This window comes from Pseudomonas abyssi, from assembly GCF_002307495.1.
GTDB classification, from domain to species: domain Bacteria; phylum Pseudomonadota; class Gammaproteobacteria; order Pseudomonadales; family Pseudomonadaceae; genus Halopseudomonas; species Halopseudomonas abyssi.
In genome coordinates, this window is sequence record NZ_NTMR01000020.1 from 56,735 (window position 1) to 113,823 (window position 57,089).

Below are 57,089 nucleotides of genomic sequence, written 5' to 3' on the forward strand. Positions count from 1 at the left end.
GCTGCGCAAGCGTTGCGTCAGAGCCTCTATCTGCGCGCCATCGATATTGCTGACCAGCAGCAGAAACTCTTCTCCGCCGAAACGGCAGGCCAGATCCTGATCGCGCAGATGGCCACCGAGCAGGCGAGCGAAGCTGGCCAGCACGCGATCACCGGCCTGATGCCCCCAGGTGTCGTTGATGCGCTTGAAATGGTCCAGGTCCAGCAGCATCAAGGCTGCGCTATGGCCCTCACGACGATTTGCCGTCAGTTGCTGTTGTGCGGCCTGATCAAAGGCCCGACGATTGAGCAGGTTGGTAAGGGAGTCATAGCTGGCCTGCTGCTTGAGTTCTTCCTGCAGGCGGCGCAATAGAAACATGATGCACAGCATCGAAAACGCGTAGATGAAGACGATCCCTTCCAGGTAATTGAGCACCTCGACTGGCTCGGCTTGCTCGAAGGTGGTGGCCTGGATGTACACCGGGTCAATGCAGTAGAGCACAAAGCGGCGAAGGTAGAGCGCCGCGTGCATCCCCCAGATGACACACCAGGCAATGGTCAGCGTGCGTTGTCGCCCCGATGTGAGCAGCAGCTCTCGTGCCATCAGCAGGCTGATGACGACGACGACCGCGCTGTGGGTGAGGATACTGAAGCGCAGAGAATCACGCAGAATGAAAAAAGCCAGGCCCTGGGCGAGCAGAAACAGCAATTGATAGCGCAACAGGTGCGGCGGCGAGGCGCGAAGACGGTAGCAGCGCGCGCCCCACCAGAGTACGAGGTACCCTTGGGTTAGTGCCACCGCGCTGATCCACAGCGGCAGATACTCACGGGCAGACTGCAACAAGGCTCCGGCGACCACCATGGTCAGGCCCAGCGCCCAGAATCGCATGGCCGGTACCTGAGGGTTGAGCGCTGCAGCGACCAGCAGGCATAACACTGCAGTGGCGGTGGTCAGCGCTAAAACCAGCATAAGGGTCGTCATGTCGAGCACAGTCAATCACCCTGCAGGGTTATTTTTTGTGCTCAGAATACCCCTTGTTCATGGCCTCTTGCCATGCCCGGTTGCCGTGTTTTGCATTTGCCGCCCTTCAGGGGCAGGCACTGTTGCCCTGCTCCACCCAGATCAGGTCTTCGACCGCAAAACCGCGCTGGCGGGCCGCTTCGACAAAGGCCTGCTTGACCTCCGCATCGGGGTTGGGGTCACGAGCAAGCAGCCACAGGTAGTCGTGGTTGGGGCCGGAAACATAGGCGTGCTGGTAGTCGTCGTCTAGCCCGAAGACCGCGTAGGTGCCATAAAAGGGCCCGAAGAATGACACTTTGAGATAACCGGTGTTGTCGTCTTCCACAAAGCGCGCTGTGCCCTCTGCCTGATCCCACTGTTTCTTCTCGGCGTTGCAGCCGCGGTTGATCACGCTGATGCTGCCGTCAGCAGCTTCTTTATACTCGGCCGTGACCTGGCTCAGGCCACGCTCGAAACCGTGGTCCAGGCGCGCGACCTCGTACCAGGTGCCCAGATAGCGCTCGGCGTCGAAGGGGCTGACTGGCTCCACGCCCGTGGGCAGGCGCACGCAGCCGGCGGTTGCGGTGATGGCCAGTGCGGCCAACGCAATGGCATGTTTATTCATGGGTATTCCTCCAGCAGGTAGTCAAGCAGGCGCTCCAACAGGGCCGCTGTCGCATCCAGGGTTTTCTGCGACACCGCCAGAATCTGCTCCGCGCTCTGCACTTGGCCGCCCGGCACCAGTGATGCGGCGTCGGCCGTGACGAAGGCATCAAGCAGTGCACGATTGGCTTCCAGGTGAAATTGCAGCCCGATGACCGAACGGCCCAACTGAAATGCCTGGTGGCGGCAGACGTCACTTGACGCCAGCAGCACCGCGCCGGCGGGCAGATCAAAGGTCTCGCCATGCCAGTGCAGCACCTCAATCCGGTCAGGAAAGTGAAAGGCCGCGCCGTTCAGGTGCGTATTGCCAAAAACCGGCAGCCAGCCGATCTCTCGCTCCGGCCCCGGGTACACCGGCTGGCCCAGCGCGCTGGCGATCAGCTGCGCGCCCAGACAAACACCTAACACGCGTTTGTCGGCGGTCAGCGCCTGGCGTATAAACGCCTTCTCATGTGCCAGCCATGGCAGCTCGGCTTCATCGTTGGCGCTCATGGGGCCGCCCATAACCACCAGCAGATCAAAATCGTCCAGTGAAGGCAGAGGGTCTCCTGCGTACAGGCGCGTGCCGCTGACCTCTACTCCCCTTGCCCGCAGGCTGTCCTCGATAATCCCCAGCCCTTCAAACTCGACGTGTTGCAGGTAATGCGCGCGCATGCCCTCGTTGCTCCTTCATACAGCTTCTAACGGCCAGACAGCGCTGCTCGACCCGCGTGCGGTCTGGGCCGGTTATTGATCAGCGCTTCGCTCATGTGATGGGCATGGCTGACAAAGGTTCCCTGCCGGTGACCCGAGGGTGATCTGCGTCTCACACGTCCTTGAAGCGGAACACATCGGCCTGCTGGTAGCGCTTGAGGCACAGCGTCATGAGCAGCGTACGGTGTGGCCGGAACAGATCACGGGCCTGATCCACATCCAGCATCAGTGCGCCGATATCGGTGTCACGGTAGGTGCGGTAGCCGACCTTGTTGTCATCCAGCTCGGGACAGGCCGTTATGCTGACATACAGGCGATCCTCGGGGCGCTCGTACAGAGCCTGCAAACGATCACAATTGACCAGCAGGCTACGGTAGTGCCTGGCCTGGGAATACACATGCACCGAACTGATGACGTCTTCCTGCACCAGACGGGTCAGGCACCGGTCGCGACGGGTTTTATCGTCGTTGAAATAGAACTCGATGATGTAGTCAGTCACGGCAGCGCCCTGGTCATCCATGACGCGAATGACCGTGTTCTGGTAGGCATTGTAGTGATCACCATCACGCTGACTGGCGGCACGGCTGACCTCGTCGGTGTGCTCCGCCAGCCGCTGACGCCAGTCAGCAAAGCCGCTGTCCGGCACCATCAGCGCACCACAGATCAGGTTCCAGGTCATCGACTCCCGGGTGCCCCGCCCCTTGGCGGTGATACTGCCATGATTTTCGCCGTCGACCACGGCAAAGGCCAGTCCCTGCGCTTGGGCCTCCTGATAGTCGATGCGCGGCGCGGCATCCGGTTGTTGGCTGAAGTCGATCAGCATACGGGCTGCCTGTAGATTGGCCGTTGATACCCGCACGGTGCCATCGGTGCCGGGCTTATTGGCAACGGCGGCGATGCCGCTGTAGCCGCTGTTGCCGACCAACACAGTACACAACAGGTTGCCATCACCCAGTGGCGCGTCGGCGTTGAACAGGTCCTGCTCGGCCAACTCCCAACTGTAGCTGCTGGCCAGCTCCAGCCCCTTGAGAATCTGCGCGCCGGTTTCAAACAGGCGGCTGCCCTTCCAGCCCTTCACGGCCCGCCCGATGACCGAGCGCCCCGTGTGTGCCAGCGGCGAGCCGAAGTTGGCCGGAGCCAGCATCAGCAAATGGTGAATGGGGCGGCAATCAGGAGCAAACCGTCTCAGCCAGTCACGGATCACCAGGCCACCGGTACTGTGCACGATGGCATCGACGCTTTTGGGCGTGCGCGGCAGCCCGCGGTCGTCCCAGGCACGATCAAGCGCGGCCACCAGATCAGCAAAAGTGACCTGGTCATCCAGCGAGATGTAGTCGCCCAGATGGATGTCGGCTACCTCGGCAGAGATACCGTCGGGCGGTGGGTTGGCGAGCCGTTTGGCGAGGTCGCGAAAGGAGCTGTAGCTGTCGCTCCAGCCGTGCAGAATGACCAGCATAGATCGTCTCCGCGTTGGATATCGGGCTCGGCGCGAATGACGACTGCTGGACGGCTTCCTGCCGGGTTCGGTTATTAACCTTAGACGCTGCTGCGTTCCTTGCACAGCGCCCTCTGAATCTGTGGATTCGCTGGTGACCAGCCTGGCTGGTCACGCAACGTCGAGCAGCACTAGCTACCCTCGACGCGGAAACCCACCTTCATCACCACTTGAAAGTGCGCGACCTTGCCATCGACGATATGGCCGCGGGTTTCCTGCACCTCAAACCATTCCAGGTTTTTTACCGTCTTGGCGCATTCGGCAATACCGCTGCTGATGGCATCGTCGATGCTGGTGGGCGAAGAGCCGACAATCTCGATGCGTTTGTACAGGTGATGATCCGACATGTGTTACCTCCATTGACGTATGCAAACCCGGCGCAAATAACAGGCGCCCGGTACTTCATCGACGGCAGCGAGGCTGCCAGAGTTCCTGCAGAATCGAACGGGTAAGGCTGATCGGCGCTGCTGCGCAGGGGCCGCAACCTGACAGCGGCTGGCTGCCAGAGTCAGTCGGTTGGCCACCCAGGGCCGCAGCCCGGACAGCAGCAAAAGACCATACTGACGGCTATCAATAAAACAACAAGGACACCCCTCATGCAGCGCTTGCTTCCCTTTGCCCTGCTGCTTGCACTCGGCAGCCCCGTTACTTCCGTTACGGCGGTTGAGCGGCCCAACATCCTGCTGATTGTCGCCGATGATCTGGGGTTCAGTGACGCTGGCGCCTATGGCGGCGAAATCAGCACCCCGAATATTGATCAACTCGCCGCCGAAGGGTTGCAGTTCACCAATTTTCATGTGGCCGCCACCTGCTCGCCTACCCGTTCAATGCTGATGACCGGCGTCGACAATCACCTGGTGGGCATGGGCAACATGAAAGAAATCATGGCCGACAATCAGAAGGGTCAGCCAGGCTACGAAGGCTGGTTAAACGACAGCGTAGTCACCCTGCCCAGCTTGCTGCAGGACGCGGGCTACAGTACCTACATGGCGGGCAAGTGGCACCTGGGCGGACGACCACAGAGCCAGCCGGTAGCGCGCGGCTTTGATCGCTCCTTCGCCTTGATGGAAAGTGGTGCCGACAACTGGGAAGCCAAACATTACCTGCCCGGTGGTACGGCCACCTGGCTTGAGGATGGCAAGCCGGTCGACCTGCCCGACAACTTCTATTCCTCGTTTACCTACGCGGACAAACTGATCAGTTACATCGATGGCGGGCGGGCGCAGGGCAAGCCCTTTTTCGGCTACCTGGCCTTCCAGGCGGTGCATGCGCCGCACCAGGTGCCCGAAGAGTACATCGAGGGCTACCAGTCACTGTATGCCGCCGGCTGGGACCAGATTCGCGCTGATCGTTATCAACGCCAACTGGCCAGCGGACTATTGCCGGACAGCGGCGAGAACCCGGTAACCGACGATTGGGGTACCTTTTATCAGCGCACCCATATCGACTGGGACTCCCTGGGGGACGATGAAAAAGCCTACCGCAGTCGCCAGATGGCCGTCTTTGCCGGCATGGCCGAGGCGATGGATCAGAGTATCGGCAAGGTCATCCGCTACCTCAAAGACAGCGGGCAGTATGACAACACGCTGATTCTGTTCATGAGTGACAATGGCGGTGAATCAACCGTGCTTCGCGAGGTCGCGCCGCTGTTCTATCGCCTGCGCTACAACACTGACTACGACGCCCTGGGCGCCCCCGGCAGCTACAGCGAATACGGTCCGGGCTGGGCCTATGCCTCCAACACGCCGTTCTATTCGTTCAAGGGCTCGCCGTTCAGCGGTGGCATGCGCGTACCGCTGATTATCAGCCAGCCTGGCCGTATCGCGGCCGGCACGCGAACCCACAGCTTTGGCTACGTCACCGATATCACGCCAACCCTGCTGGACATCGCCGGCGTAGCGCAGCCCGATGGTGAGTATCGCGGCCAGCCGGTGCACGCGATCATGGGCACCAGCATGCGTGCGCTGCTCGAGGGGCGTGCAGAGCGAGTACACGCCCCCGAGCACCCCACGGTGTACGAACTGGCCGGCGGCATTGCCGTGTGGCTGGGCGACTACAAGCTGGTGACCTCCAAAACCAACTCGATTCCGGCCCGAGACGGTCCGCAGCTGTTCAATGTGACCGAAGACCCGCTGGAGCGGCATAACCTAGCGGAGCAACATCCCGAGAAAGTCGAGCAGATGATGCAGATCTACCGCGACTACGTGGTGCGCAATCAGGTCATCGAAGTGCCCGCCGATTACCGGGCATGGGAGCAGGTGAAGAAAAACGGCCGTGAGCAGTTCATCGCCAATCATCGCCTGAGTCTGCTGCTGTTCGGTCTGGCCGTGATTGCCTTGGTGGTGCTAGGTGGCTGGTTGCTGGTGCGTCGCCAACGCCGCTGACCGGCGTCGATAAGCTGACGCAATGATCGAGAATTTGCCTGCTGATTCGATCTGGCTCCACGCACGGCAGGCGGACTAGGCTTGTGCCATGCGCCACCTCCAATGCACTGGGGGTGGTTATCCGCGGGTCACCGGCCCGCCCATTGCCGGGGGAAAACCCAGTGAGTCTGGCCAAAGCCTATTTCGATGTTGGATTGTTTACCAATCAGTATGAGGCGCAACAGCGTTTTTGGTCCGAGCAGGTTGGCCTGCCGTTCGACCATACGCTCAAGCTGGGTGGTGGCGTGCGCCAGCATCGTTACCAAGCCGGCGAAGCCGTGCTGAAATTGAACGATGCCCGCGATCCCTTGCCGGCGGCAGAGCGCCAGCCGATTGCCGCTTTGCTGGTGGCGCTCGCCGGCCTCGACACGCCCCAACAGCTGCAAGACCCGGATGGCAACATGATTACCCTGCTGCCGATCGGCCATCAGGGGATTCACGGCCTGGCCGTTCGTCTGCAGGTTCGCGATGTCGCCAGAAGCAGCCGCTTCTATCAGCAGGTCCTTGCCTGTGTCGAGGTGTCAGCCGGTGTGCTGCGCTGTGGGGAGGCGCTGATACTGCTTGAACAGGCAGGCGCGAACAGCGCCCCTGATGCGACGGCGCTGGCGGCCAAGGGGCTGCGTTATTTGACGCTGCAGGTGTTTGATTGTGACGCTGCCTATGCCAGCGCTCTGGCCGTTGGCGCCGACGGCGCAAAGGCGCCGGTAACCATGGGCAGTACCGCGCGTATCGCCTTTATCCGCGACCCGGACGGGATCTGGATCGAGCTGTCAGAGCGCGCCTCGGTAACAGGCAAGGCGATCGGTTAGCCGCACAGGTAGGTGCCCGTGCCGACCGCGATCAGGTTGCCGTCGTCGGCGTGCAGCTCGGAGCGCACCACCCCGACCTTGTTGCCGGAGCGCAGAGGCACAGAGGTGCAGACAAACTGTTCCCCTCGGCCTGGCCGCAGGTAGTCGACACGCAGATCGATGGTGCCCAGCTTGGACAAGCGCGTCATACGCTCTTGCAGACTGAGGTGGGCATGCTTCTCGAACGCGCCAATCAGGGCCATCGCGCCACCGCATACATCGATCAGCGAGGAGATGGCGCCGCCGTGCAGAATGCCCTGGGTGTAGTTGCCGATCAGGTCGGGGCGCATGCGGATGCTCATTACCACGCAGTCGGGGCGAATCTCGTCAATCTCGATGCCCAGCAACTGGTTGTAGGGAATACGGTTGAAGAACCCGTGAACTGTCTTGACCAGGTCGTCGGGCAGCAGTTCTGGCGCGTCGTCGGGCGTGGGTGGGGTGAGGGGCGATGTGGTCATGGGTAACTCCTGAAACAATGGGTTACACCCTGCCCTATTCGCCCGCTGCGCACCAGCGCCGGACGGCACTGCGTCCAGCATTTGGCAGTTTAGCCCTGCTCCGTTGCCAGCACACCCTTGGCGCCGGCCTGGGCTTCAAACCACTTGAGCTTGTCGTGCAGCTGGACCACCTCGCCGACAATCAGCAGCGTTGGCGGCTTGATGGTTTCTTCGGCCACGCGCTCGGCCATGTCGGCCAAGGTGCCGATCAGTACCTTCTGATTCTGGGTGGTGCCCTGCTGTACCAGTGCAATCGGTGTCTGCGCGTCGCGCCCATGAGCAATCAGCTGGCTGCAGATGTCAGGCAAGCCGACCAGCCCCATGTAGAACACCAGTGTCTGCCCCGGCGCCACCAGATCACGCCACGGCAGATTGGTACTGCCGTCTTTCAGGTGCCCGGTAACAAAGCGGACGGATTGCGCGTAGTCACGGTGCGTCAGAGGGATACCCGCATAGGCGGAGCAACCGTTGGCAGCGGTAATGCCGGGCACGACCTGAAACGGCACACCGTGGGTGGCCAGCTCTTCGATTTCTTCGCCACCCCGGCCGAAGATGAAGGGGTCACCGCCCTTGAGCCTGAGCACACGCTTGCCCTGTTGTGCCAGACGCACCAGCAGCTGGTTGATCTCCTCTTGCGGGACGGCGTGATCGCTGCGCGCCTTGCCGACGTAGATGCGGTCAGCGTCACGGCGGCACAGGTCGATGATCGCCGGCGCGACCAGCCGGTCATGCAGCACCACATCGGCCTGCTGCATCAGCCGCAGGGCACGGAACGTCAGCAGATCCGGGTCACCGGGACCAGCGCCGACCAGGTAGACCTCGCCTCGATACACCTGATCGCGCTGACCGTTGAGCTCGGCCTCCAGCATGACAGCTGCGTCAGCGTCGCGGCCGGCGAAGACACGCTCGGCCACCTCACCCTGGAAGATGTTCTCCCAGAAAGCGCGGCGCTGGTTGATGGTCGGAAAGGCTTCCTTCACCTGCTGGCGGAAGCGCTTGGCCAACTGGGCCAGCCGGCCATAGGCGGCAGGAAACAACGTTTCGATACGTGCCCGGGTCAAACGTGCCAGCACCGGTGCATGGCTGCCGCTGGACACAGCGATCAACAGCGGCGAGCGATCAACAATGGCAGGAAAGATCACCGTACACAGGTGTGGCGCGTCTACCGCGTTGACCGGTATGCGCAGTGCCTGGGCGTCGGCTGAGACTCGAGCGTTAAGCGGCTCGTCATCGGTCGCGGCGATGACGAGCACGGCGTCATTCAGGTCTGCCGGCTGGTAGCCACCCTCTCGGATGCCGCCACCGGTGTCGGCAACCAGCTCGCGCAGTGCTGGCTCGATCTGTGGCGCGACCACGTACAGGCAAGCACTTGCCTCGCTCAACAGGCGCGCCTTGCGCAGGGCGATCTCGCCACCGCCGACAACCAGCACGCGACGGCCGGCAAGATTGTGAAACAGTGGCAGAAATTCCATACGGGGCTTTCTCGTCTGCAAGGTCATGACAGCAAAGCGGGAGCCATCGGCTCCCGCTCTGGAGGAAAGGTCAACTCAGCTTAGCCGATGCGCTCGGCACCACCCATGTAGCTACGCAGCGCCTGCGGCACGTCGATGCTGCCGTCGGCTTGCTGGTAGTTTTCCAGCACGGCAACCAGCGTGCGCCCTACCGCCAGACCCGACCCGTTGAGGGTGTGTACCAGCTCCGGCTTGCCCGTTTCCGGGTTACGCCAGCGGGCCTGCATGCGGCGGGCCTGAAAATCACCGCAGTTGGAACAGGATGAGATCTCGCGGTACTTGCCCTGGCTCGGAATCCAGACTTCCAGATCGTACGTCTGCTGCGCGCTGAAACCCATATCACCGGTGCACAGGGCCATGGTGCGGTACGGCAGCTCCAGGCGCTTGAGCACGTCTTCGGCATGACCGGTGAGCTCTTCCAGTGCGGCTGCGGACTCGTCCGGGCGTACGATCTGTACCATCTCGACCTTGTCGAACTGGTGCTGGCGAATCATGCCGCGGGTGTCACGACCAGCCGAGCCGGCTTCGCTGCGGAAGCACGGGGTATGGGCGGTCAGTTTCAGCGGCAGTTCTTCTGCGCCGAGAATGCTCTGGCTGACGATATTGGTCAGCGACACTTCAGCAGTAGGGATCAGGTACAGATCGCGCTGGTCGTCGCCGCGCTGAATCTTGAACAGGTCTTCTTCAAATTTGGGTAGCTGGCCGGTGCCTTGCAGCGCTTCGGCCTGGACCAGGTAGGGCGTGTAGGCCTCTTCATAACCGTGCTCGTTGACGTGTAGATCCAGCATGAACTGCGCCAGCGCGCGGTGCAGGCGCGCGATCGGCCCGCGCATCAGGGCAAAGCGCGCACCCGAGAGTTTGGCTGCGGTTTCAAAGTCCAGGTAACCGTGCTGTTCGCCCAGTGCCACGTGGTCCTTGACCTCAAAGTCGAAGCTGCGCGGCGTGCCCCAGCGGCGCACTTCAACGTTCTCGTCCTCGTCATTACCGACCGGAACGGATTCGGCCGGCAGGTTGGGCATGCTCAACAGCAGCGCGTCCAGCTCCTGCTGGATGCCTTCAAGCTCTTGCTTGCCTTCGGCCAGCTCAGTGCCCATGCGGTCAACGTCGGCCAGCAGTGGCTGAATGTCTTCGCCACGCGCCTTGGCCTGCCCGATCGACTTAGAGCGACTGTTGCGTTCGGCCTGCAGGGTTTCGGTGCGGGTCTGCACAGCCTTGCGGCGAGACTCCAGCGCATCGAGCTGGGCCAGATCCAGCGCGAAACCACGGGTGGCCAGGCGCTCGGCGAGCAGTTGCGGTTGGGTACGAACGAGTTTGGCATCAAGCATGGGTGATCATCATCTTTTGCAGTTTCAGGTGACGGCTGGTCAGCGCGTCAGTGACAGGCCAGCCCAGGTGGCGAGTAGTCCAATGCAGACACTGAGCAGCACATAGCCCAGTGCCAGCAGGCCTTCGCCATTCTCCAGCAGCCGCAGCGTGTCCAGAGAAAAGGTCGAAAAGGTGGTAAAAGCGCCCAGCAAGCCGGTGACCAGCAGCTGCCGCAGCACCGGCGAGAGCTCCGGGCGCTCCAGCCAAAGGCCGTATAGTACACCGATCAGCAGGCATCCGAGCAGATTCACCAGCAAGGTTGGCAACGGAAACAGCTTGGGCCAATGCGCCATGGACCACTGCGCTACGCCGAAGCGCGCCAGAGCCCCCACGGCGCCGCCCAGCATGACCGCCAGACAGAGCTTAATCATCCGACCTCCGTTGTCTGCTGCTGGTCGCATCCAGGCTGCGCAGGTGTTGAAGTTTCTGCGCGATTTTTAGTTCCAGGCCACGCGGCACCGGCTGGTAGTACTGGCGCGGTTCCAGGTCTTCGGGGAAGTAGTCTTCGCCGGCCGCATAGGCCTCCGGCTCGTCGTGCGCGTAGCGATAACCGTCGCTGTAGCCCAGTTCTTTCATTAGCTTGGTCGGCGCGTTGCGCAGGTGCAGCGGCACCTCCAGCGAGCCCTGCCCGGCCACATCGCGCATGGCGGTATTGAAGGCGTTGTAGACCGCGTTGCTTTTGGGCGCGCAAGCCAGATAGGTGATGGCCTGGGCCACAGCCAGTTCGCCTTCCGGGCTGCCCAGACGCTCCTGCACGTCCCAGGCGTTAAGACAGAGCGTCAGCGCTCTGGGGTCGGCGTTGCCGATGTCTTCGCTGGCCATGCGCACCACCCGGCGCGCGATGTACAGCGGATCACAGCCGCCATCGAGCATGCGTGCGAACCAATAGAGAGCGGCGTCCGGGTTGGAGCCGCGCACGGATTTATGCAGTGCTGAGATTTGATCGTAAAAGGCTTCACCGCCCTTGTCGAAGCGGCGGCGGTTGTCACTGAGCAGTTCACCGAGCAACTCGACCTCGATGACCCCGCCCTGCTCCACCAGATCGGCGGCAATCTCCAGCAGATTGAGCAGGCGACGTGCGTCGCCGTCGCTAGCATCTAGCAGCAGTTGCCGTGCCTGCGGGCTGAGCTGCAGCTGGAGCGCACCGAGACCGCGCTCCGTGTCCTCCAGGGCGCGGTCCAGCAGGCCGCTCAAGGCCTCCTCGTCCAACCCCTTGAGGACGTAGACACGGGCTCGGGAGAGCAAGGCGTTGTTCAGCTCGAACGACGGGTTTTCAGTGGTGGCGCCGATAAACAGCAAGGTACCGTCTTCGACGTAGGGCAGGAACGCATCCTGCTGCGCTTTGTTGAAGCGATGTACCTCGTCAACAAACAGGATGGTGCGGCGCCCGTTGGCGGCGTAGTTCTGCCGAGCGATATCCACCGCCTGGCGAATATCCTTCACGCCGGCCAGCACCGCCGAGAGGGTTTCAAAGTGGGCGTCGGTGACTGTCGCGATCAAGCGCGCAAGGGTGGTCTTGCCGACACCGGGCGGCCCCCAGAAGATCATGGAGTGCAGTGCGCCCTGCTCCAGCGCGGTGCGCAGCGGCCGACCGGCAGCCAGCAGGTGCGCCTGGCCGGCGTATTCATCAAGGTTGCGCGGACGCATGCGCGCGGCCAGCGGCTCGCGCGGTGCGGGCGCAGCGAACAGGCCGCCGTTATTCACTGATCACATCGACCCCGTCCGGCACCTCAAACTGAAAGGCGTCGGCAGCGACTGGCTCATTCAGCACCACATTCTGGAACAGAATGTTGGTGCGCTGGCCAATCGGATCATTGAGCTGCATGTCGTTGATCAGCCCGTCGCGGAAGGAAAGGCGAAGCGTCTCGAACATGGTGTCGCTGGCCTTGGGGGTCAACACAAAGTCGTCGACGGTACCGCCCTGAGTCCAGCGGATGCTGAAGTTGTCGGTCAGGGTGCTGACGTCGCCAGACAGCAGCAGCGCGGGAGTGTGCGTCAGTCGCTGATCCAGGGCCTGAATGGTGACCTGCATCAGGTCCGGATCGTACAGCCAGACCTGCTCGCCATCGGAGATCAGCACCTGCTCCAACGGAGGATCGGTATGCCAACGAAACTTGCCCGGGCGCTGCAGGGTTACCTGGCCGCTGGTTTCCTGCAGGTTGGAGCCGTTGGAGCTGAGCGTCATTTGCGAAAAATTACCCGTCAGCGTGTTAGCCGCCGACAGCAGCTCGTTCAGGCGCTCGGCGGCCGCCGCTTCATCCTGAGCCATCGCCGGCGTTGTCAGCAGCGCCGCGCACAGCACAATCCAGCGCCAACCAGTGATGCGATTCAACATGGCAGGGTTACTCCCCTCAATCCCGGACCGGCGGCGGTGCAATCACCTCGCGCGAACCGTTGGTGTTCATTGCGGTAACTACACCGGCCATTTCCATCGCCTCAATCATTCGGGCGGCCCGGTTGTAGCCAATCTTGAGTTTGCGCTGCACCGCAGAAATGGAGGCGCGGCGACTTTCGGTCACAAAACGCACGGCCTCGTCGTACAGCGCGTCTTCTTCGCTGTCGTCGCCACCACCACTACCGCCGTCAAAGCTGCTACCGCCCGCCGAGTCGTCAGCGCCATCCAGGATATCCTGAATGTAATCCGGCTCGCCGCGCTGTTTCCATTCGTCGACCAGGCGATGCACCTCATCGTCCGATACAAATGCACCGTGAACACGAACCGGCAAGCTGGTGCCCGGCGGCATATAAAGCATGTCGCCGTGGCCCAGCAGCTGCTCGGCGCCGCCCTGGTCCAGGATGGTGCGCGAGTCGATTTTGCTGGATACCTGGAAGGCCATACGGGTCGGAATGTTCGCCTTGATCAGACCGGTAATCACGTCGACCGAGGGGCGCTGAGTCGCCAGAATCAGATGGATGCCGGCGGCCCGCGCCTTCTGGGCGATACGCGCAATCAGTTCTTCGACCTTCTTGCCGACAATCATCATCATGTCGGCAAATTCGTCGATTACCACTACGATCACCGGCAGCGATTCGAGTTCCGGCGCCTCGTCTTCCATACTTTCGCGGCGGTACAGCGGATCGGTCAGTGGCGTGCCCGCCTTGGCCGCGTCTTTCACCTTGCGGTTGAAGCCCGCCAGGTTACGTACCCCCATGGCCGCCATCAGTTTGTAGCGACGCTCCATCTCGGCCACACACCAGCGCAGTGCGTTGGAGGCTTCCTTCATGTCGGTCACAACCGGCGCGAGCAGGTGCGGAATGCCCTCGTAGATCGACAACTCCAGCATTTTCGGGTCGACCATGATCAGACGGACCTCGGCAGGCGTCGCCTTGAACAGGATACTCAGCAGCATAGCGTTCACGCCGACCGACTTACCCGAGCCGGTGGTACCGGCCACCAGCAAGTGGGGCATCTTGGCCAGATCAGCCATCACCGGGTGACCGCCGATGTCGTGACCGAGCGCCAGGGTGACGGGAGACTGGGCCTCATCGAATTCGCGTGTTTCCAATACCTCGGACAGGCGCACGATTTCGCGGTCCTCGTTGGGAATCTCGATACCCACCGTCGTCTTGCCCGGAATCACCTCAACCACACGCACGCTGATCACCGCCAGCGAACGCGCCAAGTCCTTGGCCAGGTTGGAAATTTTACTGACCTTGACGCCCGGCGCCGGTTGAATCTCGAAGCGGGTGATCACCGGGCCTGGCTGTACCTTCTCAACCTCGGCTTCGACACCAAAGTCCTTGAGCTTGAGCTCAAGCAGGCGCGACATGCCCTCCAGTGACTCGGCAGAGAACCCTTTGGTTTTCTTGCTCGGTGGATCCAGCAAGCCAATCGGCGGCAGGGAGCCCGGGTCACTGGTATTGCTGAACAACGTCGACTGTTTTTCCTTCTGGCTACGTACACTGGCCTCGGCCGGCTTGGTGTCCAGCGGCACAATTTCCGGTGGCGTGCGGGTTTCGCGCGCCGCGACATGACGAGCCAGGGCTTCCTGGCGCTGGGCTTTTGAGGCGTCGGCGCGGCGCTGCTCTTCAACGCTGAAGGCCGGCTCCTTGCGCGGGGCCGGAGCGCGGCTCTCGCGCTGTACTGGCGTATCCATGCGGCCGTCGGCGCGGCGCGCGCGCCAGCTCTGCCAGGCGCGCTTGAGCAGATCCAGCAGATCCAGGGTCAACTTGCCGGTCAGGTCCATGACCTTGAGCCACGACAGGTTGGTGAACACGGTTAGACCGAATAGAAACAGGGTCAGATAAAACAGCGTACTGCCCTGCATGTTCAGCACAGGGTACGCCAAATCACGCAGCAGCTCGCCCAGCACGCCGCCTGCGCCCGCCCCCTCCGGAAAATGAGCACCGGGCGTGCCATGCAGCGCGGCCAGCGCGGTGCCCGCCAGCAGGGTGAGCACAAAGCCAATCAGGCGCCAGGAGAACAGCCAGCCGTTCCAGATCATCGGCTGATGGCGCCGACGGAACATTTGATAGACCTTGACCGCAACGATCAAGGGGAACAGAAAGGCCAGGTAGCCCAGCGTCAGCAGCAGCACGTCGGCGATCCAGGCGCCCATCCGGCCGCCGGCGTTTTGCACGTCGGCCACGCTGCCGCTGCGCGTCCAGCCCGGGTCGCTTGCATCAAAGGTGAACAGCGCCATACACAGGTACAGGCACAGGGCGATCATCGCCAACAAAGCACCCTCGCGCAGACGCAGCGCCAGCTGTTCACGCCAGACCAACGGGGTTTTCGGGGCTGCGGTATCCTTCAAAACAAAGCTTCCATCACAGGTGAGGCGGTCATTGTACGGCCTGAGTCGACCGTTTTCACAATCAGAGTGCACAATACAGCACAAGCAGACCGATGCTGACTGCAAATGTTCCCGGCTGATTCACCACTTTATTGATGGGTGACAATAACTTATAACCGGTATCTGACAAAACGTTTGAATTTTTTATGAGTACTCCTGCACATGCCTCAACTAACCTGGCTGACCGCTGACAGCGCCGACTTTCCGCCGCCAGAACGTGCCATGGCTGAGCCGAACGGCTTGCTGGCGGCTGGCGGTGATCTGACGCCGCCTCGCCTGCTGCAAGCCTACCGCCAAGGTATCTTTCCCTGGTTTGCTCCGGGCCAGCCGATCCTCTGGTGGTGCCCCGATCCACGCACCGTTGTGCGGCCGGCGGACCTGCATGTGTCACGCAGCATGCGCAAGGTGTTGCGCCAGGGACGGCTTCGCGTCGAGTATGATCGCGACTTTGCGGCGGTAATCAGCGCCTGCGCCGGCCCCCGTGCGGGCGCCGGTGGGACCTGGATCACGCCCAAGATGCAGGCCGCCTACATCGAGCTGCATCGCCTTGGGCACGCCCACTCGGTGGAGGTCTATCAGGATGACAGTCTGGTAGGCGGCCTCTATGGCATTGCGCTGGGCCGAGTCTTCTTTGGCGAGTCCATGTTCAGCCGTGTAGACAATGCCTCCAAGCTGGCTTTCATTACCCTGATACGCCAGCTTGAGGAATGGGGCTTTGCGCTGATCGACTGCCAGATGCCTACCGACCACCTGTTCAGCCTGGGTGCCAGCAGCATGCCGCGCGCCGAGTTCTGCGCGGAACTGGCTCGCCTCTGCCCGCCCAGCACCGCCTCAGCCTGGGGTGCGGCACGGGTGTAACGCTCATGACGGCAGCGCCTTGCTGTGCGGCCGGGCGCCTGATGGCTCGCAGCGACCGTGTGGATTTGATCAATGCTTCCTTTATAATCGAGGCATTGTTGACCGGGAGATGTCATGACTGACCTGTCGCAGCTCAAGTTCTACGCCACGCACCCTCACCCCTGCAGCTACCTGCCGGAAGAGCGCGCGACGACGCTGTTTCTTGATCCGCAGCAGCCGATTGATCTGGACACCTACAGCCATCTGTCAGAGCTGGGTTTTCGCCGCAGCGGCGACCACCTTTATCGCCCCCACTGCAAGCAGTGCAGTGCCTGTATTCCGGCGCGCATCCCCGCTGCCGACTTCACCCCCAGCAGTGGCCAGAAGCGCATCATCAAGCGTAATCGCGACCTGCAGGTCAGCGAGCTCAAGCCCGAAGCAACCGATGAGATTTACGCGCTTTACGAGCGCTACATCAACGCACGCCACGCCGACGGCGACATGTTCCCGCCCAGTCGTGAGCAATTTCAGTCCTTCCTGGCCAAGGACTGGAGCTTTTGCCGGTTTTACGCCTTCCGCGAGCAGGGCGCGCTGGTTGCCATCGCCGTCACCGATCACATGCGTAACGGCCTGTCTGCGGTGTACACCTTTTTTGATCCGGATCAGCCACGCCGCAGCCTGGGCCGTTACGCGATCCTCTGGCAGATCGAAGAAACCCATCGCCTGGGGCTGGAAGCCGTCTACCTCGGCTATTGGATCAAGAACTGCCGCAAGATGAATTACAAGACCGAGTACCGGCCGCTGGAAATGCTGGTCAACCAGCGCTGGATTCGCATCAGCTAGGCAGCCCCAGAGCGGCTGCCAGCGCGATGGGCTGCCGCCTCGCCACGAAAAAATCCCCTTCAAACTTGGCGCTTGTGCTCTTTTCAGGCACAATTAGCCACCTTTTTTGTGGGTACTCTCCACCACCCACCCGAATTTCACCCCGAGAGGTTGTTGCTTAATGGCAAAAGAAGACAGTATTGAAATGGAAGGCACCATCATCGACACCCTGCCGAACACCATGTTCCGCGTTGAACTGGAAAACGGCCATGTCGTGACTGCCCACATTTCAGGCAAGATGCGTAAGAACTACATCCGCATCCTGACTGGCGACAAGGTACGCGTAGAACTGACTCCCTACGACCTGACCAAGGGTCGCATCACCTACCGCGCCCGCTGACACCCTGTCCCCCCGCCGGGCACCCTCCCCGCCCGGCTGACTACCACCCCCCAGCAGATGACCACCCTACCCGATCCAGTCGGGTGTTGTTGTTGGTCGCGTGATACATAGGGATGCCTATGCCAAAGGCATGCCTGCGCCTGGTACTCCGACCTCCGAGCGACGCGACTCGCTGCCAAACCCATAAAAAAACCCGCTCAAGCGAGCGGGTTTTTCTTAACCGACAGGCGATCAGCGAGGCATGTAGCGACCCAGCTCGTGCTTGCCGATAGCGGCGCGGTGCACTTCATCCGGGCCATCGGCCAGGCGCAGGGTGCGCTGCATGGCGTACATGTGCGCCAGCGGGTAGTCATCGGAGACACCTGCGCCGCCGTGCATCTGGATGGCACGATCCAGTACGTTGAGGGCAACATTGGGCGCAACAACCTTGATCTGCGCGATTTCGCTCTTGGCGACCTTGTTGCCGACAGTGTCCATCATGTAAGCGGCGTTCAGGGTCAGCAGACGAGCCTGGTTGATCTCGATGCGCGATTGGGCGATCAGGTCAATGTTGCCACCCAGCTGAGCCAGGCGCTTGCCAAAGGCTTCACGCTCAACGGAGCGCTTGCACATCAGCTCCAGTGCGCGCTCGGCGGCACCGATGGAGCGCATGCAGTGGTGGATGCGGCCCGGGCCGAGGCGACCTTGGGCGATCTCGAAGCCACGGCCTTCACCCAGCAGCACGTTGCTGTAAGGAACGCGTACATTTTCCAGTAGCACTTCGGCGTGGCCGTGTGGCGCGTCGTCATAACCGAATACCGGCAGCGGGCGGATAACCTTCACGCCGGGGGTGTCCATCGGCACCAGAATCATCGAGTGTTGCTGGTGACGCGGCGCATCGGGGTTGGTCAGACCCATGAAGATCATGATCTTGCAGCGCGGATCGCAGGCGCCGGACGTCCACCATTTGCGGCCGTTGATGACCCACTCGTCACCTTCGCGGCGAGCGTTGGCTTGCATGTTGGTGGCGTCGGAAGAGGCAACGCCCGGCTCGGTCATACCGAAGCAGGAGCGGATTTCGCCGGCGAGCAGCGGTTTCAGCCACTTTTCCTTGTGCTCATCGTTACCGTAGCGAACGATGGTTTCCATGTTGCCGGTGTCCGGCGCGCTGCAGTTGAACGCTTCGGACGCCAGGCCGGAGCGGCCCATCAGCTCGGCCAGCGGCGCGTATTCCAGGTTGGTCAGGCCAGCGCCCAGGTCGGATTCGGGCAGGAACAGATTCCACAGGCCGGCAGCGCGGGCCTTGACCTTGAGCTCCTCGACGATGGCGGTGGGCTGCCAGCGATCCCCTTCGGCTACTTGCTGGTGAAAGGTGGCTTCAGCCGGAAAAACGTGTTCCTGCATGAACGCGTCAACGCGCTCGCGTAGTTCTTTAACCTTGGGGGAGTATCCGAAATCCATAGTGGTTGCCTTCGTTTGGTGGGTTCGACGAAGAAAATGCTAGATGACCAATCTGGATTTATCTAACCTATTTTTGCCGTGTATTAACATTCATAAGCGATATATACTTGCCGACTCCGCTGAACTGCATGTCTCGATATGAGCCATTTGACCAAAGGATGATGCGATGAACCTCAGCAAGGTAGATCTGAACCTGTTCATTGTCTTTGATGCCATCTATACCGAGGCAAATCTGACCCGTGCAGGCCAGATTGTCGGCATCACTCAGCCAGCCGTAAGTAATGCTCTCGCTCGCCTGCGCGAGACATTCAACGACCCGCTATTCGTGCGTACTGCCCAGGGCATGGTCCCTACCCCGATGGCGCAGAACATCATTACGCCGGTCCGCTCTGCCCTGCAGCTGCTGCGCGTATCGGTGCAGGAAAGCCGCAGTTTTGTCCCCGAGCAGGCAACCAAGACCTACCGCATCAGCATGACCGACCTGACGGAGGCAGTCATTCTGCCCCATCTGGCCTCGCGCATCCGCCGCATGGCGCCGAACATCAACATCGACAGCTTCCTGGTCAAGCGCCGTGAAACCACCAAGGAGCTGGCGGCTGGTCGCCTCGACTTTGCCATTGATGCGCCGCTAAACACTGATACCCAGGTGCGCCACGTCAAACTGTTCGAGGATCATCATGTCTGTGTGATGCGCCCGGGCCACCCACTGGCCAAGAAAGAGCGCATCACCCTGGATGACTACCTGGCTCAATCGCACATTCATATCTCCAGCCGCCGCAATGGTCTGGGCCACGTCGACCTGGCGCTGGGCAAGATGGGTTTGCAACGCCGAGTGGTGCTGCGTTCACAGCACTATCAGATGGCACCGCTGGTGATGGAGTCCACCGATATGGTGATGACAGTGCACGAGCGCTTCGCCAAGCGCCACAACCTGCATGCTGTCGCCCTGCCGATTGACGATGTGCCGCCGATCGAGACCCACCTGTTCTGGCATGAAAGCACAGACCAGGATCCGGCCAACCGCTGGATGCGCGAACAGATCATCGAGCTGTCGCAGAAACTGGTACGGGACTACCAGAAAAGCAAGGACGCCGCGCCCAGCTGATACCGTGACGGCTGAAACGACAAGGCCCGCACATTGTGCGGGCCTTGTCGTTTTACTTTAAACAATAGACTCAGCTTGCTGATTCATAAGCCATCTCAACGCTCAATCCGCCGGCGCTGCGGGCTGACTCTGACACCAGCTGCCGGGCCAGCACACCCAGCGTCATGACAGCCTGCTCTGTCGATCGGTTCCAGGGAATACCGCAGTTGAGGCGCAGACAGTGGTTAAACTGGTCCGAGTTACTGAACACGATGCCCGGCGCGATACTGATGTTTTGCGCCAACGCCCAGTTGAACAACGTCAGCGTATCGGCCCCGCCAGGCAGGCTGATCCAGAGTATGTAGCCACCACGCGGCCGAGATATCTGCGTACCTTCCGGGAAGTATTGCTGTACCGCCAGCTGAAACTGGCTGAGGTTCTTGCAGTACTCCTGCCGGATGTGGCGCAGGTGCCGGTCGTAGCCGCCATTTTCCAGATAGGCAGCCACCGCCATTTGGCTGACGCTGCAGGCCGACAGCGTGGTGAATGTCTGCAGCTGCTCAATTGCCTGCTGGTACCGCCGCGTGATCAGCCAGCCAGTCCGCACGCCGGGCGAGATGGTCTTGGAAAAACTGGAGCAGTAGATCACGGTGTCGGAGCAGTCGAAGGCCTTGAGCGCACGCGATTGTCCCTGGTCAAACATCAGCTCGCCATAAATATCGTCTTCGATGATCGTCAGCTTGCGCTGCGCCATCATGCCGACCAGCTTGCGCTGCCGGGCCTCTGGCATGGTTGCGCCCATCGGATTACCGGCTCGCGCGGTCAGCACCAGCGCCTTGATGGGCCACTTGTCCAGCGCGCGCTGCAGCGCTTCCAGGCTGAGCCCGGTATCGGGATCGGTCGGAATCTCGATGACCTGCAACTCCAGCAATTGGCATAGCTGCACTGTGCCGTAATAGCTGGGGGATTCGGTCGCGATCAGGTCGCCCGGGCGCGTGACCGCGCGCAGTGCCAGTTGCAAGGCTTCGACGCAGCCATTGGTGATAACCACATTGCTGGGGTCAACAGCCGCACCAGCATCGCGCATCCGAATGGCCACCTGGCGACGCAGCGGTTCGTAACCCGGGCTAAAGGTGTAACTGAACGCCTTGTGGCTATGAAAGCGGGTGATCTTGCTCATCTGCTGATGCAGCGCACGCAGCGGCAGATAATCACTAGCCGGCACCGCCGCGCCGAGCGGAATGATTCCTTCGCGCCGCGCCTGCGAGAGAATCTCGCTGATGATGCTGCTACGGGTAACCGCGTAGGGCGCCTCAACCTTGGCGATTTGCGGCTTGGGCGCGGTCAGCGCCGGGGTCTGATGAACGTAGTAGCCGGACTGCGGGCGCGCATGAATCAGCCCCTGGTCCTCCAGGGTGGCGTAGGCCTGCAGCACGGTTGCATGGCTAACGCCCTTCTGGGTGCTCAGCTTGCGTACCGAGGGTACCCGCTCACCCGGTCGATAGACGCCATTCTGAATATCTTCCGCCAATTGCTGGGCGATACGCTGGTACAGCAGACTGGTCATGACAAACCTCCTGGAGCAGACCGACCACAGAGCTTATCCGGTACAGTTGCAGCAGCACAGTGACAGATGCGCCACAGTTAACCAGTACAGTTTATGCTGCTACCGGTTGTCCAGTTGATTGCTGATCAGTGGCGATTATTCCGCCAGAGGTATATCTGCTGCCGGCTCGCTGACCGGACGGAAAGGCGCGGCCCAGATGCCTCGATACTTGTCGAGCAGGCGCGAGCCCTCGTTGCGCTGCTGCTGTTCGAGCATGCCCAGAGCGAGTGCTGAACGCAGTGCAGGCGTGTTGCACACCGAATTGTGAGAAATGGCCAGATACAGTGGTGCGTTGATGAAAGAGCCTTCCAACGTGTCAAGCTGAGCGTCTACTCCCATTTGCTCGGCCAGGGCGAGCCCCTGGTAACGTTCCAGCACCACGTAATCCAGCTCACCTGCCAGCAGCTTGCGCAGGGCGCGCTCGCCGGAGGCTTCACGCTGCAGGTCCAGATTGTCTGTCGCGTAGGTGTCGAAGGATAGCCCGAAGCGGCTGCCCTGCTGCGCTGCGCCCCGCTTGCCGCGTAAATCCTGCCAGCCGGTGTAAGGGAAGGCTGCGCCGCGGCGTACAAAGAAGACGCTCGGCACATCCACCACCGGCGGATAGACGAAGTCGAGTGAGCTCAGCAGCTCGCGACTGAGAAACAGGCCGGCCATGATGTCCACCTGCCCTGCCTCAACAGCCTCCAGCGCCTTGGCGCGTGAACCGAGATCCAGCAGCTCCACCTCGACTCCAGAGCCCTGCAGCGCGTTGCTGAGCATCTCGATAGTCACCCCGGTCAGCGCCACGTCTCCGTCCTCTGGTGCCCAGGTCAGTGGCGGATAGGCCGGGTTGCCGGTAACCACAACGCGTTCACAGTTGGTGAGCTCGGCGTGCACCGGCGTCGAGCTGAAAACCCCGCCCAGCACCAGAGCCGTTGTCAGGGCGAGAAATCGATTGGAGCCTGATGTGAACATGATCAATCCCTGGTTGGTGGGCTACAGCGCAAACAGACCCGGAACAGCGTCACGGGTTCAGTATTCAGGCCGCTACACCGCTGTGAAAACGAAACTCCTGATCAGCGGCGAGAATGGCCTGCTGCTCTGCCTGGGCAAAGCGGGCAATGTGTTCGTCGATTGGCGCGTCCGCGTAAGCCTTGGCCAGACGCAAGTAATCCTGATAGTGCCGTGCCTCGGACTTAAGCAGTGAGCGGTAGAAGTCGCCCAGCTCCTCGTCCAGATGCGGTGCCAGCTTGGCGAAGCGCTCGCATGAACGCGCCTCGATGAACGCCCCCACAATCAGCGTATCAACCAGCCGGCCCGGCTCTGTGGTGCGTACGTGCTGACGCAGGCGTTGCGCATATTGACTGGCAGACAGCCCGCGATAACGGATGCCGCGCTTTTGCATGATTGCGGTGACCTGCTCGAAATGACGCAATTCCTCACGCGCCAGACGCGACATCTTTTGCAGCAGATCCGGCTTGTCGACATAGCGAAACATCAACATCAGCGCCGTGGAGGCGGCTTTCTTTTCGCAGTTGGCGTGGTCGATCAGCAGTTCTTGCGGGTGCGCCAATGCCTGCTCAATCCAGGCATCAGGGGTACGGCAAGGCAGAAAGGCGAGGAGTTCGTCGGGCAGCATGAGTCTTTTCGCAGGTGATAACAGCAACGCCGCAGAGTATACCTGCTGAACCCTCCATCCACAGCCCGAATAGACATGGATCAACACAAACCGGGTAAAAAACAACTACATTGGGAACATCGGGCAAGATTGCCTTTTGCACAACAGGGAGAAAGCCATGCAAGCCGTGAAACGCATTCTAGTTGTTATCGATCCCAGCCAGGAGGAGCAGGTCGCCTTGAACCGCGCTAGCCTGATCGCGGGCTTTATTGAATGCGAACTGCACCTGCTGGTGTGTGAGGACCGCGCCGATTACAGCGACCTGCTGGCTCGCCTGCGTGTCGAGCAGGATGCCAAGGGGATTCGCTGCAGCGTCACCCAGGATTGGCACCACAACAGTACTGATACCATCTGCCGCGCCGTATCCCGCGAAGGCTGCGACCTGGTCGTCAAGCAGCACCGTCCGGATAACCCGCTGCGCAAGGCGCTGCTAACGCCGGACGACTGGAAGTTGCTGCGCTACTGCCCGGCGCCCGTGCTGATGGTCAAGAACAGCGACAGCTGGATCAAAGGTTCTGTTCTGGCGGCGGTGGATGTCGGCAACCACGACGACCAGCATCACGTGTTGCACGACACCATTGTCAGCCACGCCGCTGATATCGTTGACATGATTGATGGCGACCTGCACCTGGTTTCGGCCCACCCTGCCCCGATGCTGTCTGCCGCCGATCCGGCGTTTCAGCTCAAGGACAGCATTGCTGCCGAATACCGCGCTCGCGCCGAACCCTATGTGAAGCTCTACGGTATCGACGACCAGCACCTGCATATCGATGAAGGCCCGGCGGATACGCTGGTGCCGCAGGTGGCCAACCGTATCGGTGCCAGCGTTATCATTATTGGGACTGTGGGCCGCAAGGGGATCGCCGGCGCGCTGATCGGCAATACTGCCGAAGTGGTGCTGGATCAGGTCAACAGCGACATCCTGGTGCTGAAACCGGAAGATACTCTGGCGCACCTTGAAGCGCTGCTGGAAAAGTAGGCCTGTGTACCAGCGGGTGCCGTGCGTTCAGGGCACCCGCCGGTCGTAGTAGGCCGTGGACAGGTCAAAGAAGGCCTGATCCAGGTTATCTCGCACCTGCTTCAGTGTCGCGCCATGCCACAAGGGCTGCAGGCGCAGGCCCGCACTCTCCAAACCGCCCTCAGCCAGGCGAGGCAACAGGCGCCAGACCTTGATACTCACGGGCATATTGGGGGCTGCAGGCACCTTCAGTCGCTTCAGCTCACCCTCCAGTGCCCACACCGATACCAGTTCAAAGCGGTTCCAGATCAACTGCTCCAGCAGCTGTTCCAGACGACGCCAGACCGCCGCACGCTGACCGTTGTCGTAGCGGTTCCAGTCAATGATTTCATGGCTGAAGCGCTTGCAGCCGCGACACACCAGATCACCGAATACGGTGGAGCACAGCCCAATACAGGGCGTTTTACTGGTGTAGGCGTCAGAATCGGAGGGCATGCGGCAGTGCTCAACGGCAAATGCACCATGATAGACCAGTCGCGGCCTGATCCCAAGACGACCAACGCACGCCTGCCTCATCCGGGATACAGCTTAACTTTGGGTTCGCCATCCTGTAGAATCAGCCCGCCGTTAGGGCTGTGCTTCAGGCGTTTGCCCGCAACCCGTTACGTATCTGCCAACACCAGTTACCCAGGTTGCCCCCCACCAGAACGGGTCTGCGCTTGCACACAGTCTTATTGCCGGCACGCCAGGGAAGCACTGAATAGCTCCCTTATCCAAGATGATTATTCAGTGCTTCCCGGAGTCCGAGAGGATTACCGTTCCGTCATGAGCGGAACAGACTGATGAGGGTAATAACTGTGCTTGAAGCCTATCGCAAACACGTTGAAGAGCGCGCCGCTCAGGGCGTCGTGCCCCAGCCGCTGAACGCCGAACAAACTGCAGGTCTGGTTGATCTGCTGAAAAACCCGCCGGCAGGTGAAGAAGAGTTTCTGCTCGACCTGCTGACCAATCGCGTCCCGCCGGGCGTGGACGAAGCGGCCTACGTCAAGGCTGGTTTCCTCTCCGCTATCGCCAAGGGCGAAGCCACCTCCCCGCTGCTGAATAAAGAACGCGCTGTTGAGCTGCTGGGCACCATGCAGGGCGGCTACAACATTGCCACTCTGGTTGAGCTGCTGGACGACGCTGCGCTGGCTGCCACCGCTGCCGAGCAACTGAAGCATACCCTGCTGATGTTTGATGCGTTCCACGACGTTGCGGAAAAAGCCAAGGCTGGCAACACCCACGCCAAGGCGGTACTGCAGTCCTGGGCTGACGGCGAGTGGTTCGTCAACAAGCCTGCTGTTGCTGAAAAGCTGTCCCTGACCGTTTTCAAGGTTCCTGGCGAAACCAACACCGACGATCTGTCTCCGGCGCCCGATGCCTGGTCCCGCCCGGACATCCCGCTGCACGCTCTGGCCATGCTGAAAATGGCCCGTGACGGCATCGAGCCGGTCGAGCCGGGCGCTGTTGGCCCGCTCAAGCAGATCGAAGAAGTTAAAGCCAAAGGCTTCCCGGTTGCCTACGTTGGTGACGTGGTCGGCACCGGTTCTTCCCGTAAATCTGCAACCAACTCTGTGCTGTGGTTCTTCGGTGACGACATCCCGAACGTTCCGAACAAGCGTGCAGGCGGTTTCTGCTTCGGCTCCAAGATTGCCCCGATCTTCTACAACACCATGGAAGACGCTGGCGCCCTGCCGATCGAGTTTGATTGCACCGACCTGAACATGGGCGACGTTATCGACGTTTACCCCTACGAAGGCAAGGTCTGCAAGCACGGCACTGACGACGTCATCACCACCTTCGAGCTGAAGACGCAGGTGCTGCTGGACGAAGTACGCGCTGGCGGCCGTATTCCGCTGATCATCGGCCGTGGCCTGACCGAGAAGGCACGTGCCGAACTGGGTCTGGGCTCTTCCGACCTGTTCCGTAAGCCCGAGCAACCGGCTGACACTGGCAAGGGTTACACCCTGGCCCAGAAGATGGTGGGTAAAGCCTGTGGCGTCGAGGGTATTCGCCCCGGCACTTACTGCGAGCCGAAGATGACCACCGTCGGTTCTCAGGACACTACTGGCCCGATGACCCGCGACGAGCTGAAAGACCTGGCTTGCCTGGGCTTCTCCGCTGACCTGGTCATGCAGTCGTTCTGTCACACTGCGGCCTACCCGAAGCCGATCGACGTGACCACGCACCACACCCTGCCCGACTTCATCCACAACCGTGGTGGCGTTGCGCTGCGCCCGGGTGACGGCATCATTCACAGCTGGCTGAACCGCATGCTGCTGCCTGATACCGTTGGTACCGGTGGTGACTCGCACACCCGCTTCCCGATGGGCATCTCCTTCCCGGCCGGTTCTGGCCTGGTCGCCTTCGCAGCAGCCACCGGCGTGATGCCGCTGGACATGCCGGAATCCGTTCTGGTCCGCTTCAAGGGCAAGATGCAACCCGGTATCACCCTGCGTGACCTGGTTCATGCCATCCCCTACTACGCCATCCAGCAAGGTCTGCTGACCGTCGAGAAGAAAGGCAAGAAGAACATCTTCTCCGGCCGCATTCTCGAGATCGAGGGCCTGGACCACCTGACCGCCGAGCAAGCGTTCGAGCTGTCCGATGCGTCTGCTGAGCGTTCCGCTGCCGGCTGTACCATCAAGCTGAGCGAAGAGTCCGTTGCCGAATACCTGAAGTCCAACATCGTCCTGCTGCGCTGGATGATTGCTAACGGCTATCAGGATCCGCGCACCCTGGAGCGTCGCGCCAAGGCGATGGAAGAGTGGCTGGCCAACCCGAGCCTGATGGCTGCCGACGCCGATGCCGAGTACGCCGCTGTGATCGAAATCGATCTGGCCGACGTCAAGGAGCCGGTCCTCTGTGCACCAAACGATCCGGACGACGCACGCCTGCTGTCCAGCGTTGCTGGCGACAAGATCGACGAAGTCTTCATCGGTTCCTGCATGACCAACATCGGGCACTTCCGCGCGGCTGGTAAGCTGCTCGAGAAGAACAAGGGCGCCATCCCGACCCGTCTGTGGCTGGCTCCGCCGACCAAGATGGATCAGTATCAGCTGACCGAAGAAGGCTACTACGGCATCTACGGCAAAGCCGGTGCGCGTATGGAAATGCCGGGCTGCTCGCTGTGCATGGGTAACCAGGCGCGCGTTGCTGCCAAGTCCACTGTTGTCTCCACCTCCACACGGAACTTCCCGAACCGTCTGGGTGATGGCGCTGATGTGTACCTGGCTTCCGCCGAGCTGGCCTCGGTAGCGTCCATTCTGGGCCGTCTGCCGAGCGTTGAAGAGTACATGGGCTACGCTGCCGATCTGGACAGCATGGCCAGCGATGTCTATCGCTACATGAACTTCAACGAAATCGAGTCCTACCAGAAAGCCGCTGCGTCCATTCCGGTCGAGCAGCTCTGATAGCAGGCACGACAAAAAAACCCGCGTAATGCGGGTTTTTTTGTGTCTGTGTTGCTTTTAGGGGCTGTCCTCATCCAGCAGCGAGGCCCCCAGCTTCAAGGCGGCCTCGACAACACGTTCAATTGGCTGAGCATATCCCGACGCCATCCAATGCAAGGCTATGTGGATGACACCGCCCAAAATCCCGGCCTGCAGCAGCTCGTCAAAGTTCTCGCCTGGCTCTGCCAGCGCGCGAGTCATGTCATCACTGCTGGCTTTCAGCGCTTCGTCAATCGCCTGATCAACCGCCGCACTGATGCCGCGTATGTCCAGCAGCAACAGGCGCGCGACTCTGGGGTTATCTCGCAGATAACCGAAGTAGGCACAGAGCATGGCGTGACTACGGTGCAGGCGACTGCCTCCCACCGCCTCTGCGGCGGCCATATTGATCTCCCTTAGCTGCCTCGCAGCTTGCTCGTAGCAGGCAATCAACAGCTCATCGCTGTGGCTGAAGGATTCATAGAAGTAGCGCTGGGTAAGGCCGGCGGCATCGCAGACCTGCTTGACGCCTGAATGCCGGTAGCCATGTTCGCCATATACTCTGGTGGCTGCATCAATCAGTTGCTGGCGGCGCAAGGCCTTGCGCTCTTGTGGCGAGCTTCCGCGATAACGGCGAACGGTAGTAGCTGTATTCATTGGGTGAATTCTGACAACGAGGATTGCCAAGAGCATATATGACAATCTAGATTGTCACCAATACCCACGTGACGGGACACAACAATGACACAACAACAACAAGCATTTGAACCTGTACCACTGGACGTGCTGATTATCGGCGCGGGCCTTTCCGGCATCGGCGCAGCCCACGCGTTGAGCGAAAAGTGTCCGGACAAGCGTTACCTCATTCTAGAGCGTCGCCAGTCCATTGGCGGGACCTGGGACTTGTTTCGCTATCCCGGCATTCGCTCAGATTCAGACATGTATACCCTAAGCTACAGCTACAAACCCTGGAGCAACCGCAAAGCCATCGCCGACGGTCCAGACATCAAGCGCTATATCGAAGAGATCGCCGAAGACTCCGGTGCCATTCACAACATCCGCTTCCAGCGACGGGTGGTGTCTGCCAACTGGTCAAGTGAGACCTCGCGCTGGCAAGTTGTTGCCAAGGCAACCGACGCCTCCGGAGCTGAGCATGAGGAGCACTACGAGGCGCGTTTTCTGTTCTCCTGCTCCGGCTACTACAGCTACGACGAAGGCTATCGCCCGACCTTCCCCAATGAGCAGAACTTCAAAGGGCAGATCATTCATCCGCAGTTCTGGCCCGAAGACCTAGATTACGCAGGCAAGCGCGTGGTGGTCATCGGCAGTGGTGCTACCGCTGTAACCTTGATTCCGGCCATGGCCAAGACCGCTGGACATGTGACCATGCTGCAACGCTCACCCAGCTATGTGGTCGCGCGGCCGCAGCGCGACAGCATCGCCCAGTCACTGCAGAAGTGGTTGCCGTTGCACGTGGCACACTCGCTCACGCGCTGGAAGAACGTCTTTCTTACCCAGTTCTTCTACAAGCTTGCACGCAACCGGCCGGACCAGTTCAAGCAACGTGTCCTGCATATGGTCAAGACGCAGGTCGGCGATGTTGACATGAAACACTTCACCCCGGACTACAAGCCCTGGGACCAGCGCGTTTGTGCGGTTCCTGATGGCGACCTGTTCAGAGATGTACGCGCCGGCCGCGCCAGCGTGGTGACCGATACCATTGAGACGTTTACTGAAAACGGGATTCGCCTGCACTCCGGCCAGGAGCTGGAAGCCGATATCATCGTCACGGCGACTGGCCTGAAAGTTAACGCACTGGGCGATGTTGTCCTGACCGTGGATGGCGCACCGATGCTGTTCAACGAGCGCATGTCCTACAAGGGCATGATGCTCAGCGATGTGCCCAACATGATCGTCACGTTCGGCTATACCAACGCGTCCTGGACGCTCAAGGCCGAACTGACTGCCGACTACGCCTGTCGTCTGCTGCGCTACATGGACAAGCACAACTACCGTGAGGCGGTGGTTCGACGCGACACGTCTGTGCAGGAACAACCCTTCCTCGACTTTACTTCTGGCTACGTGCAACGCGCGGCGAATGTACTGCCCAAGCAAGGCGACCGCGCTCCGTGGCAGGTTCATCAGAACTACCTGAAAGACAAGCTGACCATTCAGTATGGCCGTATCGATGACGGCGTCATGCAGTTTCAATAACAAGGATAAGAATCCATGCAGACCAAAGAGTGTGTAGCAGTACTGACAGGGGCAGGGAGCGGTATTGGTCGTGCGTTGGCGAGCGCGCTGGCGCAATCGGGATGTCACCTGGCGCTGGCGGACGTGAATGCCACCGCGCTGGCTGAAACGGCAGCACAAGTAAGGGCGCTGGGCGTCAGAGTCAGCGAGCATACTCTCGACGTTGCCGACCGCAGCGCTGTAGCCGCCATGCCCGACGCTGTCATCGCTGCCCACGGTCAGGTCGATCTCTTGATCAATAATGCAGGCGTTGCCTTGGGTGGCACGTTCGAGCAGGTCAGTGTTGAGAACTTTGACTGGCTGATGCGTATCAACTTTGACGCCGTTGTAACCATGTGCCGGGCTTTTCTACCGCTTCTGCGTCAGCGCCCGGAAGCTCGTATCGTGAACCTGTCCAGCCTGTTTGGCTTGATCACGCCTGCAGGCCAGACGGCCTACTGTGCGAGCAAGTTCGCCGTGCGTGGCTTTTCGAATGCCTTGCGCCTTGAACTCAACGACAGCAATGTTGGCGTTACCGTGGTGCACCCCGGCGGCGTCGCCACAGCCATTGCAACCAGCGCGCGCCCTGCCGAAGGCAGCAGCGAGGCCGACCAGGCCCGCAAGCTGGCACGAGCCACACGCCTGTTGCGTATGCCACCGGCCCGTGCAGCCGAGATTATTCTCAGGGGCATTGAGCGTAACAAATCCCGAGTGATCGTGGGCAACGACGCACTGATTCTGTCCTGGCTCGAACGGCTGATGCCGGTGAGCTACTGGCGTCTGCTGCCCGGCCTGGCTTCAAACAACGACTAACGGCTCCACGCAAAAGGGAACTGAACGTGAACACTCTGTTTATGACACTGTTGGTGCTGATCGGGCTCACGCTGCTTGGTCTGTTTCTCTACACCCTTTTCGTCGCCAAGCGGATTGAATTGGGCATGCCCCCTGAGGGCAGCTTCATCACCATCATGGGCAACCGTATCCACTACGTGGAGCAAGGTTCTGGGCCGGATACGATACTACTGATTCATGGTCTGACCGGCGTTGTGCAGAATTTTGGCTACGGCCTGATCGACGAGCTGGCCAAAACTCACCGGGTAATTGCTATCGACCGGCCGGGCAGCGGCTACTCGGTACGACCTGACTCCGCATCCGCATCCCTGACCGTCCAGGCAGACGTGGTTGCCGGGGTCATCGACGCCCTCGGCCTTGGTCGCCCGCTGCTGGTTGGGCACTCTCTGGGCGGTGCCGTATCACTGGCCACCGCCCTCAGGCATCCCGATAAGGTGAATGGTCTGGCGCTCATCGCGCCGCTGATCTACATGCCGTCGCAGGTGTCCGATGCCTTTGCCGCACTGACCATTCGCTACAGCTGGTTGCGCAAGCTGGTTGGCTGGACATTGGCGGTGCCGCTGTCGATTCGCAAGCGCGAACAGGTACTGGGCGTGGTCTTTGGTCCAGAGCAGGCGCCAAAGGACTTCCCGATTCGCGGTGGCGGGCTGCTGGGCTTGCGCCCGAGCCACTTCATTGCCGCCTCACGGGATCTCACCGCGCTGGAGGCCGTGCTGCCACAGATGCAATTACGCTATGACGACCTTCGACTGCCCATCGGCATTTTGTACGGGCGCGAAGATCGCATCCTTGATCCGCAGGAGCAGGGACAAACCTTGGCAGACCGTCTGGACAATGTGGAACTGACTCTGATTGATGGGGGCCACATGCTGCCAATTACCCAGCCGGAAGCCTGCCTGACGTTTATCCGCGCACGCCTGCAAGCCGCACCCAAGGCGGCTTGAGGTCACTGGCGAGTGTGATGGAGATCACGCTCGCCCACTCCTCACTGAACCTTTGACGTCACTCTTCTGTCACAAACTGTGTATTTGGTAAACACAACTATGTGCAAGGAGTAGTCACATGAATCAGTTGAAATTGATCTCTATCGCCATTCTCGCCCTGTTTGCCCTGACCGCGTGCGGCAACGACTATCTGGTGCGCACCACCGATGGTCAGATCATGGAAGCCGAGGACAAACCAGAAATTGATGAAGAAACCGGCATGATGGAATACGAGGACGCCACCGATCGCGACCGCCAGATTCCGCAGGAAGAGGTCAAGGAAATCATCGAGCGCTAATCAAATAAAAAGGCCGCTGACGCGGCCTTTTTTACCACTGGCGTGCGTCTCACCAGCTATAGGTTACCGAACCGGTGACGGTACGCCCTTCCCCCCAGTAACAACCCAGCGCCGAGATACAGGTTGAGATGTACTCCCGGTCGGTCAGATTGTTGGCACTGAGTTGCAGTGTCACCCCGTTATCCGCCCCCACCGCCTTGGCCAGATCATAACTGACACTGGCATCGAACAAGGTCACGCTGTCGGTCTCGTACAGGTTTGCGGTTTCACCATAAGATTCACCGATATAGCGGGCACCACCACCCAGTCCAAGCCCGCGCAGAGGGCCCTGTTGAACGGCGTAGGCTAACCACAGACTGCCCTGCTTATTGGGCACGAAGGGTTGCTCGTTACCCTTGATTGCCGGATTGCCATCGCGCGTGATTTCACTGTCTGCCAAGGTGTAGGACGCCAGTGCCTGCAAGCCTTCAGTCAGCTCCACCTTGCCTTCCAGCTCCAGGCCACGCATACGCACTTCACCGGTTTGCGAGCGCTCGTTGGTCAGCAGATCGCGAGTCAGCACATCCTGTTGGGTCAGCTCATAGGCAGACAGGGTCCACAGGCTGCCACCGCCAACCGGCTGATAGCGCAATCCCAGCTCATACTGTTTGCCTTCTGTCGGGTTCAGGGCGTTGCCGCTGGCGTCGGTGCCGCTGGTGGGCAGGAATGATTCGCTGTAGCTGACGTAGGGTGCCAGCCCGTTATCAAATTCATATACCAGCCCAACTCGCCCGCTGAACGCCTCATCGCGCTGATCAACACGGGTCTTGGTGCCGGCAACGATGTTGCGGGTGGTATTGTCGGCGTTCGCCAGGTCGTACCGGCCAGCCAGATGCAGGGTAAAGCCATGGATGGCGATCTCATCCTGCAGATACGCGCCAACCTGATAGCGTTCCTGTTCACGGCGCGTCGTCAACGGCGGTTTTACCGCATCGCCCGTGTAGGCCAGCGTACCAAGATCGATGGGGCTGACGTTGAGCCCGTCGAAATGCTCATCGTAGGTGCCATCCTCCTGCTGGTAGTCCAACCCGAGCAGTACCTGGTGCTCCGCCTGACCCAGCGTGAAGGTGGCCAGCGCCTGGTTGTCGAGGGTGAGGGAGTCAGACTTCTCCGGGAACGCCCAGGCGTAGCGCACCAGGTTGTTGCCCATCAAGGCCGCGCCCTGCACTCTCTGGGTGTCGGTCTCGACCCGCGCCAACCGCAGATTCTGACGCAGAGTCCAGACGTCGTTCAGGCGATGCTCAAGCTCGTAGCCGAGGAACATCTGCTCGTTGGTGAAACGGTCATAGCCGGGTTCGCCAATGAAGGTATCTGGGCCCAGCTTGCCCCAGGGCGCGCCGCCGTACAGGGTGCCTTGCGCTGGTAGTGCGGGCGGCGCGCCGCCGCCGTCGGCGTCGATCTTCTGATAGTGCGCCAGCAACGTCAGATCGGTGTTCTCGCTCAGCTGAAGGGACAGAGACGGTGCCAGCAACTGACGCTCCTCGCCGACGTGATCGACCTGAGAGTCCGCATCGCGCAGCAGGGCAACCATGCGATAGCGTACGCGCCCCTGCTCATCCAGCGGTCCACCCAGATCCAGACCGAACTCGCGGTGCTCATAGCTCCCGTATTCAGCATGGACTTCACCCTGGGCCTGCTCCGTCGGACGTTTGCTGACCATATTCAGCAGGCCGCCCGGCGTGGACTGTCCATAGAGCACCGAGCCCGGGCCCTTGAGCACTTCCACCCGCTCGAGCAGAAACGGGTCAATACGCGGCTGGGCGTAACCCAGTACGCCAAAGGGCAGCCGCAAACCGTCCATAAAACGGCCTGGATTGAAACCACGCACCGTAAACCAGTCATGACGCAAGTCGGTATTGCCGTACTGGCTGACAACCCCCGGGGTGTACTGCAGGGCTTGGGCCAGATCACCAGCGCCGCGGGCTGCAATCTCTTCGCGGGTAACCACGTTGACCGCCTGCGGCGTAGCCATCAGGTCGGTGCCCGTTTTGGTCGCGCTCAGACTGCTGCGGGCAACCACACCGCCCACCGGTGCGGTAGGGTCTCCAGCCACGCGCTCGCCGGTCACCAGCAACACGCCGAGCTGCGTGCTGTCAGTGGCCGTGTCAGCCGGCACAACGACATACACGCCCTGCCCCTGCTCGACTGCTTGCAGGCCGGTACCACTGAGCAGCTGCGCAAAACCAGCGGCAACACTGTATTCGCCGGTCAGCTGCGGCGCACGCAGATTCGCCAACCGAGCGGCATCAAACTGCACGCTGACGCCGGCCTGGCGGGCGAAACCGGTCAGCGCCCCGGCAAGATCACCGGCTGGCATCTGGTAATGATGGCTAACGGATGCGTTGGCGTTCGCCGCGTGCACCAGTGGCGCGGCGACGCTGCTCAGGCCAATGGCCAATGCCAGTGGGGCCAATCGGGCGCGCTGCGTAAGCGCAACGGCGGATGAGGAAAAGCCTGCCATCTCAAGGACTCCTTTCAAGCGAAGCGGATAATTGTCCCTGTAGAAGACACGCGAGCCGCCAAAAGGGGACAGCTCGAATGAAAAACTCAGGCGGCGGTGACCGACACCCAGTAGCGCGTACGATAGACCACCTTGACCGGAAGGCTGTAGGCAAGGCTGGCCAGTACCTGATCGGTGTTGTCCAGCTGAAAGGCACCACTGACCGGCAAGCGCGCAATCTGTTCATCGCAACGCACCAGCCCCGTGCGATAGCGGCCTAGCTCCGCCAGAAAACGGCCAAGCGGCAGGCGATCGGCCACCAGCACCCCCTCTGCCCAGTCGGCTCCATGCGGATCTACCGGTTGCGGCAAACCGGCACCACGGCTGTCAAAGCGCAATTGCTGACCGGCCTGGATCAGTGGCCTGCGCGCGCTGCTGCGCGGCTCGATCTCAACCGCGCCAGCAAACACCTGAACCAGCGTATGCTCGCGCTGCTGACGCACAACGAAGCGGGTACCCAACGCCCGTACCCCACCGTGTCGGGTCAGTACCCGCAGCGGCCGCTGCGGGTCGTGAGACTGCGCCGGATCAGCGCCGGTATCGATCAGCAACTCGCCGCGATGCAGGCGGATCAGGCGCTGGGTGCGGTCATATCGTACGTCCAGCGCCGTATCGGTATTCAGGGTCAGCTCGCTGCCGTCGTTGAGGGTCAGGGTACGTTGCTGGCCGGTACGGGTGGCGTAATCGGCCTGCCATTCCCGCCATGGCAACACCTGGTAACCGGCAACGCCGGCCGGTACCACCGTCATCAACAGCACCAGCGACTTGATCGCACGGCGGCGCGATAGCTCGGTGCGCTCGCTCAGCACTGACATGCCCAACTGTGGCGGCACCAGACCAAACTTGTCATTTACCTGCAGGGCGCGGCGCCAGGCCTGTTCATGCTGATCGCTGCGAGCCCGCCATTGGGCCAATTGCTCGGCCAGTTGCGGGTCCTGTGCGGACTCATGCCAACGCACCAGCCATTGAGCGGCTTCCCGAATGACCGCGCGGTCCAGAGCCTCGCGCGGGTGGCTGGATGTCAGGGGGTCAGCAGTATGCATTGCTCAAAGGCCTCCGCCATGTCGCGTTTGATGGTGCGCACACTGACGCCGAGCAGCTCGGCGATCTGTGCATAGGTCAATCCTTCCAGTTGGGCGAGCAAGAACACCCGGCGCGCGCGGGCAGGCAACCCGTCGAGCAACGCGTCTATCTCATGCAGGGTTTGCAGCAGCACTGCCTGGACTTCTGGTGACGGCACCTCCGGCTCGGGTAGACTCGCCAAGGTTTGTTGCCAGGCCTGTTCCAGGGCCCGCCGGCGCAAGTGATTGGATAGCAGTCGCCCGGCAACGGTACGCAGGAAAGCCCGTGGCTCGTGAATCGGCTCAACGCTAGCGACATTGCGCGCGGTGAGCACTCGTATAAAGGTATCCTGTGCCAGGTCCGCCGCATCGTGCAGGCATCCGAGACGCTGACGCAGCCAGCCAAGCAACCAGCGATGGTGCTCTGCGTAGAGCGCGCCGCACTCCTCCCTTGCCTGATCTCCCACCGTCATGCCACTCAATCCCTTTGCCTTAGATGCGAATAATTCTCATTGTAGAGGTGCTCGCAGGCAGATGCAACGACTGGGTGCGCAATCCGTCGGTTACCGCGCCTGATGCGCAGCGCAAAGCTGGCAGCTCGCACGGCTGGCAGATAAAATACCCGGCTTCAAAGAATGGCAGACTATGCCACCGCTCTCCCGTGAGGTCCCTGATGTCCACCCCGTCCAACGCCCCTAAAGTGGGCTTTGTTTCCCTTGGCTGTCCGAAAGCGCTGGTTGATTCCGAGCGCATCCTGACCCAGCTGCGCACCGAAGGTTATCAGGTGGTACCCACCTACGAAGACGCCGACGTTGTGGTGGTCAACACCTGCGGATTTATCGATACCGCCAAGGCTGAATCGCTGGATGCCATTGGCGAAGCCATCGCCGAGAACGGCCGTGTGATCGTCACCGGCTGCATGGGTGTTGAAGAAAGCGCGATCCGTGACGTGCACCCGAGCGTGCTCGCCGTCACCGGCCCACAGCAGTACGAGCAGGTGGTCAGTGCTGTTCATGAGGTAATACCACCCAAGCAGGATCACAACCCGCTGATCGATCTGGTGCCGCCACAGGGCGTCAAGCTGACGCCGCGCCACTACGCCTATCTGAAAATTTCCGAGGGCTGCAACCACAGCTGCAGCTTCTGCATCATTCCGTCGATGCGTGGCAAGCTGGTCAGCCGCCCGGTGGGTGAGGTGCTCAGTGAAGCCGAGCGCCTGGCCAAGGCCGGCGTGAAGGAAGTGCTGGTCATCTCCCAGGACACCAGCGCCTACGGCGTCGACATCAAATACCGCACCGGCTTCTGGAACGGCCGCCCGGTCAAGTCGCGCATGACCGAGATGTGCGAAGCGCTGAGCGAGCTGGGTATATGGGTACGCTTGCATTACGTTTACCCCTACCCACATGTGGACGAGCTGATTCCGCTGATGGCCGAGGGCAAGATCCTGCCGTACCTGGATATCCCCTTCCAGCACGCCAGCCCGAACGTGCTCAAGGCCATGAAGCGCCCGGCGTTTGAAGACAAAACCCTTGCCCGCATCAAGAAATGGCGCGAGATCTGCCCTGAGCTGACCATCCGCTCGACCTTTATCGTCGGCTTCCCGGGCGAAACCGAGGAAGACTTCCAGTACCTGCTCGACTGGCTGACCGAAGCGCAGCTCGACCGCGTTGGCTGCTTCAAATACTCCCCGGTCGAAGGCGCGCCGGCAAATGATCTGGGGCTGGAAGCGATTCCGGAGGATGTGCAGCAGGATCGCTGGGAGCGCTTCATGGCGCACCAGCAGGCGATTTCCACCGCGCGCCTGCAGCAGAAGATCGGCAAGACCATCCAGGTCATCATCGACGAAGTGGACGAAGAAGGCCCAATCGGCCGTTCGATGGCAGACGCGCCGGAAATCGACGGCAACGTTTACCTCGATACCGACGAAGACCTCAAACCGGGCGATATGGTCACCGTCGTGGTAACCGACGCCGACGAGTACGATCTTTGGGCACAGTTGGCCTGATTCCGTGAACGGTCGCCGTGCCCTGCCGGTGACCGCCTCCCCCGCTGGATCCTGCTCGTACCGGCCCGCAGAGATCGCTTAATCGCTTAATCGAGCAAATGGCGCTGTTGATACAGCTGCTGCCAGTGCTCACCCTGCTTGCCGCTGACTTCGGTATCGAAGTAATGACGTACCCGACGACGGTCCTGCGGGTTATCTTTCAGCGCCGCACCGATAATGAAGTGCAGCAGGTCTTCCGGCGCCATCATGCCGCCGCGGTAATACCAGGCGTATACCATCAGCGCGTGAGCCACAGCCACCGCCTCGGCAGTCGACATCACCGCGGCGGCCAGTCGGTCGGTGCTGCGGCCACTGAGCGTCTGGCCGTTGCGCAGTTCGTGAAACACCGTTACCAGCATCTCCAGAATGGCCGGCTCGGCAGCCATCTCCACGCCTGACTGACGCGCCAGCAAGCTGGATTCGCGCTGCACAATATCCAGTTCGGCATCGAGATCATCGATGGGCTCGATGGTTTCAAAGTTGAGCCGGCGTTTCAGCGCTGCGCTCATGTCGAACAGGCCGCGGTCGAGCGAGTTGGATGTCGCAATCACATTGAAGCCTTCACGCGCATAGAGCACGCCGTCTTCCCCCGCCAACTCGGGTATCTGCAGCTGCCGCTCGGACAGAATTGACAAAAGCGCGTCCTGCACCAGCTGCGGGCAACGGGCGAGTTCTTCAAAGCGCACCAGCTTGCCCTGCTCCATGCCGATAAACAGCGCACCGGGTATCAACGCTTCGCGGCAGGGGCCCAGTTTGTCGAGCAGGCTGGTGTTCCAGTCATAGATCAGTTGGCGGTAATGCGAGATAGTGCCCCCCTGTATGGTCAGGCGCGACTGCCCGGATACGCCGCAGGCGATGAGTTCGGACAACCATGACTTGGCGGTACCCGGCTCGCCGATCAGCATGGCGCCGCGGTTGGTTGCCAGCGAGACGATAACCCGGCTGACCATCTCACGTGGCGCGACGAACTTGCGCTCAATGCCGAGTGCATCGTTACCCAACACAAAGTGCTCGATAGCCGTGGGCGACAGCAGCCAACCGGGCGGCACCGGGCCGTCATCCCACTGCTGAAGTTTTACCAGTTGATCCTGAAAGCGATCTTCTGCGGCGGGCCGCTGGATGGCCTTATCTTTCATACCCATTCTCCTCAGCCCTTCCATTGGCCGCGTTTTTCCGGTGCCATGCGCTCCTGCGGCAGAATTCGCGGCAGCTCGCTTAGCGGGATATTGCCCTGAATAACGTGATCCAGCGCGCTGTCACGCATGGTGTACAATCCCGAGTCGAGCGCCAGCGCACGCAGTTCGCCCACCGGCGTGCGTCGGGAGACGGCATTGCGCAGCTCACCGTTGAACTGCAGGAATTCAATCACCCCTACTCGCCCCTTGGTGCCAGTGCCGTTACATTGCGGGCAGCCCTTGCCCCGGAAGCAGCGAAAGCCCTTGGGAGCGGCTTTGGGAAACAGCTCCTTGAGGATGTCCGGGTCTGGCTCATCCTCCACTTTGCAGTGCTCGCAAACCCGCTTGGCCAGGCGCTGAGCGATCACAGCCAGCAGTTCGCTGGCCAGCGAATTCGGGTGCACGTTCAGGTCGAACAGGCGCTGCACCGCATCGACCGCATCGTTGCAGTGCAGCGTTGAGAGCACCACATGGCCGGTCTGGGAAGCACGGATCGCTTCCTGCGCGGTTTCATGGTCACGGATTTCGCCGACCAGAATCACATCCGGGTCCTGGCGGACGAACGAGCGCATGGCATCGGCAAAGCTGAAGCCGATGTCCGGCCGTACGCGCGTCTGCTGGATGTTGTCGATAGAGTATTCGATCGGATCTTCGACCGTGATGACCTTGCGCGTGGTGTCCTCAGCCAGCAGCTGCAGCCCGGCATTCAGCGTGGTGGTTTTGCCTGAGCCCGTTGGCCCCACCACCAGCACCAAACCCGCCGGATTTCGCAGCAAACGGCGGTACGCGCTGGCAATATGCTCCTGCATGCCCAGCTGTTCGATGCTGATCAGCGACGAGTTTTGCGGTAACAGGCGAATGACCACATGCTCGCCATGCAGCGACGGTTGTACCTGAACGCGCAGGTCATAGTGGGTGTTGCCCACCCGTGCCTGCGAGCGGCCGCCCTGGGGTAGTCGGCGCTCGGCGATGTTCAGCTCCGAGCGCAGCTTGACCACATTGATCAGACCGGCATATTCGGCCGGCGTGATGTAGTAATGATCCAGATCACGCAGCTCGCCATCGACCCGCAGGCGTACCCGTATATTGGCGCCGTAACGCTCCAGATGGATGTCACTGGCGCGATCGGCCACCGCATCCAGCAGCAGCGCCTCGTACAGGTTGACCAGGCGAGCGTCACTGTGTGGCGCTTCCGACGTCAGCAGATCTGCAGCTTTGCCTGGCGCCTTGTCATCGGCTTTGCGCACGCCCTTCTCACCGCGCTCCAGCGCTCCCCAGATGCGTCGATAATCAACCGGCGTGACCAGTACGCGGTTGATCTTCAGACCTGGAAACAACTGTTGCACCTCGTCCATCGGTGCGTTCGGATCCCGGCAGGCGACGGTTACGCTGGATTTGTCCGCATGGATCGGGATGATGTGCTCGTGGCTGAGGTAGGCGCGCGACAGGTTGCCGTGCAGCGTGGGGTCAATCTGCGCCATGACCTCGTTGGCGCTGAGCAGCGGCAGACCGTATTGATCCGACAGCGCGCGATACAGCTTTTGCGCGTCGATGTTCTGCAGACGCGCGATTTCATCGACCACCAGGGAGCGGTTGCGACCCGCACGGGCGCGCGCCTCGTTCAACATCTCGGGCGAGACAAATCCCAGCTCGACGTAGATGTCATCGCCCGCCGGAACAAACTCGATATACCCGTGCTCGCTGCGCGCGATGCGTTTGTTGCCCCGGTTTATGTACTTGACCAGCAGCTGCCGCGACGCCTCGCCAATCTCGACACAAAGGAACTCACCGCGCAGGGTCAATTGATCCCACAGAGGTTCGCGGGTCTTGATCTTGGGGGTGGATACCACAATCAGATCAAAGGGCGCCATGTCGGCTGCCCCTGAACCGACGTCAGCGCAGCGCACTGTGACGTTATGCAACCCCTGGGCAGCCAGCGCGGTGCGTGAGAATTCGGCCAGGCTCTGCAGCCGCTCCACGGCGATGACTTCTTTGGCCAACACGGCCAGTATCGCTGTCAGGTAGCCCGAACCGGAGCCCAAGTGCAGTACCCGAGCCCCGGGGCCGATCCGACAGGCTTGCAAAATCTGCTCTACCGTCTTGAGCGGAGGGATGCCGCGACCGGCGACCCGCCGTTGCCCATCACTGAGAATAAAAGCCTTGCGATCAATGCTCGCCAGCGCATGAGCGCAGCGAGTCTGCCAGTCCCTGTTTGCAATATAGCCCCCTGCCAGCATCATCATGTTCTTCTCGCAGCATACCTCAGGGCCAACGAGCCCTACATCACAAATTCGCCGGCCTGAAACGCGCAGAGCACATCATTCGATGGGTACGTATGCGCCATTGAGTGCGCGAATGAAACGGCATCATCGCAGTCGGCTTTGCTCGCGCAGCCGATCTTTGTCATATTTCATAAGCTCATCGGCGGCCCAGGCAATGGTAGGGAACAGCCAATGGCAGTAAACCGCAGTATCACCGAATCAACCAGCACAACGCTGCGCTCCCTGTTTGACTCAGTCGGAGCCTACGTATACGCAAAGGATCGCAATGGCGCCTACCTGTATGCCAACAAGGCAATATGTGAGCTGTTTAGCCGACCGCTTGACTACATCCTCGGCAAGACCGACGCCGACTTTATGGACATTGCTCATTCAGACTCGCTGATTCGCAATGACCGTGAAGTGCTGGAACGTGGCGCAGAGCTGCATGAAGAAGAGCAGATTCTGCTGTTGCACGAAACCGAACCGCGGCTGTTCTGGACCATCAAGGTACCGATTCTGGGGCCGCGCAACGAAATTGTCGGCTTGACCGGAATCTCCTCCCAGCTGGGCGATGACGTTCGCCACACCTCAGACGCCATCCGCCATAACCAGTTGCTCAATACCATCTTGTCCAACGTCGACGCCTACATCTACGTCAAGGACTTTGATGGCACCTATCTGTACGCTAATCAGCAGGTAATATCCCTGCTTGGGCGCGAGCAGAGAGACGTGATCGGACTGACCGACCTGGATGTGCACAGCCCGGATGTCGCCCGGCGGCTGATGACACTGGATCGGGACGTACTGGACTCCCAACAGCGCCGGGCTTGCGAGGAGCTGTTGGTGGACAGCTCGGGAGCCCATCGTCACTTCTGGTCGATCAAGATGCCCATTCGCCTGCCGGGCCACCCCCGTGCGCTGATCGGCTTTTCGTCGGACATTACCGAGCTGCTCGCCCTGCGCCGCGACGCAGAGCAGGCGCGCACCGTAGATACGCTGACCGGCCTGCTCAATCGAACCGGGCTGGAGGAGGCGCTCACCTGGCAGATAAAGGCCAATTCTGACCGTCAGGCCGGGCCAGCGCTGATCACCATCAACCTAGACCAGTTCAAGTACCTGAACAACAGCCTGGGCCAAAGCGCCGGTGATGAGGTGCTGCGCCAGGCTGCGCTGCGGCTGGAAACCGCCAGCTGGTTGCAGGGACAACTGGCACGTGTTGGCGGCAACACCTTTGTGGTGCTGTTGGCGCAAATCGAAGGGCCAGAAGAGACGGCCGTTCTCGCCGAACACATTCGCCTCCTGCTCAACGAGCCGTACCGTCTGAATGACCAGCCCTGTCACCTCACCGCCAGTCTGGGCATCGGCTTGTTTCCCAACGATGGCCGCACTGCGCAGGCTCTGCTCGCCAATGCCGAATCCGCCATGTATCACGCCAAGGAGCAAGGCCGCAATCGCTGGACTTTCTACTCCAGTTCACTCAGCCAGGCCGCCACCGAGCGGCTGGATCTTGAACACGACCTGCGCGCGGCACTGACTGCGCATCAGTTCGAGCTGTATTACCAACCCAAGGTCGCTGCCAGCGACGGGCGCATTACCGGTGTCGAGGCGCTGATTCGCTGGAATCGGCCGAACCACGGCCTGATCCCGCCTGACCGTTTTATCCCGCTCGCCGAGCAGTTGGGGCTGATAGTCGAGATGGGCGACTGGGTCATTGAGCAGGCCTGCCGGCAAATGGCGGCCTGGGCCCGTGATGGCATGCTGGTGTCCATTGCGGTCAATCTGTCGCCTGCGCAGCTATCCCACCCCTCGCTGATAGAGCGGGTTGCTACACTGATTGATGCCTACGCCATCCGCCCTGGCATGCTGCACATGGAGGTCACCGAGTCGATGATGCTCAACGATCCGGAACAGGCCATTGCGCACCTGCAGGCGCTGCGGGATTTGGGCGTGACCTTGTCGATTGATGACTTTGGTACCGGTTATTCATCCATGGCCTACCTCAAGCGTTTGCCGGTCAACAAGATCAAGCTGGACCGCAGTTTCATCCAGCAGATCGCCAGCGACCCGCGTGAGGCCGACCTGTGTGCCGGCATCATTGCTCTGGCCCACAAGCTGGGGTTGGCGGTGGTGGCCGAGGGCGTGGAAACACGGGAACAACAACAGATTTTGACCGGTATGGAGTGCGACGTGTTTCAGGGGTACCTGTTCAGCAAACCGATGCAGATTGCTGCGGCAACCCAGTACCTCAGCTCACCACGCAGCCCTCTGATCAGCGGACAATCAACTTGAGCGCCACCCGACATAGCGCGGCGGGGGCGCCTCTGCGCTAGCAGCGCTGGAGACGTATTTATGGACAATCTGGCTCTGGCCTGTCGCTGCGGCACCATCAGCGGCCGAGCAATCAAGGTGTACCCTCATCACGGCACCCGCGTGGTCTGCTACTGCAAGGACTGCCAGTCCTTTGCGCAGGCCATCGCAGCAGCGCAGGCCACGCTCGACGCCTATGGCGGCACCGATATCTACCAGCTGCCGGCAGCACGGGTACAGATTCACCGTGGTCTGGAGCAGGTACGCTGCCTGCGCCTCAGCGAAAAGGGCCTGTACCGCTGGTACGCGGGCTGCTGCAACACACCCATTGCCAATACGCTCGCGCCACGAATGCCGCTGGTTGGGCTGATTCATACCTTCATCAGCGACCCGGCTGCCGAGGACAAGACCGGGCCGGTACGTGCACGGGTCAACCTGGCAGGCGCAACCGGAGACATTCCCCGCGACCTGGTGCGTTCTGCGCCCGCCAAGGGCTATGTGCGCAAGCTGCTGTTCAAGATCCTGCAGTGGAAGCTCAGCGGGCAGTGTCGACCCAACCCTTTTTTCACAGGCAACCAGCCGATCTGCAAGCCTGAGAACCATACGGAGCCTCGCGACCAGTGAAGCAGTTATGTTCGAACCTGTGGCTGGCAGACGGCGACACCGTCTCCTTTTTTACCCTGCCCTACAGCACCCGGATGACCATCATCCGGCTGGACGATGGCAACCTGTGGGTGCATAGCCCGATTCGCCTGACCGAAGAACTGCGCACACAGGTTACCGCCCTGGGTCATGTCCGCTGGTTGATCGCGCCCAACCACCTGCACCACCTCTTTGTTACCGACTGGCAACAGGCCTGGCCAGACGCTGAACTATGGGGCACTCAAGAGGTGCAGAAAAAGCGCCCGGACCTGCATTTCAGCGGCACACTGAATGGCACTGACGGCCCCTGGCGCGAGGCGATTGACCAATGCCTGTTCACCGGTTCCCCCGCCATGACCGAGTGCGTCTTTCTGCATCGCAGCTCGGCCACCCTGATTGTCACCGACCTGATCGAGAACATTAATCCTGCGCAGTTCAACCCCGTGCAGCGCGGGTTGGCCCGTCTTGCAGGCATTGTTGCGCCCAAGGGCGGCATGCCGCTGGATTGGCGCCTCAGCTTTCGCCGTCACCACAGCGAAGCCCGAGCCAACCTGGAACAGATTCTGGCCTGGCAGCCGAAGCGTATCGTCATGGCGCACGGCATGTTGATCACCGACCACTGCGATGCTTTTCTACGCCGCGCCTTTGCCTGGCTGCGCCCCAACGCAGATAGACCACACGAGCAGGACACCGATAAAAACTGAACACTTGGTCCAGTTTTTCAGCTACATTAAACTGCTCTGCGTTAGGCCTATGAAGGGCTGACCCAGACAGACAGGGATGATCACCAATGGGGTTAAGCCGTACCTTGCCGATACTCATGCTTGTACTACTCGTGTTCAGCGGCGTGGCGCTGGCTGAGCCGCGCGTCACGCTGCAATCGCCAGAGGTCAATCTGACCTCCTTTCGAATCGGCTATTACATCGACGAGAGCCAAGCGCTTGGCTTTGAAGACGTGCGCCAGCAGTCCTTCAAAGAGACCAGCAGCACCACAACACTGGGCACCAATGCTCGGGTTACCTGGTTTCGCATCCCGCTGGACAATCAAACCCGGCAGCAGATGGCACTGAACGTCCACCTGCCCCACGCCTATCACGTGCGCTCAGTCGCGTTTTACCAGGAGCGTGACGGCCAGCTGGTACACAGCGACCTACTGGATCTGGAGAATGTCGGCGCCAGCAAGCTGATGTTTCGGGGCAGCGCGGTCTACCCGATCACCCTGCCTGCCCACTCGAGCACCACCCTGTACGTGCGCAGTGACGCCTACTCGCACCAGTGGTTCGCGCTGGAGATTTTCGATCAGGAGCATTCAAGGCGCGCACTGGTAGGCGTGTCCAACGACATCGCCCTGCTGGTTGGCATGATGATCGCGCTGGTGTTCTACAACCTGCTGCTATACCTGGCGACCAGCAAGATCGAGAACATCTATTACTCGTTCTACCTGATCTCCGGGCTGCTCTGGATCGCCCTGTCCTACGGGCTGGTGGCGAGCCTGTTCGATGTCTACGGGCACGAGGTATTCATGCTGAATATCTCGCTGATTACCATGCCCATATTCCTGCTGTTGTTCATGATGGCGATTTTCGAGACACGTCAGCACTACCCGATCGAACACCGGTTTCTACAGGCCGTACTGATCCCCTTGTGCGCGATGTTCGTGTGGGGGCTGTTCGACATATCCGGCGCACTCAAACCTGCCAGCAGCATGGCACTGATCATGATGACGGTGACCTTGTCGGTCTGTGTATCCTTGCTGCGCAAAGGGCACCCGCTGGCCAAGTACTTCCTGGTCGGCCATTGCCTTTTCGTTATCTTCAACGCGCTGGCGGTACTGTTCTACAAGGGGCTGATCGAACCGAGCTATCTTGCCAGCCATGGCACCGGGCTGGGCATCATGCTGGAAGCATTGATGCTGGCGTTCATCATCTCCCATCGCATCAAGATTCTGGAAGACATTAGAGCGTCGCAGGAGGAATTGAAAGAGCAAGCCTCTACTGACCCGCTCACACGCCTGCACAACCGACGCTATTTTTCCAGCGAGGCGGACTTTCTACTCGCCCTGTGTCGGGAGCAGAAGCGCCCCATGGCCGTCATGATTGCCGATATCGATCACTTCAAACGCGTTAACGACACCTGGGGGCACCCCGTCGGCGACAAGGTGATTGTGCGCATCGCCCAAACCCTGAAAAGCTGCTGTCGCAGTCGTGACCTGCTGGCGCGCTTTGGCGGCGAAGAGTTCGTGATCCTGTTGCCTGATGCGGACCTCCGGCAGGCCGCGCACTGCGCGGAACGGATTCGTGCGACTGTGGCAAAAACAGCCTTCCAGATGGTCGACGGCGAGACCGCGCATGTGTCGATGAGTATCGGCGTCGCGCCGGTCGATGTTGAGCAGGACAGCATTCAGTCCGCGTTGGATCGTGCCGATCAGGCGCTCTACGCAGCCAAGCAAGACGGTCGTAACCGGGTGGCCATCGCCGAGGTAGGCGCGGCGGCTTGACACGCCCGAATCGCCCAAAGGCCATGGCTCCAATCCAGCGCCATCTGCCGGCCCAACATCAGACATTCATCCGCCCCCAGGGCACGGCGACGGCAGCAGCTGGGCGCGGAGTGCGCCCATTGCCCCAGACATATCGCAGAGCAATTTACCTCCCTGCATTACATCATTGATCCAAATGATGCTTGAGCCCCCCGCTCCTTTGCTGGTATCCCATCACTCGGTGTGGCCTGCTGCCCTGCCCGCCGTATCGGCAGCAGTGTCACCCCGCACCGATACCACCCAACTGGGAGACATCACCATGACGCTACACGAAGCTGATTTTCTTGCCCGCAAGGGTAAAAAGCCAATCACCATGCTGACCGCCTACACCTGCCCGGTCGCCCGTGGCATCGAGGCCGCTGGCGTTCCGGTGATTCTGGTCGGCGATACCGTGGGTATGGTCGAGATGGGGTTTGCAAGCACCCGTGATGTGACCCTGGAGCATATGGAGTATCACATTGGCGCGGTGCGCCGTGGTGCGCCCAACACGCACATCATTGGTGACTTGCCCTACCTGACCGACGCAGACCCGGACACTGCGCTGGCAAGCGCCCACCGCTTGATCGCCGCCGGTGCCAACAGCATCAAACTGGAAGGGCCCAAAGCGGACGTCATCAGCCGTCTGGTCGCCCATGGTGTGCCGGTGGTTGGCCACACCGGCCTGACCCCGCAGACGGCGACCTCATTCAAAAAGGTCGGCACGGATGACGCGGACGCTCGACGTATTCTCGATGAAGCCAAGCTGATTGCGAACGCAGGCGCCTTTATGGTGGTGCTGGAGCATATCCCCTACCCGCTGGCTGAGGTGATCACCCGTACGCTGAATATTCCCACCATCGGCATAGGTGCCGGTCCCGACTGCGACGGTCAGGTACTGGTCATCAACGATGCACTCGGGCTGGGCGACTACTGGCCACCGTTCTCCAAGCAGTATGCGCATGTCAGCGACACCATCCTCAAGGTGGCACGCGACTTTACTGCCGAGGTCGAATCGCTGGCGTTTCCCAACAACATCATCCAGTTCACCGGCGCGGGCCGACGCTGACACCTGGAGGCGGCGGCGCCACGCCGCCAGCTTCATGGCTCATCAACGGGTAACCTGCTGGACATTCTCGCATCTCGCACGCAAAATCTCGCCACCGCCATGGAAGGCACGGTGCCATCACGCAAACCTTCCTGTCGGGCGAAAGAAGGCTTGAAGGAAGCCGCACCATAATAAGGATACATACGTGAAGAGATACGGAAAGATTGCGGCAGCTGCCGCAGCATTATCGCTGATGACTGGCTGCGCCACCGGACTCAACTCCATACAAGAGCGTGAGTACAGCGCCATGCAGGCGCAAGGTGTGTTGGTCGAAGAGAAGAACCCGACGACGGGAGCCGTTCTGGGCATCCTGCCGGGAGTCGGTTCGTTCTATGCCCGTGAGCCTGGTTATGGCTTCGTCAATCTACTGTTCTGGCCCCTCTCGATTCTTTGGGATCCGGTCAGCGGCTACGATGGCTCCAAGACCATCAACTACGACATCACCAAACACAAACTGAAACGCGAGATGAACGCCGAGCTCTCTGCGCTTGACGACAAGCTCGCCGTCGGCGAAATAGACAGCGCTGCCTACATTCTCAGCAAGCGCGAGATCGAGCAGAAGTACAACTTCTACTAACCGAGCGCCAGAGGGCAGTCGCATACATCGCAACTGCCCTCAGCTACAAAGACCGACTTAACACAGCTTTGCAAAATCCTCCTTGGGCCCCACGCCTGCCAATGTCATGATGCGCCCTCCTGTTACGGGAGAAGTCTCATGCTCACTCTTTTTCTCACTGCAGCGGCCCTTGGTCTGATCTTCAACGCAGCGCCCGGCGCCGTATTTGCCGAAACCGTGCGCGAAGGCGTTCGCGGTGGCTTTCGCTCGGCGCTGGCCGTTCAAATTGGTTCTCTGGTGGGGGATGCAACCTGGGCCATCCTGGGGTTGGCAGGCGTCGGCCTGTTGCTGCAGATGCAGGCATTGCAGCTGCCCATCGGCATTGCCGGTGTGGCTTATCTGCTCTGGCTATCCTGGGACTCCTGGTCCGCTGCCAGCCAGGAGTTCAGCGTAGAAGACGTCGCTGCACCGACGAACACCCGCCGCGCTCTGCGCGCCGGCATACTGCTCTCGATCACCAACCCGCAGAACGTCGCCTACTGGGCGGCCCTGGGCAGCGCCATGGGCGCTGTTGGCGTAGTCGACCCCGGGTTTGGCGATTACGGCCTGTTCTTCGCCGGTTTCATGGCATCGTCCCTACTCTGGTCTTTTGTCTGCGCAGGTATTGTCGATCGGGTATTTCGCAACGCTGGTCAACGTTGGGTCAAGCTGACCTATCGACTGTGCGCCATCGCCTTCTTGCTGCTGGCCCTGTCTTCGCTCAAGGGTTTGGTACAAAGCGTCGGCCAGGGCGCAGGCAAACCTGCGGTACAAACCTCGGTCATCGACAGGTAAAACCGCAGGGCTGCGCCCCTGCCCAGGCTGTTTGCGCCCAACTGTACCTCTGCAAGCACAGCAGCAGCGGCTAGACTGGCAGACACTATCGGTATCGGGAGCCCGTATGAAAACCATTGGCTTGCTTGGCGGTATGAGCTGGGAATCGACGCAAAGCTATTACGCGCTGATCAATCAGGGCATAAAGTCGGCCCTTGGTGGGTTGCACTCGGCGCGCATGCTGATCAGCAGCGTCGACTTTGCCGAGATTGCCGAGTTACAGCGCCAAGGTGACTGGGGACGGGCTGGTGAGCTGCTGGCAGCCGACGCCCTGCGGCTGCAAGACGCCGGTGCCGAGTTGATGCTGATTGGCACCAACACCATGCACAAGGTAGCTCCGGCCATCGAGTCGGCCATCAGCATTCCACTGTTGCACGTCGCCGATGCCACGGCAGCGGCACTCAAGGCGGAGGGTATCCAGCGCGCCGGGTTGCTGGGCACTGCGTTTACCATGGAACAGGCCTTCTACCGCGAGCGCCTGGCCGCCAACGGCATCGACGTGGTTACACCCGCTGACAGCGAACGGCAAGCGATCCATCGCATCATTTTCGAGGAACTGTGCCTAGGCGAGCTGCGCGATAGCTCACGCCAGCGCTTTGTGCAGATTATCGACGCCCTCGCCGCTGAAGGTGCCGACGGTATGATCCTCGGCTGCACGGAAATCGGCCTGCTGGTCCAGCAACAGGACACGCCAATCAGGCTTTTCGACACCACCCGCATTCATGCCCAGGCCGCCGTGGCAGCTGCCTTAGGCTGACCACCAGTACACTCGCCAACAGACCCCGCTCGCGGCTCTCGCGGCCTGACTTTTCAGGCGCGCCTGCTGGACGCACAATAGCCCTCCGTCCGACGCGCCCTCGCGTCGGCCCATGTCGAGCGCCGCCCATGCATCCTGTATTGCTGTCCATCGTGCTGCTGATTTGCAGCAATGTGTTTATGACCTTTGCCTGGTATGCCCATCTCAAAGAGCTGAATAACAAACCCTGGATAATCGCTGCGTTGGTCAGTTGGGGAATTGCCTTGCTGGAATACCTGTTTCAGGTGCCAGCCAACCGCATCGGTTACAGCGTGTTGAGTGTTGGTCAGCTGAAAATCATTCAGGAGGTCATCACCCTCTCCGTGTTCGTGCCCTTCTCGGTGATGTACCTGAAGGAGCCGCTGAAGCTTGATTATCTGTGGGCTGGGCTGTGTCTATTGGGGGCGGTGTATTTTATGTTTCGTGACCGGCTGGGTTGACCGGCAGTTGTATTGTAAATGATTCTCAACTAATGTTGGCGCCTGCTGTCCCATTGACCTGTCGCCACGCCCATGCCCGAAACCTCGCCTACCCACAGCGTTGAAAGCCTCTACAACCATCATCACGGCTGGCTGCACAACTGGTTACGTCAACGCCTGGGCTGCCCCCAACAGGCGGCTGACCTGGCGCAGGATACCTTTGTCAGAGTCTTGATGCGGCGTGAACCGGTCACCGGCACTGCACCACGCTCGCTGCTATCGACCATCGCCCGCGGCCTGCTGGTTGATCATTGGCGCCGCAGCGCACTGGAGCGGGCCTGGCTTGAGGCGATGGCGCAACTGCCCGAGGCATACGCCCCTTCCCCGCAAGAGCAGCAGGAGACGCTGCAGACGCTCGAGCAGATCGCCCGCATGCTGGAGGGCTTGCGCAGCCCGGTACGCCAGGCATTTATGCTGCATCAGTTAGGCGGTCTGACCCATGCACAGATTGCCGAGCGTCTGGGTGTGTCCAGCCGCACCGTTGAGCGCCACGTGGCCACGGCCCTGCTCCATTGCTATCAGCTGCGTTACGGAGCCGTCTGAGCATGTCCCGCGCCGAAGCCCGTCATCTGCCGGAGGCCACCGTGCGCTCCGCCATCGCCTGGCAATTGCAGCTTGCGTCCCCTGATCAAGGCCCGCATTTGCAGGCACGCATTGATCACTGGCGGGCCAAGCACCCTGATCACGAGCTGGCCTGGCAGCGTTTGTGTCACCTGCGCCAGGAGTTGGGCGACATGACCAGCCGCCTGCCTGACCGCGAACTTGGTCTGCAGTTACTTGAGCGGGCCGATACCGACCTGCAACGCCGCCGGGCCCTCAAGTTGCTTGGGCTGGTCCTGGCCGTTGGTGCTCCAGCCGGCTGGCTGACGCAACGGCAGGTTAACGGCCCGGACCTGCACACCGCCGCCGGCGAGCAGCAGCAACAGACACTGCCGGGAGACGTGCAGGTGCAGCTCAACACCCGCTCTGGGTTGGACATTACCCGTGTCGGGCAACCCTTGCAGCTAAACCTGCGCGAGGGTGAGGTGATGATCGACAGCCTGGGATCGGCGCCATCCTTCCAACTGCAGCTACGCTGCGCCTGGGGCCGCTGCGACGCGGCGCAAGCGCGCTTCAGTGTGCGCGAGCACGAGGGTTACAGCCAGGTCAGCGTGGCCCAGGGAGCACTGCTGTTGCACGCCGCCGGCCAAGGCTATCAGGCGCGCGCCGGCGAAACATTGCGCCTGAGTCAATCCGGCATTGCCGCCGCCAGCCTGGCGCTCGACCCGTTGGCCTGGAGTCAGGGCATGCTGGTGGCCGACAACCTGAGTCTGGGGCGCTTTATCGCTGAGCTGGGCCGCTATCGCAGCGGCGTACTGGGCTGCGACCCCAGTATCGCGAACCTGCGCCTGTCCGGCGTTTTCCAGTTGGCCGAGCCCGATACCCTGCTCGCAGATCTGCCGCGCATTCTGCCAGTGCGACTGGTCAGCCGCACCCGCTGGTGGCTGCGAGTAGTACCTGCCTAGAAAAGCAGTGCCAGCCTGAAACGTAGTATTTGCAAAAAAATCAGAATTTTTTGTCGGGGTTTTGCGTCTCGTTCGGTTTAGAGGCTAACAACACCACGATGGAGCCGTACATGTCCCGCGCCAGCACTCAGTCCCGCCTCACCCTCAGCGCCTCGGCACTCTGCTTGGCGATTGCCGCCGCCAGTGCCCCGCCGCTGTATGCCGCCCCTCTCGCCAGTGCGCAGCTACAGAGCCTGCAGATTCCAGCCGGCAACCTGGCCACTAGCCTGAGCGCCTTTGCCCAACGCAGCGGCATTACCCTGTCGTACGCTCCCGAACTGGTACAAGGGCTGCGCAGCCCCGGCCTGGACGGCGCCGTCAGCGTTGAAGCGGCACTTAACGAACTCTTGGCCGGTACCGGGCTGATCGCCCGTCAAGGCAGTGCGGGCTATGTGATTCTTGCCACTGCGGACGACAGCAGTTACGAGCTTGCGCCACTGACGGTTGAAGGTCAGGCCATGCAGCAAAGTGGCGTCGCACCGGCTGAAGGCTACCACGCGACGGTCAGCCGAAGCGCCACCAAGACCGACACGCCCATTCTGGAAATCGCACAAAGCATCAGCGTTGTGACCGCCGAGCAGATTGCCGATCGCAAGGTTGACCGCGTAGAGGACGCCGTCGCCTATACCGCCGGTGTACGCATCGGCAGCTCCGGCCTTGATCCGCGCTTCGACCAGATCAACGTGCGCGGCTTTGAAACGACCATGTCCGCCGACTTTCTCGACGGCTTGCGCCAACCCTATAACGGCTGGCTGTCGATCTACGGCGTGGAAGCCTATACCTTGGAGCGAATCGAAGTGCTCAAGGGGCCAGCCTCCGTACTCTACGGCCAGATCAGCCCCGGCGGCATGGTCAACCGGGTGAGCAAACGGCCGAGCCTGGAGGCCAGTAATGAGGTCGAGATCCAGGGCGGCAACAACCAGCATCGCCAAGGGCAGTTCGACGTTGGCGGCCAGCTGGACGCGAACGGCAACGTGCTATTGCGCACTATCGGTGTGTACCGCGACGCCGAGTACGATATCGAGCAACTGAATAACGATGTACGTCTGCTGGCACCATCACTGTCCTGGCAAATCAGCCCAGACACCAACCTCACCGTCCTCGCCCAGTACCAGGAGCGCGAGACCGCTGCCTCGCCGATGCTCTATCAGGACGGCGACCACCTTACCGACTTCTGGCAGGGCGACGAGTACTTCGACAAGCTGGAACAGCGCCAGTGGACCCTCGGCTACGAATTCGAGCACGCCTTCAACGATACCTTTACCCTCCAGCAAAACCTGCGCTACGGGCAGATCGACACCACCAATCAATACCTGCAGCCCGACGGCACCATCACCAACGGTGTGATGGATCGCTACGCGGTGGGCGTGTATGAGGACATGGACTCGGTCAGCAGCGACACTCGCCTGGTCAGCCGCTTCGCTACCGGCGAGCTGCAGCACACCCTGCTCACCGGCTGGGACTACAGCTGGTTCGACGGTTCGGTTCAATATGCCTCCGGCCCTGCGCCCTCCATCGATATGAACGCCCCGGATTACCATCAACCGGTCAGCAAGCCCAGCAGCCTGCTGGCGGACCAGGACAACCTGACCCAGCGCAGCGGCATCTATCTGCAGGACCAGGTCCGACTCGACCGCTGGCGTCTGTCGTTCGGCCTGCGTCGCGATTGGGTACATACTCGCACCAGTGACAACCTGTACGGCGCCGACGGCAAGACCAGCGACTCCGCCACCACCTACCAGCTTGGCGCGCTGTACCTGTTTGACAGCGGTCTAGCCCCCTACGCAAGCTACGCCGAATCCTTCATGCCACAGAGCGGGAGCAACGCCGACGGCCCGCTCAAGCCCACCGAAGGCAAGCAGTATGAAGTCGGCCTCAAGTACCAGCCGCCCGGCTCCAGCGCCATGCTCACCGCATCGCTCTACCACCTGACCCAGCAGAACGTCTCAACCCGCGACCCGTACGACCCGCTCAACACCGTGCAAACCGGTGAACAGGTTTCCAAGGGTCTTGAGCTGGAAGCGGTGGCCGACCTCAGCGAGCGCCTGCACATGACGGCCAGCTACAGCTACAACGATCCGGAAATCACCAAGAGCAACGACGGTGACGAGGGTAACGATCCCAAGGACGTGCCGCACCACCTGGCCTCGCTGTGGCTGGACTACCAGCTTCCGTTCGGACTCGGTTTTGGCGCTGGCGCGCGCTATACCGGTAGCGTGTATGGCAACGATGCCAACACCACCAAGAGCGAGGACTACACCCTGTTCGACGCCAGCGTGCATCATGACTTTAGTGGCGACATGGACGGCGTAAGACTCGCGGTCAACGCACGCAACCTTAGCGACAAGCAGTACATCAACTGCCAGGACGGCTACTGCTATCGCGGCGAGGGCCGCTCCCTGATCGGCAGCGTCAGCTACCGCTGGTAAACCTGATTGCCCCGCGCCAGGCGCGGGGCATTTGGAGCTCTCCATGTTTCGTCTTGTTTGCAGCGCAGTGCTCAGCCTGCTTTGCTGCACTGCCGCCCTGGCCGAGCCTGCTCGTCAGCCACCCGTTACCATCGACGGCACCGAGCAATGGCTGATGCACAACGCCGCCGGCACGCCCTATCGAATCATGATCAGCCTGCCAGAGGGCGAGCTGCCCTGGACCGGCGCCCGCTCGGTGCTCTACATACTGGATGCCAATGCCTACTTTCCCGGCTTTCACGCCGCCAAACGGGGGCTGAAAGCCTATCGCCAAAGCATCATCATCGGCATTGCCTATCCCGGCAACGACCCGCTGAACTTTCTGCGTCGCTCCTATGATTTTTCCCCGCCGGCGCCAGCCGATCTGAACGACCCGCCACAGGGTGGCCAGGACGAACTGCTGGACTTTATCGAACAGCAATTGATGCCCGCCGTCGCCGAGCGATTCAGTGTCGACCCGCATCAGCAAAGCCTGTTCGGCCATTCCTTTGGTGGCATGTTTGCGCTCTACACCCTGTTCACCCGCCCCACGCTGTTCGATCACCTGGTAGCCGCCAGCCCCAGTCAGTGGTGGAGTGATCGTTTTCTGCTGCAGCATGAGCGCGCCTTTGTTCATCAGGTCCAGGCTCGGTCAGAGTTGGTGACCCACACTAGCCTGGCGCTGATCACTGCCGAGCGAGACGCACCGGCCACACGCGAAGACGCCCGTGGGCTGGCTGCTCGACTGCAACCTTTGTCGATACACGGACTGCGTGTCAGCGAGCAGGTGATCGAGGGCGAGGACCACATGTCGCTCCCCTACCGCATTCCGTCGCTGGTACTGGAGCAGGTCTTCAGCAATCGACGGCGCTGACAAAATCAGCTCTTGATACTGTATTTACATCCAGTACAATGCGTGCAGCGGCCAGCCGGCCGTGCCCGAAGACATTGCCGACCAGCCAGAGGTGTGTATGGCCGTTGAAATCGTATATCGCAGCAGCAGAGACCCGGAGCGCCTGTTCATGGATAAAGCCCAAGCCGACCGTCATGACAAGATGCTGGAACTGGCCGAGACACTGGCCGAGGTACTGCAAAGCGCTGTGCCCGGTTTGGGCGAGCAGTTGGCCGACGATGTCAGCATCTACATGGCCCGCCACCGCGACATATTCGCCAAGGCCTTCAAGAGCAGCCCAGACGCGCTGGCTGAGCTGACCTCGGACGCCGCCGCCGAGGCCTGAGTCCCGGCGGCGTGATATCAGTACATCCAGAAGTTGGGGTGATCCTGTGGCGCCGGCTGTTGCGGCTTGCTGGCAGGACGCTGAATAAAACGTTTGAGCATGCTCATGCTGTCTCTCCCTTAGAGCGTTGTTGGCATGGGCAAATACTGCCGTTTGCAGCGCATCACGAGAAATCAAATGAGCCAATCGGGCCGATTGGCAAAAGCTGTTGGCGGCAGGCATTAGTCCCAACAGCCCTGTTTACTCTCCAGGCATGACTCCGCAACGCTCCCTGCCATAGCACTTTGACAGCTGACTGCTAGGCTTAGGGCAAGAGCATTAAAACGGCAGCGCGCCTGCCTCAGGGTGGTCTGACGCAACCGTCCCTCGGTCTGGAGCTATCGTCATGAACATGCTGCGCCGCTTTACCATCCTTCAGCGCCTGGTTGCCGTCACCCTGCTGGTGCTGTTGATCGTGCTCGGGCTGGTCACCGCCTTCGCGCTGGATCATCGCCAAACCCTGCTTGATGGCCGCGCGCTGAAGACCCAGCACCTGGTCGAATCCGCGATGGGGGTGATCGAGCATTTCTACCAGCGTCAGCAAAGCGGCGAGCTAACCCAGCAGCAGGCCCAGCAACAGGCTGCTGCCACCTTGCAGTCCCTGCGCTATGGCAGCAATGACTACTTCTGGGTGCATTCCAACGACCTGCAGATGATCATGCACCCTTTCAGCACCCAGCTGGTGGGCAACAGCGTCGCTGACGTCAAAGATCCCAACGGCAAATACCTGTTTCGCGAGATGGTCGACGTGGTCAAGGGGCAGTCGGCCGGTTTTGTCGATTACATGTGGCCCAAACCGGGCGTCACAGACCCGGTGCCCAAGATTTCCTATGTCGCGGGCTTTGCGCCCTGGGGCTGGATACTGGGCTCGGGGATCTATCTGGATGATGTGGCCGAGGCGTTCTGGGCTGACATGCTGCCCAAGTTGAGCCTGGCGGCACTCGGCCTGTTGCTGCTGGTCGCCGTGAACTTGCTCATCGCCCTGAGCGTCAGCCGACCACTGGCTCAGGCGGTTGCGGCGATGCAGGATATCGCTGGCGGCGAGGGCGATCTCTCGCGCCATCTGGACGCCAGGGGCAATGACGAAATCAGCGGCCTCGCCAGGACTTCAATGCGTTCACTGACCGCCTGGCACAGGTGATTGATGACCTGCGCGAGGTGGTCGCACGCAACCGGCGTATTGCGGGCGACGTTGGTATCGCAATGAGCACGGCAGAAGCCTCCTACAACCAGCAGAACAGTGAACTCGACACCATCGCCTCCGCAGTGGAGCAAATGAGCGCGACCTCGGACGAAGTGGCCCAACGCATGTCCGATTCCGCCGACGCCGCCAGACAGGCCAACCGCCACACCGCTGATGGTCGGCAGACGGCCGATGCCACCAGCCGCTCCATGCAGAAGCTGGCCGACGATATCACCCACGCCGGTGAGGCCGTGAGCGAGCTGAACGCACAATCACACACTATCGATTCGGTGCTGGGCGTTATTCGTGCCGTTGCCGAGCAAACCAACCTGCTGGCCCTGAATGCTGCCATTGAAGCAGCACGCGCCGGCGAACAAGGC

At 60.9% G+C, this 57,089-nt stretch carries 52 protein-coding genes (2 of these 52 running past the window's edge); 29 read left to right on the forward strand and 23 right to left on the reverse strand.

Features of this window, described 5'->3' with window-relative positions; all coding sequences use genetic code 11:
• The 5 genes from CNQ84_RS15135 to CNQ84_RS15155 all read right to left on the reverse strand — a co-directional run.
• Positions 1–960 carry the 5' portion of a GGDEF domain-containing protein gene (locus tag CNQ84_RS15135; RefSeq protein ID WP_096005673.1) on the reverse strand. 201 nt of this gene lie to the left of the window's left edge, so the window shows 960 of its 1,161 coding nt (coding positions 1–960); its start codon is at positions 958–960; its stop codon lies beyond the left edge, outside the window.
• 106 nt (positions 961–1,066) lie between these two features.
• Positions 1,067–1,603, reverse strand: coding sequence for a lipocalin family protein (locus tag CNQ84_RS15140; RefSeq protein WP_096005674.1), 537 nt, complete (start codon positions 1,601–1,603; stop codon positions 1,067–1,069).
• Positions 1,600–2,295, reverse strand: coding sequence for a type 1 glutamine amidotransferase (locus tag CNQ84_RS15145; RefSeq protein WP_096005675.1), 696 nt, complete (start codon positions 2,293–2,295; stop codon positions 1,600–1,602). The genes CNQ84_RS15140 and CNQ84_RS15145 overlap by 4 nt, the downstream gene beginning before the upstream one ends.
• 151 nt (positions 2,296–2,446) lie before the next feature.
• The gene (locus CNQ84_RS15150) at positions 2,447–3,790 is read right to left on the reverse strand and encodes an esterase/lipase family protein (RefSeq protein WP_096005676.1); all 1,344 of its coding nucleotides are present in this window, start codon (positions 3,788–3,790) and stop codon (positions 2,447–2,449) included.
• Between the two features lie 170 nt (positions 3,791–3,960).
• On the reverse strand, positions 3,961–4,176 hold the full coding sequence (locus tag CNQ84_RS15155) for a dodecin (protein WP_083727778.1): 216 nt from the start codon (positions 4,174–4,176) through the stop codon (positions 3,961–3,963).
• A 249-nt stretch (positions 4,177–4,425) separates the two neighbouring features.
• Here CNQ84_RS15155 and CNQ84_RS15160 point away from each other — a divergent pair, with 249 nt between their 5' ends.
• The gene (locus tag CNQ84_RS15160; RefSeq protein ID WP_096005677.1) at positions 4,426–6,213 is read left to right on the forward strand and encodes an arylsulfatase; all 1,788 of its coding nucleotides are present in this window, start codon (positions 4,426–4,428) and stop codon (positions 6,211–6,213) included.
• A gap of 161 nt (positions 6,214–6,374) precedes the next feature.
• Entirely contained in the window at positions 6,375–7,061 is a 687-nt protein-coding gene (locus tag CNQ84_RS15165; protein ID WP_096005678.1) for a VOC family protein, read from the forward strand.
• Here CNQ84_RS15165 and CNQ84_RS15170 read toward each other — a convergent pair.
• From CNQ84_RS15170 to CNQ84_RS15200, 7 genes are all read right to left on the reverse strand, one after another.
• Entirely contained in the window at positions 7,058–7,558 is a 501-nt protein-coding gene (locus tag CNQ84_RS15170; RefSeq protein ID WP_096005679.1) for a thioesterase family protein, read from the reverse strand. The two genes, CNQ84_RS15165 and CNQ84_RS15170, sit on opposite strands and share 4 nt — an antisense overlap.
• 89 nt (positions 7,559–7,647) lie before the next feature.
• Positions 7,648–9,069: a siroheme synthase CysG gene (cysG, locus tag CNQ84_RS15175; protein ID WP_096005680.1), complete on the reverse strand. Its 1,422-nt coding sequence runs from the start codon at positions 9,067–9,069 to the stop codon at positions 7,648–7,650.
• Between the two features lie 80 nt (positions 9,070–9,149).
• Complete coding sequence (serS, locus tag CNQ84_RS15180; RefSeq protein WP_096005681.1) at positions 9,150–10,433, reverse strand: serine--tRNA ligase; 1,284 nt, start codon at positions 10,431–10,433, stop codon at positions 9,150–9,152.
• A 39-nt stretch (positions 10,434–10,472) separates the two neighbouring features.
• Complete coding sequence (gene crcB / locus CNQ84_RS15185; protein ID WP_096005682.1) at positions 10,473–10,844, reverse strand: fluoride efflux transporter CrcB; 372 nt, start codon at positions 10,842–10,844, stop codon at positions 10,473–10,475.
• Positions 10,837–12,120, reverse strand: coding sequence for a replication-associated recombination protein A (locus tag CNQ84_RS15190; RefSeq protein WP_096005730.1), 1,284 nt, complete (start codon positions 12,118–12,120; stop codon positions 10,837–10,839). Before CNQ84_RS15190 ends, crcB begins: the two co-directional genes overlap by 8 nt.
• Before the next feature lie 49 nt (positions 12,121–12,169).
• Positions 12,170–12,808, reverse strand: coding sequence for an outer membrane lipoprotein periplasmic chaperone LolA (lolA, locus tag CNQ84_RS15195; RefSeq protein ID WP_096005683.1), 639 nt, complete (start codon positions 12,806–12,808; stop codon positions 12,170–12,172).
• Between the two features lie 16 nt (positions 12,809–12,824).
• The gene (locus CNQ84_RS15200; RefSeq protein ID WP_096005684.1) at positions 12,825–15,227 is read right to left on the reverse strand and encodes a DNA translocase FtsK; all 2,403 of its coding nucleotides are present in this window, start codon (positions 15,225–15,227) and stop codon (positions 12,825–12,827) included.
• Positions 15,228–15,428: 201 nt separating this feature from the next.
• Between CNQ84_RS15200 and aat the strand changes: the two genes are divergently transcribed.
• The 3 genes from aat (at position 15,429) to infA (ending at position 17,325) form a co-directional block, all read left to right on the forward strand.
• Positions 15,429–16,124, forward strand: coding sequence for a leucyl/phenylalanyl-tRNA--protein transferase (gene aat, locus CNQ84_RS15205; RefSeq protein WP_096005685.1), 696 nt, complete (start codon positions 15,429–15,431; stop codon positions 16,122–16,124).
• 114 nt (positions 16,125–16,238) lie between these two features.
• Positions 16,239–16,946, forward strand: coding sequence for an arginyltransferase (locus tag CNQ84_RS15210; protein ID WP_096005686.1), 708 nt, complete (start codon positions 16,239–16,241; stop codon positions 16,944–16,946).
• 160 nt (positions 16,947–17,106) lie between these two features.
• The gene (gene infA, locus CNQ84_RS15215) at positions 17,107–17,325 is read left to right on the forward strand and encodes a translation initiation factor IF-1 (protein ID WP_080050557.1); all 219 of its coding nucleotides are present in this window, start codon (positions 17,107–17,109) and stop codon (positions 17,323–17,325) included.
• Between the two features lie 231 nt (positions 17,326–17,556).
• Here the strand turns inward: infA and CNQ84_RS15220 are convergent, their stop codons facing one another.
• Positions 17,557–18,765 (reverse strand): acyl-CoA dehydrogenase, encoded by a 1,209-nt coding sequence (locus CNQ84_RS15220; protein WP_083726386.1) that lies wholly within the window; start codon positions 18,763–18,765, stop codon positions 17,557–17,559.
• Between the two features lie 166 nt (positions 18,766–18,931).
• Between CNQ84_RS15220 and CNQ84_RS15225 the strand changes: the two genes are divergently transcribed.
• Entirely contained in the window at positions 18,932–19,870 is a 939-nt protein-coding gene (locus CNQ84_RS15225; protein WP_096005687.1) for a LysR family transcriptional regulator, read from the forward strand.
• A 70-nt stretch (positions 19,871–19,940) separates the two neighbouring features.
• Here CNQ84_RS15225 and CNQ84_RS15230 read toward each other — a convergent pair whose 3' ends face one another.
• The 3 genes from CNQ84_RS15230 to CNQ84_RS15240 all read right to left on the reverse strand — a co-directional run bounded on the left by CNQ84_RS15230 (position 19,941) and on the right by CNQ84_RS15240 (position 23,073).
• A complete protein-coding gene (locus CNQ84_RS15230) occupies positions 19,941–21,416 on the reverse strand; it encodes an aminotransferase-like domain-containing protein (protein WP_096005688.1) in 1,476 nt (491 codons plus the stop codon).
• Positions 21,417–21,551: 135 nt separating this feature from the next.
• Complete coding sequence (locus CNQ84_RS15235; protein WP_096005689.1) at positions 21,552–22,409, reverse strand: substrate-binding periplasmic protein; 858 nt, start codon at positions 22,407–22,409, stop codon at positions 21,552–21,554.
• Between the two features lie 64 nt (positions 22,410–22,473).
• Positions 22,474–23,073, reverse strand: a complete 600-nt coding sequence (locus tag CNQ84_RS15240) for a MiaE family protein (RefSeq protein ID WP_096005690.1) — start codon at positions 23,071–23,073, stop codon at positions 22,474–22,476.
• A gap of 157 nt (positions 23,074–23,230) precedes the next feature.
• Here CNQ84_RS15240 and CNQ84_RS15245 point away from each other — a divergent pair, with 157 nt between their 5' ends.
• Positions 23,231–24,091, forward strand: a complete 861-nt coding sequence (locus CNQ84_RS15245) for a universal stress protein (RefSeq protein WP_096005691.1) — start codon at positions 23,231–23,233, stop codon at positions 24,089–24,091.
• A 27-nt stretch (positions 24,092–24,118) separates the two neighbouring features.
• Here CNQ84_RS15245 and CNQ84_RS15250 read toward each other — a convergent pair whose 3' ends face one another.
• Positions 24,119–24,565 carry a DUF1289 domain-containing protein gene (locus CNQ84_RS15250; RefSeq protein WP_165771308.1) on the reverse strand — a complete coding sequence of 149 codons (447 nt, stop codon included), beginning with the start codon at positions 24,563–24,565 and terminating at the stop codon, positions 24,119–24,121.
• A 362-nt stretch (positions 24,566–24,927) separates the two neighbouring features.
• On the opposite strand from CNQ84_RS15250, the gene acnB reads away from it, so the two are divergent.
• On the forward strand, positions 24,928–27,522 hold the full coding sequence (gene acnB / locus CNQ84_RS15255) for a bifunctional aconitate hydratase 2/2-methylisocitrate dehydratase (protein WP_096005693.1): 2,595 nt from the start codon (positions 24,928–24,930) through the stop codon (positions 27,520–27,522).
• Positions 27,523–27,579: 57 nt separating this feature from the next.
• On the opposite strand, the gene CNQ84_RS15260 is transcribed toward acnB, so the two are convergent.
• Positions 27,580–28,197, reverse strand: a complete 618-nt coding sequence (locus CNQ84_RS15260) for a TetR/AcrR family transcriptional regulator (RefSeq protein ID WP_096005694.1) — start codon at positions 28,195–28,197, stop codon at positions 27,580–27,582.
• Positions 28,198–28,281: 84 nt separating this feature from the next.
• Here CNQ84_RS15260 and CNQ84_RS15265 point away from each other — a divergent pair, with 84 nt between their 5' ends.
• The 4 genes from CNQ84_RS15265 to CNQ84_RS15280 all read left to right on the forward strand — a co-directional run bounded on the left by CNQ84_RS15265 (position 28,282) and on the right by CNQ84_RS15280 (position 31,905).
• Positions 28,282–29,754, forward strand: a complete 1,473-nt coding sequence (locus CNQ84_RS15265) for a flavin-containing monooxygenase (RefSeq protein ID WP_096005695.1) — start codon at positions 28,282–28,284, stop codon at positions 29,752–29,754.
• Between the two features lie 15 nt (positions 29,755–29,769).
• On the forward strand, positions 29,770–30,585 hold the full coding sequence (locus tag CNQ84_RS15270; RefSeq protein ID WP_096005696.1) for an SDR family NAD(P)-dependent oxidoreductase: 816 nt from the start codon (positions 29,770–29,772) through the stop codon (positions 30,583–30,585).
• A 26-nt stretch (positions 30,586–30,611) separates the two neighbouring features.
• Positions 30,612–31,568, forward strand: a complete 957-nt coding sequence (locus CNQ84_RS15275) for an alpha/beta fold hydrolase (protein WP_217350111.1) — start codon at positions 30,612–30,614, stop codon at positions 31,566–31,568.
• A 118-nt stretch (positions 31,569–31,686) separates the two neighbouring features.
• A complete protein-coding gene (locus tag CNQ84_RS15280; protein WP_096005697.1) occupies positions 31,687–31,905 on the forward strand; it encodes a YgdI/YgdR family lipoprotein in 219 nt (72 codons plus the stop codon).
• A gap of 49 nt (positions 31,906–31,954) precedes the next feature.
• On the opposite strand, the gene CNQ84_RS15285 is transcribed toward CNQ84_RS15280, so the two are convergent.
• From CNQ84_RS15285 to CNQ84_RS15295, 3 genes are all read right to left on the reverse strand, one after another.
• Positions 31,955–34,405, reverse strand: a complete 2,451-nt coding sequence (locus CNQ84_RS15285) for a TonB-dependent siderophore receptor (protein ID WP_096005698.1) — start codon at positions 34,403–34,405, stop codon at positions 31,955–31,957.
• Positions 34,406–34,491: 86 nt separating this feature from the next.
• Entirely contained in the window at positions 34,492–35,487 is a 996-nt protein-coding gene (locus CNQ84_RS15290; RefSeq protein WP_096005699.1) for a FecR domain-containing protein, read from the reverse strand.
• On the reverse strand, positions 35,466–35,978 hold the full coding sequence (locus CNQ84_RS15295) for a sigma-70 family RNA polymerase sigma factor (protein WP_096005700.1): 513 nt from the start codon (positions 35,976–35,978) through the stop codon (positions 35,466–35,468). Before CNQ84_RS15295 ends, CNQ84_RS15290 begins: the two co-directional genes overlap by 22 nt.
• Positions 35,979–36,178: 200 nt before the next feature.
• Here CNQ84_RS15295 and rimO point away from each other — a divergent pair, with 200 nt between their 5' ends.
• A complete protein-coding gene (gene rimO, locus CNQ84_RS15300; protein WP_096005701.1) occupies positions 36,179–37,510 on the forward strand; it encodes a 30S ribosomal protein S12 methylthiotransferase RimO in 1,332 nt (443 codons plus the stop codon).
• Between the two features lie 86 nt (positions 37,511–37,596).
• Here rimO and CNQ84_RS15305 read toward each other — a convergent pair whose 3' ends face one another.
• Positions 37,597–38,685 carry an ATP-binding protein gene (locus CNQ84_RS15305; RefSeq protein ID WP_096005702.1) on the reverse strand — a complete coding sequence of 363 codons (1,089 nt, stop codon included), beginning with the start codon at positions 38,683–38,685 and terminating at the stop codon, positions 37,597–37,599.
• Positions 38,686–38,696: 11 nt separating this feature from the next.
• On the reverse strand, positions 38,697–40,967 hold the full coding sequence (locus tag CNQ84_RS15310) for an ATPase, T2SS/T4P/T4SS family (protein WP_217350112.1): 2,271 nt from the start codon (positions 40,965–40,967) through the stop codon (positions 38,697–38,699).
• A 210-nt stretch (positions 40,968–41,177) separates the two neighbouring features.
• Here CNQ84_RS15310 and CNQ84_RS15315 point away from each other — a divergent pair, with 210 nt between their 5' ends.
• From CNQ84_RS15315 to CNQ84_RS15390, 16 genes are all read left to right on the forward strand, one after another.
• Positions 41,178–43,274 (forward strand): putative bifunctional diguanylate cyclase/phosphodiesterase, encoded by a 2,097-nt coding sequence (locus CNQ84_RS15315; RefSeq protein WP_096005703.1) that lies wholly within the window; start codon positions 41,178–41,180, stop codon positions 43,272–43,274.
• Between the two features lie 60 nt (positions 43,275–43,334).
• Entirely contained in the window at positions 43,335–43,916 is a 582-nt protein-coding gene (locus tag CNQ84_RS15320; protein WP_096005704.1) for a DUF6151 family protein, read from the forward strand.
• Complete coding sequence (locus CNQ84_RS15325) at positions 43,913–44,638, forward strand: DUF4336 domain-containing protein (RefSeq protein WP_096005705.1); 726 nt, start codon at positions 43,913–43,915, stop codon at positions 44,636–44,638. The genes CNQ84_RS15320 and CNQ84_RS15325 overlap by 4 nt, the downstream gene beginning before the upstream one ends.
• Before the next feature lie 116 nt (positions 44,639–44,754).
• Positions 44,755–46,431, forward strand: coding sequence for a sensor domain-containing diguanylate cyclase (locus CNQ84_RS15330; RefSeq protein WP_217350113.1), 1,677 nt, complete (start codon positions 44,755–44,757; stop codon positions 46,429–46,431).
• 298 nt (positions 46,432–46,729) lie between these two features.
• Positions 46,730–47,515 carry a 3-methyl-2-oxobutanoate hydroxymethyltransferase gene (gene panB / locus CNQ84_RS15335; RefSeq protein ID WP_096005733.1) on the forward strand — a complete coding sequence of 262 codons (786 nt, stop codon included), beginning with the start codon at positions 46,730–46,732 and terminating at the stop codon, positions 47,513–47,515.
• 184 nt (positions 47,516–47,699) lie between these two features.
• Positions 47,700–48,131, forward strand: coding sequence for a hypothetical protein (locus CNQ84_RS15340; protein WP_407920661.1), 432 nt, complete (start codon positions 47,700–47,702; stop codon positions 48,129–48,131).
• A 138-nt stretch (positions 48,132–48,269) separates the two neighbouring features.
• On the forward strand, positions 48,270–48,944 hold the full coding sequence (locus CNQ84_RS15345) for a LysE family translocator (RefSeq protein ID WP_065335675.1): 675 nt from the start codon (positions 48,270–48,272) through the stop codon (positions 48,942–48,944).
• A 106-nt stretch (positions 48,945–49,050) separates the two neighbouring features.
• Positions 49,051–49,740, forward strand: a complete 690-nt coding sequence (locus CNQ84_RS15350; RefSeq protein WP_096005707.1) for an aspartate/glutamate racemase family protein — start codon at positions 49,051–49,053, stop codon at positions 49,738–49,740.
• 128 nt (positions 49,741–49,868) lie between these two features.
• Positions 49,869–50,219, forward strand: a complete 351-nt coding sequence (locus CNQ84_RS15355) for a DMT family protein (RefSeq protein ID WP_096005708.1) — start codon at positions 49,869–49,871, stop codon at positions 50,217–50,219.
• Between the two features lie 72 nt (positions 50,220–50,291).
• On the forward strand, positions 50,292–50,801 hold the full coding sequence (locus CNQ84_RS15360; protein ID WP_096005709.1) for a sigma-70 family RNA polymerase sigma factor: 510 nt from the start codon (positions 50,292–50,294) through the stop codon (positions 50,799–50,801).
• Between the two features lie 2 nt (positions 50,802–50,803).
• Complete coding sequence (locus CNQ84_RS15365; protein ID WP_096005710.1) at positions 50,804–51,763, forward strand: DUF4880 domain-containing protein; 960 nt, start codon at positions 50,804–50,806, stop codon at positions 51,761–51,763.
• A 110-nt stretch (positions 51,764–51,873) separates the two neighbouring features.
• A complete protein-coding gene (locus CNQ84_RS15370) occupies positions 51,874–54,231 on the forward strand; it encodes a TonB-dependent siderophore receptor (RefSeq protein WP_096005711.1) in 2,358 nt (785 codons plus the stop codon).
• A gap of 43 nt (positions 54,232–54,274) precedes the next feature.
• Positions 54,275–55,123, forward strand: a complete 849-nt coding sequence (locus tag CNQ84_RS15375) for an alpha/beta hydrolase (RefSeq protein WP_096005712.1) — start codon at positions 54,275–54,277, stop codon at positions 55,121–55,123.
• A 97-nt stretch (positions 55,124–55,220) separates the two neighbouring features.
• Entirely contained in the window at positions 55,221–55,487 is a 267-nt protein-coding gene (locus tag CNQ84_RS15380) for a YebG family protein (RefSeq protein WP_096005713.1), read from the forward strand.
• A 385-nt stretch (positions 55,488–55,872) separates the two neighbouring features.
• Positions 55,873–56,667 carry a cache domain-containing protein gene (locus tag CNQ84_RS15385; protein ID WP_096005714.1) on the forward strand — a complete coding sequence of 265 codons (795 nt, stop codon included), beginning with the start codon at positions 55,873–55,875 and terminating at the stop codon, positions 56,665–56,667.
• Positions 56,668–56,834: 167 nt separating this feature from the next.
• Positions 56,835–57,089, forward strand: the 5' portion of a protein-coding gene (locus CNQ84_RS15390; protein ID WP_425439976.1) for a methyl-accepting chemotaxis protein. It continues 429 nt past the right edge of the window; 255 of the gene's 684 nt are visible here — the first part of the coding sequence; the start codon lies at positions 56,835–56,837; its stop codon lies off the right edge, out of view.

Bases quoted from the DNA above. Each gene is read 5' to 3' on its own strand.
- CNQ84_RS15385 (WP_096005714.1), top strand. From the start codon at position 55,873: ATGAACATGCTGCGCCGCTTTACCATCCTTCAGCGCCTGGTTGCCGTC.
- CNQ84_RS15190 (WP_096005730.1), bottom strand. From the start codon at position 12,120: ATGCGTCCGCGCAACCTTGATGAATACGCCGGCCAGGCGCACCTGCTG.
- CNQ84_RS15310 (WP_217350112.1), bottom strand. From the start codon at position 40,967: ATGATGATGCTGGCAGGGGGCTATATTGCAAACAGGGACTGGCAGACT.
- CNQ84_RS15210 (WP_096005686.1), top strand. From the start codon at position 16,239: ATGACTGACCTGTCGCAGCTCAAGTTCTACGCCACGCACCCTCACCCC.
- CNQ84_RS15375 (WP_096005712.1), top strand. From the start codon at position 54,275: ATGTTTCGTCTTGTTTGCAGCGCAGTGCTCAGCCTGCTTTGCTGCACT.
- CNQ84_RS15160 (WP_096005677.1), top strand. From the start codon at position 4,426: ATGCAGCGCTTGCTTCCCTTTGCCCTGCTGCTTGCACTCGGCAGCCCC.
- CNQ84_RS15220 (WP_083726386.1), bottom strand. From the start codon at position 18,765: ATGGATTTCGGATACTCCCCCAAGGTTAAAGAACTACGCGAGCGCGTT.
- CNQ84_RS15250 (WP_165771308.1), bottom strand. From the start codon at position 24,565: ATGCCCTCCGATTCTGACGCCTACACCAGTAAAACGCCCTGTATTGGG.
- CNQ84_RS15150 (WP_096005676.1), bottom strand. From the start codon at position 3,790: ATGCTGGTCATTCTGCACGGCTGGAGCGACAGCTACAGCTCCTTTCGC.
- CNQ84_RS15315 (WP_096005703.1), top strand. From the start codon at position 41,178: ATGGCAGTAAACCGCAGTATCACCGAATCAACCAGCACAACGCTGCGC.
- panB (WP_096005733.1), top strand. From the start codon at position 46,730: ATGACGCTACACGAAGCTGATTTTCTTGCCCGCAAGGGTAAAAAGCCA.
- CNQ84_RS15280 (WP_096005697.1), top strand. From the start codon at position 31,687: ATGAATCAGTTGAAATTGATCTCTATCGCCATTCTCGCCCTGTTTGCC.
- CNQ84_RS15320 (WP_096005704.1), top strand. From the start codon at position 43,335: ATGGACAATCTGGCTCTGGCCTGTCGCTGCGGCACCATCAGCGGCCGA.
- CNQ84_RS15345 (WP_065335675.1), top strand. From the start codon at position 48,270: ATGCTCACTCTTTTTCTCACTGCAGCGGCCCTTGGTCTGATCTTCAAC.
- CNQ84_RS15240 (WP_096005690.1), bottom strand. From the start codon at position 23,073: ATGCTGCCCGACGAACTCCTCGCCTTTCTGCCTTGCCGTACCCCTGAT.
- CNQ84_RS15370 (WP_096005711.1), top strand. From the start codon at position 51,874: ATGTCCCGCGCCAGCACTCAGTCCCGCCTCACCCTCAGCGCCTCGGCA.
- CNQ84_RS15225 (WP_096005687.1), top strand. From the start codon at position 18,932: ATGAACCTCAGCAAGGTAGATCTGAACCTGTTCATTGTCTTTGATGCC.
- CNQ84_RS15145 (WP_096005675.1), bottom strand. From the start codon at position 2,295: ATGCGCGCGCATTACCTGCAACACGTCGAGTTTGAAGGGCTGGGGATT.
- CNQ84_RS15305 (WP_096005702.1), bottom strand. From the start codon at position 38,685: ATGAAAGATAAGGCCATCCAGCGGCCCGCCGCAGAAGATCGCTTTCAG.
- infA (WP_080050557.1), top strand. From the start codon at position 17,107: ATGGCAAAAGAAGACAGTATTGAAATGGAAGGCACCATCATCGACACC.
- lolA (WP_096005683.1), bottom strand. From the start codon at position 12,808: ATGTTGAATCGCATCACTGGTTGGCGCTGGATTGTGCTGTGCGCGGCG.
- CNQ84_RS15235 (WP_096005689.1), bottom strand. From the start codon at position 22,409: ATGTTCACATCAGGCTCCAATCGATTTCTCGCCCTGACAACGGCTCTG.
- aat (WP_096005685.1), top strand. From the start codon at position 15,429: ATGCCTCAACTAACCTGGCTGACCGCTGACAGCGCCGACTTTCCGCCG.
- cysG (WP_096005680.1), bottom strand. From the start codon at position 9,069: ATGGAATTTCTGCCACTGTTTCACAATCTTGCCGGCCGTCGCGTGCTG.
- CNQ84_RS15360 (WP_096005709.1), top strand. From the start codon at position 50,292: ATGCCCGAAACCTCGCCTACCCACAGCGTTGAAAGCCTCTACAACCAT.
- CNQ84_RS15290 (WP_096005699.1), bottom strand. From the start codon at position 35,487: ATGCATACTGCTGACCCCCTGACATCCAGCCACCCGCGCGAGGCTCTG.
- CNQ84_RS15245 (WP_096005691.1), top strand. From the start codon at position 23,231: ATGCAAGCCGTGAAACGCATTCTAGTTGTTATCGATCCCAGCCAGGAG.
- CNQ84_RS15295 (WP_096005700.1), bottom strand. From the start codon at position 35,978: ATGACGGTGGGAGATCAGGCAAGGGAGGAGTGCGGCGCGCTCTACGCA.
- CNQ84_RS15270 (WP_096005696.1), top strand. From the start codon at position 29,770: ATGCAGACCAAAGAGTGTGTAGCAGTACTGACAGGGGCAGGGAGCGGT.
- CNQ84_RS15265 (WP_096005695.1), top strand. From the start codon at position 28,282: ATGACACAACAACAACAAGCATTTGAACCTGTACCACTGGACGTGCTG.
- CNQ84_RS15380 (WP_096005713.1), top strand. From the start codon at position 55,221: ATGGCCGTTGAAATCGTATATCGCAGCAGCAGAGACCCGGAGCGCCTG.
- CNQ84_RS15350 (WP_096005707.1), top strand. From the start codon at position 49,051: ATGAAAACCATTGGCTTGCTTGGCGGTATGAGCTGGGAATCGACGCAA.
- CNQ84_RS15140 (WP_096005674.1), bottom strand. From the start codon at position 1,603: ATGAATAAACATGCCATTGCGTTGGCCGCACTGGCCATCACCGCAACC.
- CNQ84_RS15230 (WP_096005688.1), bottom strand. From the start codon at position 21,416: ATGACCAGTCTGCTGTACCAGCGTATCGCCCAGCAATTGGCGGAAGAT.
- serS (WP_096005681.1), bottom strand. From the start codon at position 10,433: ATGCTTGATGCCAAACTCGTTCGTACCCAACCGCAACTGCTCGCCGAG.
- CNQ84_RS15355 (WP_096005708.1), top strand. From the start codon at position 49,869: ATGCATCCTGTATTGCTGTCCATCGTGCTGCTGATTTGCAGCAATGTG.
- rimO (WP_096005701.1), top strand. From the start codon at position 36,179: ATGTCCACCCCGTCCAACGCCCCTAAAGTGGGCTTTGTTTCCCTTGGC.
- crcB (WP_096005682.1), bottom strand. From the start codon at position 10,844: ATGATTAAGCTCTGTCTGGCGGTCATGCTGGGCGGCGCCGTGGGGGCT.
- CNQ84_RS15330 (WP_217350113.1), top strand. From the start codon at position 44,755: ATGCTTGTACTACTCGTGTTCAGCGGCGTGGCGCTGGCTGAGCCGCGC.
- CNQ84_RS15170 (WP_096005679.1), bottom strand. From the start codon at position 7,558: ATGACCACATCGCCCCTCACCCCACCCACGCCCGACGACGCGCCAGAA.
- CNQ84_RS15260 (WP_096005694.1), bottom strand. From the start codon at position 28,197: ATGAATACAGCTACTACCGTTCGCCGTTATCGCGGAAGCTCGCCACAA.
- CNQ84_RS15155 (WP_083727778.1), bottom strand. From the start codon at position 4,176: ATGTCGGATCATCACCTGTACAAACGCATCGAGATTGTCGGCTCTTCG.
- CNQ84_RS15365 (WP_096005710.1), top strand. From the start codon at position 50,804: ATGTCCCGCGCCGAAGCCCGTCATCTGCCGGAGGCCACCGTGCGCTCC.
- CNQ84_RS15285 (WP_096005698.1), bottom strand. From the start codon at position 34,405: ATGGCAGGCTTTTCCTCATCCGCCGTTGCGCTTACGCAGCGCGCCCGA.